Source organism: Chitinophagales bacterium, assembly GCA_016787225.1.
GTDB lineage: Bacteria > Bacteroidota > Bacteroidia > Chitinophagales > JADJOU01 > CHPMRC01.
In genome coordinates, this window is the sequence record JAEUUY010000017.1 from 1 (window position 1) to 57,671 (window position 57,671).

The following is a 57,671-nucleotide window of genomic DNA, read 5'->3' on the forward strand; positions in this document are numbered from 1 at the left end:
AATTAGAAATTAATCAATTCAAAATTAAAGACTAGGTGGCTATATTGTAGGGGTTCCACCTCTTCCCATTCCGAACAGAGAAGTTAAGCCCTATAAAGCTGATGGTACTGCCGTAAAAGGTGGGAGAGTAAGTCGCCGCCATTTTATATTTATCATATAAGTATGGTAATTGCAAAGCCTCGAAGAAATTCGGGGCTTTTTTTGTGCTATAAAGCTGAAGGCTGATGGTACTGTCCCTACACAGTGTAGGGATGGGAGAGTAAGTCGCCTGCTGACGAAGCGAAGCATGTCAGCATACTGACCGCAAGCGTCAGTAGCCATTTTATATTTATCATATAAGTATGGTAATTGCAAAGCCTCGAAGAAATTCGGGGCTTTTTTTGTGCTATAAAGCTGAAGGCTGATGGTACTGTCCCTACACAGTGTAGGGATGGGAGAGTAAGTCGTCTGCTGACGAAGCGAAGCATGCCAGCATACTGACCGCAAGCGTCAGTAGCCATTTTATATTTATCATATAAGTATGGTAATTGCAAAGCCTCGAAGAAATTCGAGGCTTTTTTTGTGCTATAAAGTTGAAGGCTGATGGTACTGTCCCTACACAGTGTAGGGATGGGAGAGTAAGTCGTCTGCTGACGAAGCGAAGCATGTCAGCATACTAACTCCCGATAGTTATCGGGACGTCAGTAGCCATTTTATATTAATCCTGACAGTTAGTGACTCGTCGGGATTTTTAATGTCTAATAGGACAGAAATTCTATGAGTCTAATCTATTCGAATGATCAGTATTAAACTCCTTCAAGATATCAAACCAATCTTTTATTTGCTTTGAGCGCTCTAGATTTACCCTTTTAACCGTTTCATTGTACTTGATGATACCCAAACTGAATTCTTGATTGAGTTTTTCAAAATCTCTGTTAGAAGCTTTCTCCGTTTCTTTTAGAGATTCATGATTTTTCTTAGCCGTATTGTATTTCGATTTTAAAATAAAAAAGTCTTGTATGGCTACGAAATCCTTTTCTACCTCCTCTTTATAAAATTTGAACAAGTATTTCGTAGCATGTATCATTCTAGAATCATGATCATAGGGTTTGAGAGCCAGAACTTTTTCAATACTACTCTTCAAAAGGGTCTTCTGTGCATCCATATTTTGAGTCATCGCATTGATGTCTTCTTTTTCTATAGACTCTAGTAATTTCTTCTCTTGATAATGACACTTGAGGTAGATCAAATAGATTTGATTGGAATATTTTAAAGTTTCAGACATCTTGCGGATTTTCTGACTTTTCTTATCCAATTCTCCCTCAACTATTTTAATATCATTAGCACGGGCATATCTATGAAATGCAGTATCAAAATTATCCCATGCTTCATGAAGCTTTTCATTAGCTTTTTCCTGCATAGTGAAATAGGCTTCCATATTGTCATAAGATTTTTCTGCTATCTCTTCGATATCCATTATTTTCTCATAATCGTCAGTCAGCACGATTTTCAAAGTAGATAGATACTTTAGCCCTTCTTGTTTAAGTTTGGAGTCTTCTATTTTTTGAAATTTTTCATGTTCAGAGTCTATCTTGTCAATGAGTTTTTCGCGTTTTGATTCTACCTTTTTTATGTTTCGTCCTTTTACAATGACTTTCAAATACTGGAATACTTCCTTTTTAGAGTCATTTAGTATAGATTGAATTTCCTTCATATACTTTAAAGATTTACTTTGAGAGTAAGAGAACTGTGGACTTAGAAAAATGGAGCAAAGTATAAAATATGTATAGAATCTCATTGTTATCTATTTTTAGTAATCAAAATTAGAATAAATTATAAAACCAATCATGTAATTTCAGTTTCCTATAACCTTGATTATATTGATAGTGCCTTATTTTTTAGTGCTTCTTTGTTAAATTAGTTTATGATTTTTTCTTGCTGTTTATGCAATTATAATATTACAGAGTTATTAATACATCAACATTTAATTTATGTATATCGCTGTAATACAGCTGTTTATTGCCTATAAATTAAAAAAATAAATTTTTTTAATTAAAAATGGAAAATATTCACATTTTCTATCTACCTTTGCCTAAACTTAAATTCATTAGTTATGAGAAAGATTAATACACAAAAATTTTTAATAACCCTTTGGGTAATTATTCAATCAATGGTAACACTCTATGGTCAAGTTCCACAGAAATTTAGTTATCAAGCAATAATTAGAAATTCATCGAATGCTTTAGTAGCAAATCAAACGATTGGCATGAAGATATATATTCTTCAGGGTTCTGCTGTAGGTTCAGCAGTGTATTCTGAGACACATACTCCCATGACTAATGCAAATGGATTGGTTAGTATTGAGGTAGGCAGTGGGACAGTTGTCTCTGGATCATTTAGTGGTATTGATTGGTCCTTAACTTCGTATTTCATCCACACCGAGATCGACCCAACTGGAGGAACAAATTATTCAATTACAGCAACAAGTCAATTATTAAGTGTACCATATGCTTTATATGCTCTTAATAGTCCTTCGTGGGGATTGAATGGTAATGGAGGGACTAGTGACGCTAATTTTATTGGAACTACTGACAATAAAACTTTTTCGATAAGAACGAATAATACATTAAGAATGGCATTTTCAGACGCTGGACATGTGTTAATACCATCAACAGGAAGTCTTGGTCTGGGTACTCTTTTACCAAATCCTAATTTTAAATTAGATTTAGTTCATGCAGGATCATCCGGTATGAGAATCGGTTCTACCGCAGGCAATTCAATTCTTAACGTAGATGCATTTGATGGGGATGCTCAGCTGCGATTAGCTAGAGCTGGTACAAACCAATGGACACTTCGCAATGTTCCAGCAAATGATAACTTTGAGATATTTGAGACTGGTGCTGGTTCTCGTCTATCTATTGAAAATGCGACAGGTAATGTGGGGATTGGCGAAGTAATTCCAATTTATAAACTTCATGTGACACATGGAGGCAGTACAGGAATTATTGTCAAATCTACTAGCTCTTATTCAGTGCTAGATATTGATGCTAAATCAGGCGATGCTGCATTGCGTTTTATAAAAGATGGATCTAATCAATGGAATACACGAAACAATCCTGGCACTGATGATTATCAAATTTTCGAATTAGGAGGCGGTGGAGAAAGACTTAGAATAGAAAACACTACTGGTAGAGTAGTAGTTAATGGAAATTTACACGTAGGAGGAACTCTATCAAAAGCCGCAGGATCATTTAGAATAGACCACCCTATGGATCCTGAAAATAAATATTTAGTACATAGCTTTGTAGAGAGTCCTGATATGATGAATATTTATAATGGTAATATTACTACAGATGCTGCAGGAAAAGCGATAGTGACTTTGCCTGATTATTGTAGTGTAGTGAATAGAGATTTTCGATATCAGTTAACAGTAATCGGTTCGTTCGCTCAAGCTATAATAAGTAGAGAAGTAAGCAATAATAGCTTTGAGATATCTACCAATACACCTAATGTGAAAGTAAGTTGGCAATTAACTGGTATCAGACAAGATCCATACGCGAATAAGTATCGCATTCCTACTGTAGAAGAGAAGGCGGAAAAAGACAAAGGGAAATATCTGAATCCAGATTTATATAATATGCCTGTTACAAAAATGATAGGCTATACACCAGAACCTGTTGAAGAGGGCAAAGTAACTTCTTCTATAATAGAAGATGAAGGAAAGAAGGTGGTGAAATCAGATGACAAATCCCCAGTGCAGGTAAATGAGAAGGATGAAAAGAAGCAGGTAGGTGAGAAAAATTCTCCTTTAAAGTAAAGCATTTTAGGAGAAAATAAAAAGGAATGAATTGAAATTTATAGGAATATAGATTTCAGAATTAAAATTCTAAATTATAATATCATGGTGAAAAATAAATTCAATTTAAATTTAATTTTATTGTGGCTGTTGGTCTTCTCATTTACTATTAGCAATGCACAGCATTCTGTGAATACCGCAGGAGGAAATGGAACTGGCAGTGGTGGAAGTATAGTATATAGTTCTGGTCAGTTGGTTTATACTTCTCATAAAAGTTCTTCTGGTCGAATAGATCAAGGAGTTCAGCATGCTTTTGTAGTAATAAATTTAGGTATAAGCGGTACTAGTTTCGACCAGCAATTGACGGTATATCCGAATCCGACGGATGGCGATTTGACATTATCAATGAAGAGTTATCGAAATGAAAAACTTTCTTATCAAATTTGCGATATTCAAGGTAAGATATTGACTACACAGTCTATAAAGTCGCCTCAATCAAAGGTGACAATGGGTAGTTATAGCCCAGCCAATTATTTTTTATACATTTTAGACAAGGATGGTCATCGAGTTCAATCCTTTAAAATTATTAAGGAATAATTCTATCCACCAGGCTGAAGCATATAAAAAAGATGAACGCAGACCTTATTATTGGTCTGCGTTCATCTTTTGCAACTTATATTGTAAAATGTCTCTCTGCACTATGTTTAGCAAAACTAAAAATACCAGATGGTATACTTGCAGTAAGAAGTCGTGCTTACATAAAAGTAATAATCAAACTATGCAGAATTTTAGTTTAGACTAGGGTACAAATTGACGACAATTTTTGTTGTTTTATCTAAGATTTAGCTTTTATACCGATTGGAATTCTGTAATAGTCATCCCGATAGCTATCGGGAAACTTCGTTCAATTGGACTAAACACAATTCACATCGGCATTTACTTCCGCACGTGCGGAATATGATTTATTCTGTATTGGCATAAAGAATAAATCACATTGGTATTAACTTAGGTTGAACCATCACAATATTTCACCGCCATCTTCGACTTTCCATTAATTTTGAAGTATGATAAATGGATTATCTAAAGTTGACTGGAAAAAAGACTTGCATGTACTGCTTGTATTGACATCATTGGTAGTTTTGTTTTTTCCATCACATATACTATGGAGTCAGAGCTTGATAGCTTGTGTATTATGGGCTGTGATATTGTTTCTTAAATCCAGAAAGTTTGAGACTAAAAGTTTTTTAGCCTACCTATTAATTACATTTTATTTTATAATAGTTTTATCAGGCATTTGGGCAGAGAATAATGCCCTTTATCTGGGTGCCATACGTATGAAAATTATGTTACTAGGAATTCCATTTTGCTTTCTAATATGGAGCCATTGGTCTTCAAATCAGATTAAATTATTCACTAAGGGACTTTTATTGGCGATATTCTTATCTGCTTGCTTTGTTGTAGTAAATTATCTCATACATAGAACAGAGATTCTGGAAGGACTACTCAGAGGACATCCCATTCCTGTTCCTTTCAAAGATCATATTCGCTATTCTATTTTACTTTGTTTTTCTTTAATACTGAGCTTGTATCACGCGGATAAGTGCAGAAAAAACCATATTAAGCGTAGTTTTTATTATTGGTTTGCAGGTAGTATCTTGTTATTTTTTTATATACAATTTCTAGCAGTAAAGACAGGAATATTGCTTTCTATTGTTGTGGTATTTTCTTTTATCAGTTTTAAAATTTGGGAAAAGAAAGTTTATGTGAAAGGCCTAGTAGCTTTCTTATTCATTTTTATAAGTCTTTTTTTAGTAGTTCAATATGTCCCAACAGTTAAAAATAAGTTATCCTATTTTTCATGGGATATAGGAAAATACAAGGAGAAGAATTACAAATCATATTCTGATGGAGAACGCATTGTTTCTATCATGAAAGGTTACGAGATCGCTTATCAAAACCCTATACTTGGAGTGGGTGAAGGCAATTTGGTAAGATATATGGATTCTGATTCGAACAAGCTACCACACAACCAATTCATTGTTGTATGGGCGCAAAATGGGATATTCGGTTTGATTGGTTTTATAGCTATTTTTGTAGTCTCTTTTTGGGTTTCTATAAAGAAACACAACTGGCTAGCATTTGCCTATACTTTAGCTATGTTCATAGCCAACATGCTGGAACCCATGTTCGAAACTCAAGTAGGTTTGACGATTTTTATACTACCTTTGCTCATAGTACATTCCATAGAAAGATTGGATACGAATTGAGTTTAGCAGTTGTTATTATTACAAAAAATGAGGAAAAGAATATTCTACGCTGCCTAGAATCAGTGGAAGCGTTTTGTGATGAAATTATAGTTCTGGATAGTTTTTCCACAGATAGAACAAAGGATGTATGTTCTGGATATTCTAAGGTGAAATTTTTTGAGCGTGCGTTTGATGATTATATTCAGCAAAAGAATTTCGCCAATTCCTTGGTCGAATCAAATTATATTTTGAGCTTAGATGCCGATGAATATGCAGATAGTTCTTTGCAGAAGCTTATTGAGTCTAGAGAATATGAAACCTATGGTGCCGTTCAATTTTTACGAATAAATTTTATTGAAAATTTTTCTGTTAGATATGGACTTTGGAGCAGAGATGTTAAGATTCGATTATGGAAGAAAGAACTAGCCAAGTGGTCAGGCTCTATTCCTCATGAACATATAGATTTATTGCCGAATACCAAGATATTAAATTCTTCAGCTGTAATAAATCATAATGCTTATGAAAATTCCCAAGATTTAGTTTTGAAGGCAGAAAAATATGCCTTACTTGCAGCTAAAAATTATTCATCTAAATCGTTGGCTTTGCTTACTTGGTCTCTGCTCGTGAATCCTATTTTTAAATTTTTCAAAGGTTATATTCTTCTTCAAGGTTATAAGGATGGAAAATTCGGTTGGGAAATTGCAAAAGTTTCCTTCATTGAAACATTTAAAAAGTATTTTTATGCCTTGAAATTAAAATTTCAAAACAATTAGTCATGGCAGTCATAGCAACGGTGTTTAAAAAGCTACTGAAGTTTATGAAATGGTTTTTTATCATTTCAATAATTTCAGTGATTATATTTCGATTTATTCCTATTCCTATTACGCCTACTATGATCTATCTTTTGGGCGAACAAGCTTTCGATTCAGAGCGCAAATTGGTTTTAAAAAAAGATTGGGAGTCTCTTTCGAATATTTCACCTAATATGAAATTGGCGGTCATTGCATCGGAAGATCAGTTGTTTTATGAGCATTATGGCTTCGACTTCGCAGCTATAAAAAAGGCTATTCGCAATAACGAAAAGGGAAGAAGGCTCAAAGGTGGAAGCACCATATCCCAACAAACCGCAAAAAATGCTTTTTTATTACCTCATAGAAATTATCTAAGAAAGGGATTAGAGGCCTATTTCACTATGCTTATCGAACTCTTATGGTCTAAGGACCGTATTATTGAAGTGTATCTCAATGTTATCGAATTTGGCAATGGTATCTATGGTGTAGAAGCCGCATCGCAATATTATTTTAAAAAGTCAGCAAGCAAACTGACCAAGGATGAAGCCTCGTTATTGGCAGCCGTTTTACCGAATCCTATTCGATACAAAGTGGATAATCCCTCAAGCTATATACTGAGAAGAAAAAACTGGATCAAGCGGCAAATAAGTAAATTAGGTATACCTACAGAAATTAAAAATTAAAAACATTTAGTTAACCATATCTACATTTGCAGCATGAAATAATGAATGGGAATTTCTATTACGAGGTGCATTTAATCTTTTATATTGTTATCTTAATGTTAGAAACAATTTCTAAAATTCTGCATTTGCGGCTATTTTGGTAGCGTTAAGTTTGATTGGATTAACAAATTGAAAATATTCTTTTAACAAGTGAATAAAGAAATAAAAGGACAAATACGCATAGCGAATAAAAAAGCTGGATTTCTGTATAATTTAGTAAAAAAATATTCTGCGGGAATAATTTTAAGAGGTACTGAAGTCAAAGCTATCAGAATGGGGCGTGTAAGTATCAATGAAGCTTTTTGTTATTTTCGAAAGGAGGAATTATTCATTAAAAATATGAATGTGGGAGAGTATGATTTCGGGACCTATCTAAATCATGTGCCGAATCGCGAGCGTAAGCTACTGCTTAAAAAGTCAGAAATTAATCAGTTGCTCGCAAAGGTCAAAGAAAGAGGGCTCACAATAGTGCCCGTAGAGCTTTCTATTAATGATCGAGGGTTTATTAAAATAGAAATTTCTTTAGCTCAGGGAAAAAAAGTCTTTGATAAACGAGATGCGATTAAAAATAAGGACAATAAGCGTGAAATGGATCGTATGAAAAAAAAGTTGAATATTCGATAATTTGTACAAAACTTTGGTATTCAATATGGCTTATTTAAAGTGATTCTAAATAACATTAATGTGGATAAATTATTTTACAACCACTATAATATTAAGGACAAATACCTATATTTGCAACGCTTAAAATTCAAATTCAATATTATTTTATATAATGATGCGCAATATTAAAAAGCTAGGTTTATTCCTGATTTTCACCGTTTTGTCTTTGAGTATGTTGCAGGCTCAGGACGCGAAAGCAGGTAAGGCAACATTTAGAAGTAAGTGCGGTAGCTGCCACGATGTATCTCTTCAACAGAAAATGACTGGTCCTGCACTAGCAGGTGTTGTTGATCGATGGAATGCTGCAGGTGCTTTTAAAGGGAAGTCTGGAGAAGAGTGGTTAAAGACTTGGATATACAACTGGAACGATGCAGTATCTTCTGGTTATCCTTATGCAGTGAAAATGAAAGATTATGACGCCAGTGCGATGAGTGTTTTTGCGGGTCAAATTTCTGAAGAGGAATATGCTAACATGTTGGCTTACATAAAGAATCCAGCTGCGGCAGCGCCCGCTGGAGGTGACAAAACTGCAGGAACTAAAGTTTCAGCAGGGGGAGATGATAGTAAAACATCTTATACATTAGCAGTACTTGGTGCTTTGGTATTACTATTGCTTTTAGCTTATTTTCTAGGTAGAACTTCTAAGAATCTTGATTTAGTTTCTGTAGTGAAAAAAAGTGATGGTCAATACGATGTTAAGGTAGGTTCAGAAGATAAAACACCTTTTTACTTAAAGAGCTCTTTTAAATCGTTTTTATTACTTGCTACCGTCTTGTTATTTGTATTTGCTCTAGGTAAAAGTGCTATAGGACTGGGAAGACAGCAAGGCTATCAGCCTACACAGCCTATCAAGTTTTCACATGCACTGCACGCAGGTCAAAATAAAATTGAGTGTCAATATTGTCACTTCACGGCTGCTGAGAGTAAGCATGCTAATATACCTTCAGTGAGTACTTGTATGAATTGCCATGTTGCAATCCAAAGTGGACCAAAGTATGGTAAAGCTGAAATAAGTAAAATTTATGAAGCTGTGGGTTGGGATCCTTCTACGAATACCTACTCCAAAGAACCTAAAAAAGTAGAATGGGTTAGAATTCATAACCTCCCTGATCATGTTTATTTCAATCACGCTCAGCACGTCACAGCTGGTAAAGTAGAGTGTCAGACCTGTCATGGTCCAATAGAGACTATGGAAGAAGTATATCAGTATTCTCCATTATCTATGGGATGGTGTATTAATTGTCATAGAAATCATGATGTTCAGTTTGTAGATAATGCTTATTACAATACATTCAAGAGTTTTCATGATGGTATGAAAGCAGGAGATAGAAAGCGTGTTACTGTAGAGGATATAGGCGGTACAGAGTGTCAAAAATGTCACTATTAATTTCCAACTAATCAAGAATAAAAAAATAATTGATAAATTCTAAATTCAAACTAAAGTAGAAATGAATTCGAATATAAATAATGAATTTGGCGAAGAATTACCAGTATTACAGGGAATTTTAGAGCCTATCACGGATAAGGAAACGAATAGAAGAGACTTCTTAAAAACTTTGGGTTTTACAGTAAGCGCGGCTAGTATAGCAGCTTCATGTTCTATCCCTGAGAAAAGATCTATTCCTTATGTCAAAAGACCAGAGGAAATAGTACCAGGAATGGCTACTTATTATGCTTCAGTTTTTGCACAGGGAGGTCACTACAATAGTATATTGGTAAAAAATAGAGATGGAAGACCTATCAAGATAGAAGGTAATCCTGATTCGGTATTGTCAGGTGGAGGCACTACAGCCTTAGCGCAGGCTTCTGTCATTTCATTATATGATTCAAATAGACACCAAAATCCAAAAAAAGGTGGTAAAGATTCTGACTGGAAAACTGTTGATTCAGAAATTGTTACTAAGTTAAATGAATTGAAAGCCTCTAATAGTAAAGTAGCTTTGGTTACTTCTTCTATCATGAGTCCTTCTACCAATGCTTTGATATTTGAATTTATATCTAAATATCCAAATATTGTTCATGTAACGCACGATGCGGTATCTATGTCAGGATTATTGACAGCAACTGAACAGTCTTTTGGGGTGAGAACATTGCCTCAGTATCGCTTCGATAATGCAGATGTCATCTTATCTATAGGTGCGGATTTTGCTGCTACATGGTTAAATCCAGTTGGGTTTTCAAAGCAATATATTAAGCGTAGAAAGGTATCGAAAGAAAATACGAATATGAGTACTCATATTCAGGTAGAATCAGTACCTTGTCCTACAAGTGCTACAGCAGATCATAAATTTTTAGTATCTGCATCTGATGAGGCTAGATTTGCTGCAGAATTATATAATACTTTGACAACAGGAGCTGCTTCAAAAGTAGAAGGTGTAGCGAAAGTAGCTGAAGCCTTGACCAAGGCTAAGAATGAGGGCAAATCAATTTTAGTAGTCAATGGTATCAATGATACGAATGTTCAAAAATTGACCTTTGCCTTAAATAGTTTCTTAGGAGGAATAGGTAAAACAGTATTTGTAGGACCTAAGGTAAATTATAAAAAAGGTGTTCAGGCAGATACAGATGCTTTTGTAGCTGAATTAAAAAGTGGCGTTATCAAAGGAGCATTATTCTTAGATTCTAATCCAGTTTATTCAATGGCTGGAGGAAGCGATTTAGCAAAGAAAATTGAAGGACTTGCTTTAAGTGTATCTTTCTCAGATAAAATAGATGAGACCTCTTCAGTTTGTCAATATATCTGTCCTAATAATCATTATCTTGAAAGTTGGAATGATTACGAACCTGAACAAGGAGTTTATGCTATAGCACAGCCAGTTATTTCTCCATTATTTAATACTCGCCAGTTTCAGCAGACCTTGATGAATTGGCTAGGCAATACTGGAAGCTATTATGATTTTATTCGAAACACGGCTTCGACATATAATTCAGGATCTGGCTATCATAATTTTGATGCATTTTGGTCTTATACCCTTCAAAAAGGTGAGTTTGCAAGCTCAAGTTTTGGTTCTGCTTCGTCTTCTTCTTTTAACGGTGGCGATTTAAGTGGAGCAATTGCACAAATCAATGCGAATTATGCCAAGAGTGATAAATTTGAAGTAAGATTTTATGAAACGGTGCACGGAGACGGCTCTGCTGCAGACAATCCTTTCATTCAAGAACTACCTGATCCAGTTTCTCGTATGACTTGGAGCAATTATTTCTTAGGCAATCCAGATGATGTAAAAGCCTTAGGGGCTGATGCTATTTTGAATGAGAAAAAATATACGATTCTCAAAGCAAATATCAATGGCAAAGAGGTTTCTCTTCCTGTAGTACCTATGGCTGGTGTAGCTAAAGGTACATTAGGTATGAAATATGGTTGGGGAAGAACGAGCACTTCTAGTGCAGAATATCAATATGGATATAATGCATTCAACGCACTTCCAAATTCAGGAAGCAATGTTGTAGCAAAAGTTGATGTTTCTAGCACTGGCAATAGTGAAGAAATGGCTTCCGTTCAGTCTTATTTTACTCTAAACCATATGGGATTGGGTGGAGAGAAGACACGAGATCTAATAAAAGAAACGACTCTTGCTGAATATAAGTCAAATCCTGAAGCAGGCAACTTGATAGGAGGTCAGAGTAGAAAAGAATGGATTGAGCATCATTTGGTGACCTTATATCCAAAACATGAATATCCAGGACATCAGTGGGGTATGGCTATTGACCTTAACTCTTGTGTGGGTTGTGGTGCATGTGTCATAGCTTGTAATGTAGAGAATAATGTGCCTGTTGTGGGTAGAAAAGAGGTTTTCCGTTCTCATGACATGCATTGGATGAGAATTGATAAATATCATACGGGCGATGTTAATAATCCAGATGTAACCTTCCAGCCTATGCTTTGCCAGCATTGTGACAATGCTCCATGTGAGAATGTTTGTCCTGTAAGTGCTACCAATCATAGTACAGATGGCATCAACCAAATGGCTTACAACAGATGTATTGGTACGAGATATTGCGCCAACAACTGTCCATATAAAGTGAGAAGATTTAATTGGTTTGACTATACTGGTTCTGATTCATTTGGTGCTATCAACGATAATGATCCTTTGAATAGAACCGATGCGATAGCTCGTATGGTGCTGAATCCTGACGTTACTACTCGCTCTAGAGGGGTAATTGAAAAATGTAGCTTCTGTATTCAAAGAATACAAGTAAGCAAATTAGACGCTAAGAAGGAGAATAGAGAAGTAAGAGATGGCGAGATAGTGACCGCATGTCAGTCAGCTTGTTCTACAGGTGCGATTGTGTTTGGAGATGTTAATAATCCTGAGTCATTGGTTTCTAAATTGACGAATGATGAAAGAACCTTCGGTGTCGTAGAGGAGATATATACTAAACCTTCCGTCAACTATATGACTAAGGTTAGAAATAGAGATAAATCGAATAAAGCATAATTAAATCACAATTAAAATTTAAAAGGTATTTGGTGCCATTATCGCTAACTGCTGAATAAACTAAAATATATGTCACAAGTAGATTCATTATTGAGAGAACCATTGATAAATGGTGTAGACAAGACCTACGGAAAAATTACAGAAGACATCGTGCGCAATACAGAAGGAAATCCTCCAAAAGATTGGTGGATAGCCTTTGGCTTTGCCGTTGCTGGCTTATTGCTTTATGTTACAGCAGTGAGTTGGACTATATTCAAAGGTATAGGTGTATGGGGTCTTCAAAAAACTGTAAACTGGGCTTGGGATATCACCAACTTCGTATGGTGGGTCGGTATCGGTCACGCAGGGACCTTGATTTCGGCGGTACTTCTTCTATTCAAACAAAAATGGAGAACAGGTATTAACCGCGCGGCTGAGGCTATGACCATCTTTGCGGTTATTTGTGCAGGTCAGTTTCCATTAATTCACATGGGTCGTATTTGGCAAGGATTTTTCATATTCCCTTATGCAAACACCAGAGGTCCACTTTGGGTAAATTTTAATTCTCCACTTCTTTGGGACGTATTTGCGATATCTACTTATTTCACGGTTTCTTGTCTTTTCTGGTATTCTGGGCTAATGCCAGATTTTGCTACTATTCGTGATAAGGCTAAGAGTGAGAAAAGAAAGAAAATATACAATATCTTGAGTTTTGGTTGGAGAGGTACTGCTATACAATGGTCACGCTTTGAGAGTCTTTCTCTTGTGTTGGCAGGACTTTCGACACCGCTTGTACTTTCAGTGCACTCTGTAGTATCCTTTGACTTCGCTACATCTGTTATTCCAGGGTGGCATACTACCATTTTCCCTCCTTACTTCGTTGCAGGGGCTATCTTCTCTGGATTTGCTATGGTACAGACTTTGATGTTGATTACCAGAAAAGTACAAAAATTGGAAGATTACATTACGATAGCTCATATTGAATCTATGAATAAAGTAATCGTTCTTACGGGTTCTATTGTTGGTATAGCCTATATCACAGAGCTTTTCATAGCATGGTATTCAGGTTATTTGTATGAGCAATATGCTTTCTATAACAGAGCATTTGGAGATTATTGGTGGGCTTATTGGTCTATGATGACTTGCAACGTATTATCACCACAGTTATTCTGGTTTAAGAAGTTTCGTCGAAGCATTTTTGTAAGTTTTATCATGTCTATCTTTGTGAATGTAGGTATGTGGTTTGAGCGCTTCGTGATTATCGTAACTTCTTTGCATAAAGATTTCTTAGTGTCAAGCTGGAATTATTTCACTCCTACATGGGTAGATATTTCAATTTTTATCGGTAGCTTGGGATTATTCTTCACTTGCTTCCTGTTATTCTCACGTACGTTTCCTGTAATAGCTATAGCAGAGGTAAAAGCTATTTTCTCTTCGATATCTGAAGCAGCGCAGGCTAAGGCGAGAAAAGAAGGTTCACATTAATTTAGTATAAATACAAATAGAATAATAATATGGGTCACGGAAAAATAGAGCACAAAGAATATGTTTATGGAATTTATTCCCATGAAACAAATTTTTTAGATGCTATCAAGAGTGTTCAAGCGGATGGATTAACTGTAGATGATGCTTATTCTCCATTCCCTGTGCATGGTATCGATGATTTATTAGGTGTTAAAGAAACCAGTTTGCACAAAGCTGGCTTTACGCTAGGATTGACAGGAACGGTAACTGCCCTAAGTGTAATGACCTATGTCAACACAATGGGTTATCCTACTATTTTTGGAGGTAAGCCATTTTGGTCACTGCCAGCTTTTATTCCGGTTATATTTGAAACTACAGTCCTTATGGCCGCAGTAGGCATGTTTTTCGTATATATCAAACGTAATGAGCTTTTTCCAGGAAAAATTCCAATGATCATAGATGAAAGAACAACGGATGATAAATTTGCCTTAGCATTTGGAATAGATGGAAAGTCTGATAGTGAAATAGCAAACATAAAGTCTGCATTGCAGAAGAGTGGGGCGGAAGAGATTAACACAAAATCATTTGAATAATTAATAATACAAAGTAAAGATGGATAGCCAAACTAAAAAGTTTTATCTAAAAATAGGTGTTGCACTTCTTTTCGTAGCTTTTCTACTATATAAGAGTCCTAAATCACCAGGGAGTATTTATGCGCCTGATATGGCTTTCTCCAAAGCATATGAAACATATTCAGATGATAATCCTCGAGGTACAATGTTGCCAGTAGCGAATACTGTTTCAAGAAACGCACTTCCTAGTGATGAACTTTATCAAAAGGAGAAGTCGGTCATTTATTCTTACAACTATACACGTTTTTATCAGAATACAGATGCTGATAAAGCGAGAGCAGGTGCGGAATTGAATAATCCATACGAACCTACGGAAGCTGTTTTAGCTAGAGCAAAGGTTGTATATGATAAGCAATGTGCTATCTGTCATGGTGAAAAAGGTCTAGGTGATGGTAAGTTAATTGTAAGAGAAGATGGTAGCGACGGTGCATACAAATCAGTACCTCCTAAATATTCTGATAGACTAGTAGGTATGAAGGATGGCGAAATTTTTCATTCTATCACATATGGTAAGAATCTAATGGGTGCTCACGCTGCTCATGTAAAGGCTGATGATAGATGGAAGCTTGTATGTTATATAAAAGAATTAGGAGGGTTAAATAAAGCGTCTGATCCTGCGGCTGCAGCACCAGCTGATTCTACTAAAAAATAATTTGAGTAAAGATAAAAGATAAATAGAAAAAAAATGGGACACGAAAAAGTACATTTCGATTTGAATAAAGAACATTATAAGTTCGAAGGTAGCATTAAAACTATGACTATAGTCTTTATGGTTCTTGGTGTATTGGGTGCTATTTGGGCTTTTTTTGATAATGGTGGATGGAATCACCATGCTAGATTTTGGTCTAATTTTCTCTTGAATTCTTATTACTTTAACGCTATGGCCTTGACTGCAATTTTCTTTATAGCAGCTCATACCATTGGCTATGGTGGCTGGATTGCATCTGTTAAAAGAATATTTGAAAGTTTTAGTAGTTACATTTTGGTTGGGTTGATTTGTTTCCTTATCATTATAGCAGGAATTTGGCTTGACTGGCATAGTTTATACCACCATTGGACACACCCAGCTCCTGGTGATACTATTGTAGGTGATAAAATAGCTTTTCTAAATAAGGGAACGTTTACTGGACTTACCTTATTGTTTTTTGCAGGTTGGATTATCTTTTCTCAGTGGTTTAAGAAGCATTCCTTGGCTTCAGATCATTATACTGATGAGGTAGCTTACAATCAAAAGTCTAAGTATATAGCTGCTGGCTATATTGTTTTCTTTGGTGTAGGTACTTCTGTATTCAGCTGGTTAGCGGTGATGTCGCTAGATCCTCATTGGTATTCTACCTTATTTGGATGGTATAATTTTGCTAGTTATATGTGTGGGTTTCTATGCATGACTATCTTAATTATCTTAATACTAAAAGCTAAAGGTAATCTAGCTTTTGTTAATGAAAGCCATATGCACAATATTGTATTGTTCCTTTTCGGCTTTAGTGTATTTTGGACTTATCTATGGTTTTCACAGTTTATGCTTCAGTGGTATGGTAATATACCAGAGGATACCATGTGGTTTGTCAAGAGATTTGACGTTCCTATGTTCAAGGCATTTTTCTGGATTGCTTTTATAATAAACTTTATTTTCCCCTTCCTTTTCTTAATGAAAAGAAGAGCAAAAAGAAATCCATGGATTTATGGTATAGCTGCAGTTATATTGTTGTTTGGACATTATTTAGATTTCTATTCTATGGTTATGTTCGAACCAAATAGAGAATCAGAGCACCATGCTTCAGCTCCTGAAACTCATGCAGCAAAATTTGAAAATTCTGTAAAATTGTTGGCAGATAATCATACGAAGGATACAGCTCATGCCGCAGAGCATGCGGTTGTAGCTTCTAACGAAAATCATGCTACCAATACACATACTGATGTAGCTGCTAGCTCACATACTATGGATCAAGATCATTCACATGACGCACATGCTAAGCCTGCTCATCATGCAACTTTAGGTTTGATAGAAATAATGATGTTTCTAGGATTTATTGGTTTATTCTTATATGTTATTCTTTCTACATTGAGTAAGAATCGATTAGTGCCATTGAAATCCCCTTATTTAGAAGAGAGTTTAAACTACCATACTTAAGAAATTAATTTACTTTAAAGAAAAATTAAATAGAGATGTTAAACATTTTATTGACCTTAGGAGTTATAGTCTTGTTTTATTCGATAGCTGTTATGCTGGCGAATATTGTAGAACGCATTAGAACTCTAAGAGGAGAAGAATTAGATTACTCAAGAAATAGTCAAAGACATGGAAAATTATTCATGATTTATGGGATATTTTTCTTGATTATGTGTGCATTTAGTTTGAAGTACATGGAGTTTGCAAGTCTTCCAAAGGCTGCTTCAAATTGGGGTGTAGAGGTTGATACTTTATTCGTAGTCACTTGTTGGATTACAGGTATTGTTTTTGTAATCACACACATTGCACTTTTTTATTTCGTATGGAAATATAGAGGTGAAAAAGATAAGAAGGCTACTTTTTTTGCGCATAGCGGTAAGCTAGAGTTGATATGGACTTCGATTCCAGCTTTGGCTATGGCGGTGCTTGTAATCATGGGACTTAAAACATGGTTTAATGTATTTCCTAATAAAAAAACACTACCTGCCAATCAATTAACTATTGAAGCTACTGCGAAGCAGTTTAATTGGCTGCTTCGTTATCCAGGAGCAGATGGCGTATTTGGAAAAAGAGTAATTTCAAAAGATTTTGTAAGTCCCGATAATGAACTAGGCATCGATTGGACAGATCCTGCAAGCCATGATGATTTTTTCGCATCGGAACTATACATGGTAAAAGACAGACCTGTTCATTTTAATTTGGGAGCATTAGATGTGTTGCATAGTTTTTATTTACCTCATTTTAGAATGAAAATGGATTGTGTACCTGGTGTACCTACTGGCATAGGTTTCACACCTACTATGACTAATGATGAGACTCGCGAATTATTAAAATCAAATAAACATTGGGCTAGTATAGATCCTGAGACCAATGAGCCTAGATACATGAAATTCAATTATGAATTAGCTTGTGCTGAGTTGTGTGGAAAATCTCACTATGGTATGATGATGCCTGCGCACGTAGTCTCTCAAGCTAAGTTTGACGAATGGGCTAAAGCGCAAAAACCTTTTTATGAGGTAAACAAAGATAAGATTCAAGCTTGGTTAGCAAAAATGAATATGACTGCAGCTCCTGCTAAGGTAGATAATCATACTGCATTTAGTTTTGAGGAAGTGATGAAAAAGGGTATCGATAAAGATGCAGTGTATGAGACAGATGCCATTGAGTTCGCTAGTGGTAGTGCAGAATTAAATGCTAAGTCGAAGGGAACACTTGACCAATTAGCTCAATTATTGGAAAAGAATCCTTCAAATTCGATAGTGTTATCTGCTCATACGGATAGCGATGGAGATGATGCTAAAAATTTGGAATTAAGTCAGAAGAGAGCAGATGCTTGTTTAGCTTATTTAGTAAGCAAAGGCATAAAAGCTGAAAGAGTTGGCGCTAAGGGTTACGGTGAGACCCAGCCGATAGCAGACAATGCTACCAAAGAAGGCAAACAAAAAAATAGAAGAACAGAATTTGATTTTAACTAACTAGAATTATAAGAAAAGAAAGTCGATAATAAAAAGTAAATTATGGCACATACAGCACACGAACATCATGAGGATTCATTCTTGGAGAAATATATTTTCAGCCAGGATCATAAAATGATTGCTAGACAGTTTCTATTTACAGGTATTTTTTGGTCAATAGTCGGAGCTGCGATGTCTGTTCTTTTCAGATTGCAGTTAGGCTGGCCTAATGAGACATTTCCATTTTTAGAAACATTGCTCGGAAAGTGGGCAGAAGGTGGAAGAATTTCGAATGAGTTCTATTATTCATTAGTCACTATGCATGGAACCATATTGGTATTCTTTGTATTAACGGCTGGTCTTTCAGGAACTTTTGCTAATCTTCTTATCCCTTACCAAGTAGGAACTAGAGATATGGCTTCACCATTTATGAATATGCTTTCTTATTGGTTTTTCCTATTGGCAGGTGTATTAATGCTAGCTTCACTATTTGTGCAAACAGGTGCAGCCTCTGGTGGTTGGACCATGTATCCACCGCTGAGTGGATTGCGTGATGCTAAGGTAAACGCAGGTTCTATGTGGGGTACAGACTTATGGTTTTTAAGTATGGCTATGTTTATCGTATCCTCACTTTTAGGAGGTTTGAATTATATAGCAACCATCTTAAATTTAAGAACCAAAGGTATGACTATGTGGCGCTTACCTTTGACGGTGTGGGCTTTATTGTTTACAGCTATTTTAGGTGTTTTAGCATTCCCACCATTATTAAGTGCGGCTCTTTTACTAGAGTTCGATAGATTATTCGACACCTCTTTCTATTTGTCTGATATCGTCGTTGGAGGAAATTTGCTTGACTATAAAGGTGGTTCGCCTATTTTGTTCCAACATTTATTTTGGTTCTTAGGACACCCTGAAGTATATATTATTATATTACCTGCTATGGGTATTACTTCAGAGGTACTTTCTGTTAATGCTCGTAAACCAGTCTTTGGTTATAGAGCCATGGTTTACGCCATCGGTGTTATCGTATTACTTGGCTTCTTAGTGTGGGCGCACCACATGTATATGTCTGGTATGAATCCATTTTTAGGATCGATATTTACCTTATTTACCTTGTTAATTGCAGTTCCTTCGGCAGTAAAAGTATTTAACTGGCTGACGACGATATGGAAAGGTAATCTAAGACTAACTCCAGCAATGATGTTTGCTCTTGGTTTCGTATCCTTATTTATATCTGGAGGATTGACTGGAATCTTCTTAGGTAATTCTGCGATTGATATACCTTTACATGATACCTACTTTGTGGTTGCGCATTTCCATATCGTTATGGGTGTAGCGGCATTCTTTGCAATGTTTTCTGGCGTATATCATTGGTTTCCTAAAATGTTTGGTAGATATATTAATGATACATTGGGCTATGTACATTTTTATGTGACCATTATCTCTGCTTATGCTATATTCATACCTATGCACTTTATGTTAAGCCTTCCTCGTAGATATTACGTTTATTCAAATTTTCAGACATTTAATATCTTCGAAGATGTATCTAAGTTCATATCTGTTTTTGCTATTATTTCATTTTTAGCTCAAATTTTATTTGTAGTAAACATTGTTTATAGCGCATTAAAAGGAAGAAAATTCACTAATGAGAATTTGAATCCATGGGGTTCTAACACCTTAGAGTGGACAACACCGGCTGAGCATATTCATGGAAACTGGCCAGGTGAAATTCCAGAAGTTCATAGATGGCCGTATGACTATTCTACAGGATTTGGAGATACTGATTTCAGACCTCAAACAGAGCCTTTGAAAGAAGGTGAAGAATCACACGGTTAGTAGTACTTGTTTAATTAACTATAATAGAAGATAAATGAATAAGATTAAAGTTATTGCATTGCATAAGGTTCAAGCTAGACTTGGAAACTATGCTGCATTATCTAAGTTCCGTTTATCATCATTTGTCATTTTATCTTCGGTTATTGGGTTCATAGTAGGTTCTCCATCTGGAGAATTTGATTGGGTTAAATTGACACTTTTCACCCTTGGTGGTAGCCTAGTTACTTTTGCTTCTAATGCGATCAATCAGCTGATAGAAAAAGATTCTGATCGTCTGATGATTCGCACTCAGAATAGGCCTTTACCTACAAGGTCTATGAGCCAAATGGATGCCGTTTTGTTCATTGGTATTACAGCCCTGGCTGGTATATTGACTTTGACGTTTGCTGTCAATACTATGACAGGGTTACTATCAGCATTATCTCTTTTGATTTATGGCTTTATATACACACCGCTTAAAAAAGTTTCTTCGATAGCGGTTTTTGTCGGAGCTATACCTGGGGCATTGCCACCATTGTTAGGATATGTAGCGGCTACCAATAACTTAAATCATTATGCTGTTTGGTTATTCGTCGTTCAATTTTTCTGGCAGTTCCCTCATTTTTGGGCGATAGCATGGCTAAGTTATGAGGATTATCTCAAGGCAAATATCATGTTGCTACCCAGCCGTGATGGCAAGTCGAAGCAGTCTGCATTTATTACGTTTATCTATACCATAGTGCTAGTTCCGCTATCGCTGTATCCAGTTTATTTAACGAATCAGTGGAATGCTGGAGCTATAGTATTACTTCTAGCTAGCCTTGGATTTAGCTATTTAGCCTTCAAGTTTTATAAGTCTTGTAAAGATAATGATGCTAGAGCGCTTATGTTTGGTTCGTTTGCTTATTTATTGATATTCTTAATTTCATTATTTTTCTAAGTAAAATGAGTGATGCAATGAATATGAAGTCGCCAATGAGTGGAAGAATTCATCCGAAATTATTCCTACTCTATCTTTCTTTTGGTAGTATGATTATGCTGTTTTCAGCATTTTGCAGTGCGCTTATTGTCCGCAAAGGAGATATTCGTCAGGCATGGATTGAATTGCCTTTACCATCAGCTTTTTTATATAGTACCTTGATTATTATTGTTTCGAGTGTTACTATCCATTTGGCATATAAATATATCGCTCAAAAATCCCAGTTCATGCTTTGGAGTCTGATTACTTTAGCCTTGGCTTTAGTTTTTGTTAGCCTACAGTGGCAGGGGTGGAATGAAATGCAGACTAGACAAATTTTTCTTAATGGGAATCCTTCTGGATCTTTTATCTATGTTATTTCTGGTTTACATGGATTACACTATGTAGGAGGTATTGTTGCCTTGATATTGATGATTTTAAATTTCAGAAAAAAGACAATTGGTGAAGGTCAAAAAATGGGCTTCAATATTTTAATGCAGTATTGGCATTTTATTGGTATCGTGTGGGTATTATTATATTTATTTTTTAAATTTATTATATATAAATAATTATTTATGGCAATAGAAACAGTAGAAAATTTAAAAGAATCACACTGGCAAGGTGGTGCGCCACCAATGAAGGCGAGTTATGGAAAAACCATGATGTGGTATTTTCTTATTTCGGATACATTTACCTTTGTAGCATTTCTAGTTTCCTACGCTACGGTGCGTATGGTCAATGCAGAAGCTTGGCCAAAGGCTTCTAAAGTATTTAGTTCTATTCCTTTACCAGGATTTGAAAAGTTTCATGATTTACCATTGGTTTTTGTAAGTTTGATGACCTTCATACTTATCATCAGTTCTGTGACGATGGTTCGTGCCGTGCAGGAAGGTGCCAGAATGAATAGAGCAGGAGTTGTGCGAAATTTGCTACCTACAATTGGTTTTGGTATTCTATTTTTACTTTGTCAGTATTTTGAGTGGACACACCTCATGCACGATGGAATGACTTTAACTTCTATGCCTGCGAAGTTTGCTGGAGCTAATGGCACTGTAGCCTATCAGTTTGGTTCTTATTTCTTCTTAATTACAGGTTTTCACGGTGCGCACGTGTTTGGTGGAGTGATACTAAATTTGTATCTACTTATAAGAACATTGAGAGGAGATTTCGATAGACTGGGTCATTATGAAATGGTAGAGAAGATAGGTTTGTACTGGCACTTTGTAGATTTAGTATGGGTTTATGTATTCCTAGCTTTCTATTTAATGTAAGAAAATATTATTAACTGAAAATTTGAAATTTTAAAATATGGGACATCATCATTCTGACACGTATCCTAAGCATGACAATCATTTGGCATTAACAGATGGGGATTATAAGCACCACAAAGCTGATATTTGGAAAACTACTGGTATATTGTCTTTCGTTACAGTATTCGAGGTAGGATTTGCTATATGGTATGAAAAGTCTTTGATTCCGGGCGGAGCACCACTATGGGCACTTCAATTGACCCTTGTAGTACTATCATTATTAAAGGCTGGCTATATTATGGCTGTATTTATGCACGTAAAGCATGAAACTAGAGCTTTTATTCTCACTATTCTAGTTCCTTTTAGCTTACTGATATGGATGATAATTTCTTTCATTTATGATGGTAATGACTGGAATGGCAGAAATAATAATCGTTTTGGAGATAAGCCTCACCCAAGTGTACTGAAACAACATGGCGGTGTCGTTATTGAACATGGACATCATTAATTAATACAAAAGACGACTCTTAGGGTCGTCTTTTTTTTTGATATTTTATTTTTTCATTGTATCAAACTGTTTTAAAATTGCATATCATTTATAGAATGACATAAGATGAATAAGAAAAATTGGCTTTGGATTATAGTGTTTATAGCTGTTACAGCGGTGCCTGCTGCTATCATATATTATACGAAACAAAAAAATAATTTTAGGAATTCAGCTGCACCTAGACCTATCTGGCCACAAGGATTGGCGGAGAACGGTAAAGATACGCTATACTTCAAACTACCGATTTATACCGCCCTTAACGCCGATAGCACACTTGTAAGTACTCAAGAACTTGATGGAAAAATAACGGTTATAGAGACTTTTTTCTCTGAATGCCAGTCTATCTGCCCTATTATGAATAAAAATCTGACACGCGTATTTGAAAGTCTGGGTCGGAATAAGCAATTTCAGATTTTCTCGTATAGCGTGGACTATGAGCGTGATGATTTGGCGAAATTGCGCACTTATGCGGCTAATCATGGTGCAGATTTGGTTCAGTGGAAATTTCTTCGCTCACCGCAGGACTCCATTTTTAATTTCGGGAGATGGGGTTTAAAATTACCTGTAGGTGAAGATGAGATAGAGGGAAATTTTCTCCATAGTGAGCGTTTTGTATTGGTGGATTGGAATAGAAATATTAGAGGCTACTACGATGGTACTGACTCTGCAAGTGTCAATAAAATGATGAATCATATCGTACTCTTGATGAGTGAAAAAGATAGATTGGAGAGGAAGAAGAAATGATTTTAAAATATGTTCTGATAGTTATCCGGATTGAAAAGGTAAAAATTAATTTTATTTTATAATTATGAATCAACGTGCTAAACAATTAATAGGCTTATTGACAGCTGTCGTAATGGGATTGGTATTCCTAATGTATAGCGGATTTGGTGTCAAGGAATGGTTTGATGCTAGCTTTCCAGACTTTGATAAATCAAGACTTCCATTTCTAAATGCTTTGTTCAATTCATTAGTTTTTATCTGTCTTTTGAGTGCATTTCGAGCGATTAAAAACAAGAATATTCAGGTTCATAGAAGGTTTATTTATATAGCTTGTGTATTATCGACTTTGTTTCTTTTGAACTATGTTTTCTATCATATGATCTCCGAATCTACAAAGTATGGTGGAGAAGGAATACTGAAAGGAATTTATCTCTTTATTCTAGTTACACATGTTATCTTGGCAGCTCTGAGCTTTCCATTTATAGTTTATACAGCCTTTTTAGGACAAACTATGCAGGTCGAAAGCCATAGGAAGTTAGCTAAGTTTGTGTTTCCTGTTTGGTTATATGTTGCCTTTACAGGTGTGGTGGTTTATTTCATGATATCGCCGTATTATCAGCACTAGAAATAATTTTCTATCAATGGTCTATTTCTAGACAACCTCAAATCCTGAAGCAGTGCAGCCTTGGGTCTTATTTCTATAGTATAAGCTTGTCCGATATTAGAAATGGGTATGTAATTGACGCGAAACTCCCAGCAGTGCATATCACGAATAGCAGAAATTGTAGTGATACCAATTTGTTTCGTGTTAAAATCATAACCTGAAGAAATTGCAATCTTCCAATTTTTAGTGAGGTTGAAATCGAAATTATTTAGAAAAATGGAAGCATTTACTATGGAAGTATCATTTAGCTTATCGGATGTAAAGTCCCTCCTTACATTGATATTAAATGACATGGCAAGATTCCATGGACTATTAAAGTCATAGAAAAAATGATAATTTCTAAATATGAAGTTTCGTTCAAATTCACTACCTTTTTGCGAGTTTAGTATTCTTCTCGATATGTTACTTGCATTGAGATTGAGATTTGCAGTAGCATTCATAGTCATCAATCTAGCTAAGCCTTCTCCTTCAAAAAGTTTGAATTTATCTTTTCTCTGTCCTCTCTCATAGTGATAGGGGTCAAATACCAAGGAACCATTAAAGGTTAAAAATTGGAGTGTAGAATTACTAAATGAAACCGTATAATTACTCATTTTAAAACTATCTGCATTGAAATTATAGCTGCTATTGATACTAAGGGCATCTAAGAGCATTAGTTTTTTAGTTCCTGTCGTACTATCTTTTTTATTTTTAAATTTGCCCTCAAAAGCATTATTGATGCCAAAGGATAAAACTGCATTCGAAGTACTTCTTATTCCTGTATTGGCACCTAAATATTGAAAATACTTTATCTCTCTTTTAGATGTATCAGTATAACGATCAAAATATCCCCAAAAATCAGTACTAAAATCAGGGGTATAACCAAAATCGATAAATGGGCTTACCTGATGACGAATGCCTCTAATAAATCCTTTCTTAGAAATAGGATACATACCTATAACAACGGTGTTGAGACTTACTCCCCCATCAAAATCCCTTGCAGTATAGACACCATTGGTTATTACCGAGTCTGGCTTTACTTCTCCAGAGTCTCTTGAGATATTTATCTTTTTGAAGTACATGTAGTCATTATAGCTTAATCTTGGAATAAGATTAAAATATTTGAAGAGACGAATATTTTGAAAACTAAAGACTGCATTATGCTGAACTCCAAGATTTAAGTTCTTTAAGAACTTCCCGTTAAATATATTACTATCTGGTGTAGAAGGCAACACTGCTAATGCTGAAGTTGTATGTTGGAGATTAATTACGACTGAATTTTGCTTATTGGGGTTTTGATATATATTGCCATTATAATTAATTCTTAAATTGGGTAAGCTACCACTTACTGTTTGTGTCTTTAGATCTTGATTATAATTGATACCGGCGTTGACAACTATTGGTGCTCTTTTAAATCGCTTTGTAGCATTGAGGTTCGAACTTATCTGTCCTGTAATTCTGGTAGCATCAAGTGTGAGAGAGCGATTGATCGCCCCTTGTGTCATATATCGCAGATCAGAATTAAACGTAAATGTCGGATGAGCTTTAGGACTCTGTGTATGACGCCAGTTAAATATATAGTTGATTGGAGTAGTACCTAATACCGTGGGATTATCGGCATCACCTGTAAAAATCCTATTGGTTTCTGCAGTGAATTCTCCATCATATTTATAGAGTTTGTTATATCGCAAATTTCCTACGAATTTATAGCTTCCATTGAAGTAAACATCTGCTAAAACCTTTGCATCCATATAGTCATTAATCCCAAAATAAACCCCCATGTTTTGAAGGTTGAAAAAAGGACTAAATCCATATTGTTGAGGAAATATAATACCAGTTCTCCTCCCTTTCTGAGCTGGGAAAATCCCGAATGGCAAATAGATTGGAGTCTTTACGTCGTTTATAACAATATTCGTAGGGCCCGTGACAATTGATTTTTTAGTAGTCAATTTAAGTTTCTTAGCATTAAAGTAGAAGTGTGGATGATCCAGATCACACGTCGTGTATTTTGCTTTGTATATAAACCAATTACCGACGCTATCCTTTTTTACCTCATGACCATGCAGCAGTGCTTCATCCTCTTTGGTTATAATATCATATACCTTACCTTTTTTCGTTTTGAAGTTATAAAGTAATTTATCTGTATAATAGTCCTTACCAGCTTGCTTCATGTAGGGTCGACCTTGAATACTATCGTTTTGCTTCCATTGATTGCCAGCTAGTACCCCGCTAGTCCAATCATAATCAATAAAATATGCTTCGACTAACATGTCGGTATATGATATTTTTGAGTCATTGAACAAATGCATTTTTTTTGTTCGAATATTGTATATAATACTATCCTTGGCCTTATATTCTATACGAGAGGCTATATCGTCATTGGACGATACAAGTGTATTCGAATCTAATTTTGTTTTCGAAGAGTCAGATTTTTCTTTTGACTGAGCAGTTGTGGTCAGAAAATTGAGCACAAATAAACAAATAATTACTAATTTTGTGTTTAATCTAGGTAAGTTGTTTAGAAAATTATTAACAAGCAAGATCAAAGTAGTGGAGATAAGTAAACCTAAATTTTTAAAATCTTTAGAGACTAATATAAACGGCAAATATATTATTTATATTGCAATCCAAATTCTTTTTGCTAAGTCAGTATTGGGACAAACAGAAATAGGAAATCGCACAGTAAGCACGGTAGTCATAGATCCTGGTCATGGTGGTAGAGACCCTGGGGCATTAGGGAAGGTCTCAAAAGAAAAAGAGATAGCTCTTTCTATAGCTCTTAAATTGGGAAAATTAATCAATCAAAGATTTCCTGAAGTAAAGGTTATGTATACCAGAAACGATGATCGATTCATAGAATTGTATCAACGTGCGGATATAGCTAACAAAGCTAAAGCGGATTTATTTATTTCTATACATGCTAATTCCACTACTAAGCAAGGCCCTAGTGGAGTTGAATTTTGGGTATTGGGTCTCCATAAAGCGGACGAAAATCTTGAAGTCGTAAAGAAGGAAAATGCGGCACTTCAGTTTGAACAGGATGTAAGAAAGAACTACGGTTTTGACCCAAATTCTCCTGAAGGTGCTATCATAATGACTATGCAGCAGAATTTATATTTAGATCAGAGTATTCAATTGGCTAAACTTATGGAGTCGAGATTTGTAAGGGAAGACAATCAACTCAATAGAGGCGCCAAGCAGGCTGGATTTATAGTATTGTACAAAACCTCCATGCCTAGCGTGCTGGTAGAGGTTGGATTCATCTCTAATCCAGATGAAGAGCAATATATAGCAAATGAAACTGGACAAACAAAAATAGCAGCCAATCTCGCCAATGCTTTTGCTGACTATAAGATGAAATATGAAAGTGGAGCTATAAAACAAGTATCTAAAGATGTCGAGAAAAAGACAACAACAAGCATACCAATTGCTGATAATTCAGGAACTGGGAATAATGGTTTTTCAAAGCCTTCTGCTAATGGAGCTATAAGTACAGAGGAATCTACACCTGTAGCAGAAGTTGTGAAAAAAGAAAGCCCTCAAATAGCCGCAAGCTCCAAGCCTTCTTCTTCAAATTTAGATATGAGCAATAATAAGAAGAAAATAGTCATTGAGGAGGAAGTTGAAAAATATTCTGAAAATAATTCATCTTCGACTATGAGTGAATTGAACGCCAAATCAAACAATAATGTCACAACAACTATCGTTAATTCCACTCCAAGTAGTAGTATAAGCTCGAAACCTAATTCGTCTAGTTTGGAACCGAACTCAAATTCAAAAACTATAATTAGTGATTACGAAATAGAGGCCAAAAAGAAACCAGCTCTTACGAGCACACCTATTGCAGAAAAATTTTCGAAAAAACCTACTGAACCTGTCACTGCTGCAAAAGCTAAACCAGAGATGCCTACGAAAGAAAGTGTTAAGAAAGAAATTATTGATAAATCGCTCAAGAATGCAGATAATAAGCCAACCCCAACATTGAAGATAAACACAACTACACCTGGAAAAATTAAACTTAATGATGAAAATTCCAATGTTCCTTCTTATGTGGCTGACAATGATATAAAGAAAGAGATTGTAGATAATACAAAAAGGATAGACAAACGAAACAATATTCTCGAAAAAAATACACTACCAGAAACATCTGATACCAAGTCAAAACCTATTGTTTCGGCATCTCATACTAGCTCAAAATCTTCTCCTATCCCAATACCTGAAAAAACTGCTGGTTCAGAAATTATTTATAAAGTTCAGATTAAGGCATCTAGTACAAAAATCAAGAGCGATGATCCTATTAACTCAAGTTTTGATGGTGTAGAAGAGAGTTTTGAAAATAATATGTACAAATATCTTTTAGGACGTTTCACAAATGAAAATGATGCCAAGGCTCGATTGGAAAAAGTGAGAAGCCAAGGCGTAAAGGATGCATTTATTGTGAAATACAAGGATGGGGTTCGTGTGAAATAAAATTCAAAGTGGCATTAGAAAGAAAAGAATTTGTAGTAGATAATACGCTGCGTTTAAAGGAGCGTGTAGTCCTTGTGGGAATTGCCCAGTCGCGTGCCGATTTACCTAAATTGAATGAATATCTCGAGGAACTAAAATTTCTATCTACTACTGCAAATGTAGAGCCTATAGAGGTGTTTCATCAAATACTTGAAAAGCCTGATACCCGATTTTATGTAGGTAGCGGGAAATTAAAAGAGATTAAAGAATATTGTAAAGCAAATGCCATAGATGCTGTCATTTTCGATGATGAAATTAGTCCTTCGCAGCAAAATAATATTGAGAAGGAATTGCAAATAAAAGTCTTAGATAGAAGTATGCTCATACTCGATATCTTCGCTCAAAATGCTAAAACACTACAAGCCAAAACACAGGTGGAACTCGCTCAGACACAGTATCTGCTACCTAGGCTGAAAGGCATGTGGCAACACTTAGATAGAATCAAGGGAGGTATAGGAATGCGAGGCTCGGGTGAGAAAGAAATAGAGACCGATAGACGGATAGCACAAACAAGAATATCTCGACTCAAAGAAAAACTAGAAGAGATAGCAAAGCAGAATCAAACCCAACGAAAAAATCGTGGAGAGATGATACGTGTAGCCCTTGTCGGTTATACAAATGTAGGCAAGAGTACTATCATGAATTTATTGTCCAAAGCGGATATTCTGGCTGAGGATAAACTCTTCGCTACACTCGATACCACAGTGCGCAAAGTAGTGATTGATAACGTTCCATTTCTGCTTTCAGATACAGTAGGATTTATTAGAAAATTACCACATCATTTAGTGGAGAGTTTTCAGTCCACTTTAGTAGAATCGCTGGAGAGCGATATTTTGATTCATGTAGTCGATATTTCTCATCCCCAATTTGAAGATCATATTAATGTGGTGAATAGCACCCTGCGCCAGCTCAAGGCTGACGATAAACCAACGATTATGGTTTTTAATAAAATGGATTTGTATCGAAAAAATAATTTTGATGAATTTCTTTTTGATGAAGAAAAAGAACTCATACTAGAAGATTTCAAAAGAACGTGGATGTCAAAAACACATGAGAATTGTATATTTATCTCTGCTACTGAGATGGAAAATCTTCAAGAATTCCGTGAAGAATTACTTTCAAAAATTAAAAAACTTTATTCTGAACGATACCCTTATAAAGCTAAGTTTTTATGGGGATATGAGAATTTTAGTTAAAAGTTGAATGTTAAAAGTTTTATTGCTTTGATGATTTCGCTTTCTCTAGCGAATATATCTTTTTCTCAGGTTAAAATTAGTAATCTGAGTTTAACTGATTCAACTTTGCCTATTGCCTATTTAGGGGTTGATAATGTCTTGTCAATTAGCGGTTTGAGCAAGGAAATGAGGTTATCAATAAATTCAAAATATACTAGCACTAGGTTAATGAAAAATGGAGAAAATAATTATATTTATCAGCCAAGCATAAGTGATAAATATGACACTATCTTTATTTGGAATGAAGATATCATAATAGCCAAACAACATTTTAAAATTTTAATATTGAATGAACCTAAAGTGTCATTAGGAAATAATCGTGACAGTTTTATCTCTATTTCACAAGCTATAAACAGTCCTTATCTTAGTATTTACATACCAGATAATTATTTCAAGTATAAGATGTATGTAGCTTCTTTTGAATTATTTAAAATTGAAAATAAAGATACTTTTGCCCTGTATAGCCCAGAAATTCAACAATATTATGATACAATTTTAACTATTGATTTTATGACAGGAAAAGAGACTTTTAAAATTGAAAGAAAAGAAAGTAGAATTGAAAGAAACTTTAATGAATATCTTACAACTTATCAATTAAGTGAATTAAGAAAAATGAAGAAAGGCGATAAATTGCTATTTAAAGAGATAACTATTCGAGGAGGACAAAATGGTTGTAGCAGAAAATTAAACGATTATCAAGTTGAAATCAAGTAAGGTAAGTTGATATTAAATACATGACTCAACTTTCAACTTTTCAACCTTCCACTTTCAACTAAAAAAGTGGAGCTGCAGAGATTCGAACTCTGGTCCTGAGTGAGCGAAACCATACCTTCTACACGTTTAGTTCTCTATTGGATTTTCGATGAGAAAATGGAATAGAACCAACCTATTCCTCACTTATTCTATATAATTTAATAGCAGCGTATAGACACCACCACTACGAGTCCGAGTTTATCTGATGCCTGCGGGCCTTGTATCGGACAAACAAGTGCCGGGAGACAGTAGGGCTTAGACTTAGTCTTAAGCAGCTACGGCGTAAGTATTTTCGCCAATTAAAAAAGTTCAGTATATGGATTTTAGTGTGCTAATACCATCACACTACGTGCCAGTATAATTTGACATCACCAGTCAATTCCGGTCAGCCCCATTAATTTTTATTAAATATTCAAAGAACAATTTATATTCAGTAAATTCGCAGTCGAAAATTACCATACAGACTACAAAGGTCTATATTTTTTTTTATTTATTATAGTTTATGTTGAATAAGATTGGAATCCTCCGTGAAGAGAAGCAGCCTGTAGATAAGCGCTCTCCATTGACGCCAGAGGATTGTGCTGATTTGATTAAAAGGTATAAGGGTTTAGAGATATATGCGCAGCCCTGTAAAGATAGGTGCTTTAAAGATGAAGAATTTAAAGCCGCTGGGGTTAAAATACAAGAAAATCTGCTTGATTGTGATTTATTACTGGGGGTCAAAGAAATTCCAATTCACTGCCTAATGCCTTCTCGCAGATATATGTTTTTTAGTCATACTATCAAGAGACAACAACATAATTTGAAATTATTGCAAACCATCCTCGATATGAATATCGAGTTGATAGATTATGAAGCTCTGGAAAATGATAAAGGAGAGCGTGTTGTAGCTTTCGGATATTGGGCGGGAGTAGTAGGTGCATACAATGCTGTTTGGATGACACAGAAACGATTGTTTAAGAAAACGCTTCCACGTCTTTATGAAATGGATTGTTACGATAATGCTAAAGAAAATTTAAAAGGTTTAGATTTTGGGCAGTTGAAGTTTGTCATTACAGGCACTGGGAGAGTAGCCACTGGAGCTGCACAAGTCATGAACGATGCCGGAATCAAGCGCGTAAGTCCTCATGATTTTCTGAATAAAACCTATGATGAAGCAGTATATACGCAATTGTCCAGTCAGGATATGTTTAGCCCTAAATTCAAGCATATTACATTTTCGAGACAGGAATTTCACGAAAAACCTTTGAATTTCAAATCCAATATGGATGCCTACACCCAAGTAGCGGACGTGTTAATTAATGCTATTTATTGGAATCCCAAGGCGCCGCAGTTGTTTACCATGAAGGATATGAAAAAGTCTTCATTTAAGATAAAGGCAATAGCTGATATTACTTGCGATATAGCACCAGAGGCTTCTATTCCGTCAACCGTCAAGGCGACTACTATACCTCAACCTGTATTTGGTTTTCTGCCATTGAGAGAAAAAATGGTGGATCCATTTACGAAGAGTGCTATCGATGTTATGAGTATTCCGAATCTTCCAAGTGAATTGCCGAAAGATGCCTCAAAACATTTCAGTACCAATTTATCCAATATCGTCATTCCAGAATTCTTTAAAGAAGAAAGCACTATGCTTAAGGGTGCAAGAATTACAAAAAATAAACAACTAACAGATGAATTCCTTTACTTAGAGAGCTATGTTTATGATGATGTGTATCGCGCAAGTAGGATAAAGTCCTAATTTAAATTTATAATAAATAAGCTAGAATTCCAATGAATTTAGAAAATTATAAAAACCTCAAAGATAGAATGGCCTCGCTTAGGAGGTATCTTTGACGTCGAGAATCGAATTTTTAAAATAAAAGAGGAGGAGCAATTGACATTGCGTCCTGACTTTTGGAGCGATACAACGAAAGCTGAAGCTATTCAACGTTCAATTCGTGAGAATAAGTCTTGGGTAGAGGATTATCAATCGGTAGAACATTTTATGAATGAAATAGATACTTTGCTAGAATTTCGTAGCGAAGGGGAGACTATCAAGGAAGAAGAGTTAGACATATTGTATATTGAATTCGAGAATCATTTAGAAGATCTAGAGGTCAAATCAGCCTTATCAGACCCAGAAGATAACCTCGGAGCCATTCTCAAAATAAATGCTGGGGCAGGAGGTACAGAGAGTTGTGATTGGGCGTCAATGCTCGAGCGTATGTATATCATGTGGGCAGAGAGTAAGCGTTTCAAGATAACCGAACTCGACAAAAATGAAGGTGATGTAGCGGGTATTAAATCAGTTTCGCTACAAATAGAGGGTCACCTAGCCTATGGGTTTTTAAAATATGAAAATGGTGTACATCGCTTGGTGCGGATATCTCCGTTTGATAGCAATGCGAAGCGGCATACTTCTTTTGCTTCCGTTTTTGTGTATCCTTTGGTCGATGATAGTATTCAGATAGAGATTAAAGATGCAGACCTAGAAGTAATCACTTCGCGCTCAGGAGGAGCAGGCGGTCAGAATGTAAATAAGGTGGAGACCAAGGTACAGATGACACATAAACCTACAGGGATCACCGTAGTATGTCAAGTAGAACGCTCACAACATGGCAATCGAGAGCGTGCTTTGCAGATGCTTCGGGCTCAGTTATACGACCTTGAAATTCAGAAACGAAACGCCGAGCGAGACAAAGTGGAAGCAGGGAAGATGAAAATCGAATGGGGTTCGCAAATACGAAACTATGTCCTTCACCCCTATCAGCTTGTTAAAGACGCTCGTACAGGTTATGAAACCAGTCAGTCGCAAGATGTCTTAAATGGCAATTTAGATCCGTTTATGAAGGCACTGTTGTTGCATAAATAAGTAATATAGGAAGATGTCTAGAAACAGCCTCATACATTAGAAATATAATCTATCCTCTTGTTGAGATTCCTTTTATCTTTGTCTTATGAATATCTCAAAAGCTGACATTGAAGAAAAATTAGAACTCGTGCGACCCTTTCTCGCTGAAGATGATGGTAATGTGGAGCTAGTAGATGTCACGGATAAAGGAGAGGTTAAAATACGTCTAAAAGGCAATTGTAGTAATTGCTCCATGAAAGAAAATACTATAAAATTAGGGATAGAAAATATCTTAAAACAGTTCTATCCTAATATTTCTGTACTAGAAGTAAAATAATATTTCTTAGCGACATTTTTTGACATTATCGATGTTCATCTTTGTGATAAATAATTTTTATCATTATGAACTCCATACATTTCAAAGATTTAGTTTTGTACTTCGTTACTGCCAATGCATTTTTTTTTCTACTTATGAATTCAGATAATGAACTCATGGTAGTGCCTTTTGGGATTTTACTTTTAGTTCTATTATTTATCTATTTAATAAGAATGCAGACTAAGTTTCAACTAGACTAAAATACAAGTACTTACTCAGATGAAGAAGCAGGAGATAGCTAAGTTTTAGGTTGTTTTTTTACTTAGTTGTCTCCTGAATCTTCACAATTCCATTCTTTTTTTCAAATTTCACCTAACTTCGTTGGTAAATTAAAAATCAACTTGCCTAAAATATTACTTCTTTCAGACAATCATAGTCATATAGAGACCAAACTCAATCCCTACTTCGAAAAGTCTGATGAAATATGGAATGCAGGTGATATAGGCAGTATGGCTGTAGTGGAATGGATGGAGAGTTTTGGAAAGCCTATTCGTGCTGTATATGGAAACATCGACGATAGAGAATTGAGAACAAGATTTCCTGAAGATAATATTTTTGAAATAGAAAATATCAAGGTTTGGATGACCCATATCGGTGGATATCCTGGGAGATATAGTTCTAGGGTTCGCAATATGTTTACAGAAGTAAAGCCATTACTCTTTATATGCGGTCATTCGCATATTGTGAAATTGGAACAAGATCATAAATATGGGCATTGGGTCTTTAATCCTGGTGCAGCAGGCAATCATGGGTTTCATCAAGTAAAAACAGCAATCAGTTTTGACATCCGTGGGAATAATATTACCAATGTGGAAGTTATAAATTTGGGGCAGAGAGGGAGGTGATTAATTTGAAAATGATTTAATTTGAAAATTTGAAAATGAAAATCATTGCACCGTTTGAGTGTAGTTATTACTAATTCGTGCATTCGTGGCTAGAAAAGACTAAGTAAAATATGAATAAAGAATCCATATATAAGCTCACACAGAACTATCTGATAACATATCCCAATGATGTACATGCATTGCAAGTATTAGAATTTCTTGAGAAATATGACAATTTCTGGCAGCGTGATAATTCTTATGGGCATATCACTTCGTCTGCATGGGTGGTGAATGAAGCTCGTGATACAGTATTGATGACCCACCATAAAAAATTAAATATTTGGATTCAGCTAGGTGGTCATATTGAAGCTAGAGATAAATCTATCTACGATGCCTGTGAACGTGAATTAAAGGAGGAGTCGGGCTTGAGCGAATTTAAGCTTATATCTGAGGAAATTTTCGATATCGATGTTCATAAGTTTCCCCAGTCTGCCAATGGTTTTCCTGAACATTTTCATTTAGATATTCGACTATTATTTGAGGCCAATTCTGCTGAAATAATTAATTTTGATATATTAGAATCAAATAAGGTAGTTTGGTTGCCGATAAATGAGATAGAAAAATATCAAAATGCTGAATCGGTCATTCGCATGGTAGAAAAACTGAAATTCTTATGAATAATAGTATTCACGTAAAAGCTTTTGCCTATTTTGAAAACAATCAAAGGGTTTTTTTGTTTAAATTTCAAGATACAAAAACAGGAGAATATATTTATCGACCTATAGGTGGCACGGTCGAGTTTGGAGAGTTGAGTGAAGAAGCTTTACATCGAGAAATTTTAGAAGAGTTAAATACCAAAATTACTATTGATTCAAAACCTATAGTATTAGAAAGTATTTTTTCTTTTGAAAATAAAAAAGGACATGAAGTTGTATTCGTATTTCCATGTAGTTTCAAAGAGCAGTGTTACTATGAGATAAAAGATTATCAAATATTGGAATCGAATGGTGAAAAATTAGTAGCGAATTGGTATTTAAAATCAGACTTTCTATTAGGTGTAAAACGATTAGTACCAGAAGGATTAACTAAAAGACTTAAACTGGAACAACATTGAAAATAGGTGTCACAGGTGGTATAGGTAGTGGAAAGTCTCTCGTGGTAAATGAACTTGAGCGATTGGGTGCTATAGTATATCGCGCTGATAAGAAGGCAAAAGAATTGGTTTATTTACCAGAGGTCAAAGAAGAAATTATCAAATGCTTTGGAGAAATGGCTTTCGAACAGGGAATTTATAATACGAAGTATATTGCCTCTATTGTTTTTAATGATAAATCGAGGCTTCAAGAATTAAATGCCATTATTCATCCTGCTGTGTTTCGGGATTTGGATATGTTTTGTAAAGAGCATCAGGGAAAAACTATTGTGTACGAATCTGCTCTCATGATGGAGACAGGACATACGCATTTGTTTGATGTGATAATATTGGTCACGGCTCCTCTGGAGCTTCGAATAAATCGAGTCATGGGTAGGGATAACGCTGACAGAGAATCTGTGCAGAAGCGTATCAATCAGCAATGGTCAGATGAAAGGAAAAAAGAATTCGCAGATTTTGTCATAGAAAATATCGAAAGAGAAGATACTTTAAAACGTGTGAACGAATTGTGGGCAAGTAATTTCCACAAGCAATCAAATTAGTAGTGATAACAAAAAGCACAGATTTACTAGCTAATTTTCGTTTGGAAAAAAACCAAAACTTACAGGATTATGTAGAGGGTTTCATGACTCCCTCTCGCATAGAAATTATTAAAAAAGTATTGGAGACTCGTATGCGCTATATGACATTAGTAGCTGAAAATTTTATAGATGAATACAATATTCATGCCATGATACGAACCAGTGAGTGCTTTGGTTTGCAAGATTTTCATAATATTGGTCAAAAAAATGTGCTATTAAAAAAAAATAAGTCTGTTAATAGAGGCGCTTTTCAGTGGACCCATATTTACGATTATACAGACTGTAATCAACCCACACTTGCTTGCATTGAAAATTTAAAGGCTAAAGGTTATCGTGTATATGCTACCTCATCGCATATTGCAGCGAATTATACTCCAGAAAATATTCCTCTAGACCAGCCTTTGGCAGTGATACTAGGCAAAGAGCATGAGGGAATCAGCGATATTGCTTTGCATCATTGTGATGGCATAGTGACAATTCCTATGTATGGATTTACAGAAAGTTTTAATGTATCGGTGGCAGCATCCCTTTTGACGAGAACGATTGTAGAGCGGATTCGTAATTCAAATATTCCATGGCAATTTAATCAGGAAGAAAAAGAAAATCTATATTATGAATGGATCTGGCATAGTATCAAACATCCTGATAAACTCTATCACGAATGGGTCAAAAATCAACTATAGATTTTCAGAAGTAATAGCGAAGATAAATGTCGCAATCAAACTCATTAAAAATACATTAATGTTATATTTCGTATAAATAGGCACAATTTTCTTATTTTTACTCAATCTAAATTCAAAGTAATGTATAAATATTTTATATTGATTCTTCTCGGAGCATTCATAGTAGGTTGTGGAGGAGGTGAATCGGAAAAAAAGATTCCAAAGGACTGGGAAATGATAGAGGTCTATAGCGACGAAGTAGATGTGCTCAATGAAGGAGGTTATTACGGTTTATTTTATGATAGAGACAATCCGCTCAAGGATAGTTTTCTCGAAGAATCGGACGATAGAATTGTAGCATTAGCGGTAGCCGAAAAGCCTGTTGTCGGTAAGTCTGATGCATATATTTGGGTAGCAGATAGCAATTTTAAATTGACTCTCACAGAAGATAAAACAGATAAAAGAGATAAGTATTTTAGAAAATATGAAGATGAAAATTTTGAAGTAACCCTGGATATGAAATTCTGGGAGCGTATTGATGGCATGGACGAAGAAGATATGTATATTTATAGAGGAAAAATGAAAATAACCTCTAAAGAACATAAGAACAGTAAGGAATATCGAGTGAAAGGTGGAATATAAATAGCTACCAGTGGGCAGTAGATAGTAGTCAGTTATCTGTTGTGTTTTTAGTCTATTTTAAAATAAAAATGAATAATAAAAAATGACACTTGCGGAGCGCGAAGCGGAGCTTATAGAAATTTTCGAATGGATCGAAGACGATACCGATCGATACATACAAATTATGGATTATGGTAAGAAAATGCCAGAGTTTCCTGAATCAGAAAAAACGGAATCGAATGAAGTCAAAGGCTGTCAAAGTAAAGTATGGCTCACCTATAGATATGATAATGGAAAGTTGTATTTCCAAGCGGATAGCAACACAGCCATTACGAAAGGAATCGTAGCAATTCTTGTTTTTTTATGGTCCGATTTATCTCCAAAAGAAATATCAGAAGCTAGTTTAGATATTTTGGAAAAAATCGAATTAAGAAAACATCTTACTTCACAGCGAAATAATGGATTGACTGCTATGATACAAAAAATGAAAGGCGTAGCAAGTGTAGTATCCAATGATTAATGAAAAAATGTAAAATATCCGAAGCAATGACCCAAGAAGAAAGAAACGTTTTGAAAGATAAAATTATCGAAGCTCTCAAAACAATATATGACCCCGAAATACCCGTCGATATCTATGAATTAGGACTCATTTATGAAGTGAATATCGATGAGAAAGCACATGTAGAAATCGTAATGACCTTGACTTCACCGAATTGTCCCGTAGCGGGCTCGCTCCCAGAGGACGTGAGAACAAAAGTCGCAGAGGTAGAAGGAGTCAGCGGCGCACATGTCGAGCTTGTATTCGAACCAGCTTGGGACAAGACATTTATGAGTGAGGAAGCCATGCTCGAATTAGGATTTTTATAGATTTTAAACGATTTATCCTATTTTTACCTCTAATAAATTGATTATATGAAGTATTTTGTTCTATTCTTAAGTTCTATTTTGTTTTTTAATGTAGATGCACAAACAAAAACAGAAGGAACAGCTCCAAAAATCAAGGAAATAAATTTGTCCGATACCTCTTTAAAGGATTATGCGCCTGCACTTACTACCCCAGCCACTCAGCCTGTACCAGTATCAGAGTATGGTACGAAGAAAGCCGAACTATACAAAAAAAGATTAGAGGCTCAAAAGGCGAAAAAAAAAAGCGGAAATGGAGACGAAGCAGTAAGCCCAAAGATTCTGCAACAGTTCGAAGGTAATGCTACAAATAGCACTCCTGCAGATAATGATGTAGCAGTAGGACTTGATGGTAAAATTATCAGTGCGGTTAATTCTAATATTCAAATTTATAATGAAAATGGTGTTTCGATACAGACGAAGACACTTGCATCCTTAGCTAGTAGTTTGGGTAGTTTTACATCTAATTCAGATCCACGATTATTATACGATGCTCAATCCGATAGATATGTAATTGTTTGGTTTACTGGAAGTAATAGTACTACCAATAAAATTATTGTAGGATTTACCAAAACTAATGATCCAGCAGGGGCTTGGAATATGTATACGTTAAATGGAGCATCATTCAACGATTCTACTTGGAGTGACTATCCAATTATTTCATTAAGCAATAAAGATTTGTTCATTACCTTTAATCAAGTAAAGGATAATATACATTGGTCAGTTGGTTTTAAACAATCTGTGATTTGGCAGATAGATAAGCAAAAAGGTTATGATGGCGATCCTTTAAAGTTTACCCTATGGAGCGATATCAAATATAAAGGCGGCTTTTTAAGAAATATATGTCCTGCAAAATATCAGACAGCCAGTCCAGATAGCAATATGTATTTCTTATCCGTAAGAAATGTGGCAGAATCGAATGATACTATTTTTCTTTTAGAAATTACGAACACCTATGCTTCTGGTAAGGCACAATTAAAGCAGAAAGTGTTAAAATCTCCTGTCAAATATGGATTTCCGCCTAATGCCTTTCAGAAAAAAATAGGAGGAAAAATCCAACAACTTATGACGAATGATGCCAGAGTCTTGGCAGCAATTTATGAAAATAATCATGTTCACTTTGGATTGAACTCTATCTTGAATCCTGATGTTACTGCAACGGTAATGCTAGGGAGCATTAAAAATGTAAGTAGCCCCGCCCCTATAGTACAATCTAAATTATTAAATATTTCTGGAATGGAATTCGGTTATCCGAGTATGGCCTATGCCGGCACGGATATCTATGATCATAGAATCGTATACTCATTCTCACATTGTCGTGAAGATAGTTTTCCAGGCACCTCTGTTATTTATAAAGATGCGAAAGATAATTATTCAAAACTAATGGTGGTCAAAGAGGGGATTACGCATATCGATGCGATTCCTCCAGGTATACCATCGTATCCTGAGGACACTATTGAGAGATGGGGAGATTATACCAATATGCAGACTTTGCATCAGATACCTAATCAAGTATTTTTAACGGGGTCATTCGGTAAAAATAATCGCATGGCTACATGGCTAGCAAAACTCGAAATTAATGATACTGTAAAAGGACCTAAACCAACTGCATCTATTCAAGTTTCAAACAATACTAGCTCTTTTAATGTTTTTCCAAATCCTGTTCAAAATAAATATTTCGAGGCACATTTTGACTTAGAAGAGTCAGAATATTTACATTTCAATCTAATGGATATGCAAGGAAGATTAGTTACTAAATTGCTAGAAACTAAAGCTAATGCTGGCTTTAATCAGTTTCAGTTTCGAACAAATGATTTATCGACAGGTCAATATTTGCTGCAAATAAAAGGAGAAAAATCTATCGGTATGTTTAAGGTAATAATAGATTAGTCCATAAAGAATCCTCCAATGCTATATCTGCAGGGTATAGCCTTTTATGAATATACTTAGAAGGATCATTCATTCCTTTTATATTTAAAATTCGACCATTTTCAAGTTCGATTTCTATTTTATTTTTTGAAATTATACCATTAGCAGAGATATCTAAATAAAAGTGCAGTTGGCCGTATTTCTCAGTCATAAGTTTATAGACTTGAGAAATATCAATTAATTTATTATCTAAAGTATTAGCGAATCCCATAATTGAGAGACTTTTCTGAATAAACTCGTCTTGGCTTAAGTCAGTATAATTTGAAATGTTGTCGATAAAAGAGCGCACACTTGGACTTGCCTTGGTTTGCAATTGGTATGGATTTTTTTGAATGAGTAAGTCTATCATTTCTAAGTTACTGTCAAATAGAAGTGTTAAATGACTTAAAATAGCTTTATTGCTTGAGAATTGAGCACTACCACTAATTTTTTTACCATTTTCTAAAATAATGGCATTGCGCTCATTCATACTTGCTTTTAAATCGAGATTATTTAAGGCATTCACTATTCTACCTACTGAACCTGAATATTGATTTACGTTTTTTAAATCGTATTTTTCGAAAAAAGCGAAATTAACATTGCCCAAATCATGCACCACAGTGCCACCACCACTTATCCTGCGAGCTAATTTATAATTTGAATTGAAAAAAGAATCAAGGTGAACTTCTTGAAAAAAATTTTGATTTTTCCCTAGTACCACACAAGGTTCATTTCTATATATTAGAAGTAATTCTTGATTGGTGAAATCAAAGTTACGAACTAAATACTCTTCTAGTGCAAGATTATAATAAATATTATTTGATTCAGAGTAGTGGAATACTCGATCCATTAGATAACTAAGAAATCTGATTCTTTTGCTTCCACATTCTACGCAACTTATCCTGAGTAAGGAAGAAAATCATAACTGTAGCTACAATGAGTAGCAAGGAATCAATGATAGTATATAGCACGAATGCTTGAAAAATAAAGTTTGTCATATACTTTATAAGCATTGATACCATAAAAAAAAGTGGAGAAAAAATCAAAATGAAATGACTTGCAGTTTTTTGAGCAAAAAACCAGTTATAATCATTTTTCAGTGCCAAGGTAGTTCTAAACCCATAGAACCTATTTTTGGAAGGCGGAAATAACTTTAAAATTATGCCACTTATAAAAAACATTCCATAAAACAATATGGTCTGCAAAGTGAGCAAGAATTGAAATTTATCCATGAACTATTTTCTATCCTTTATTGGAACAAAAGCTCTTGGTGTCTCACCTATGTATATTTGACGCGGTCTGCTTATCGGTTGCTTCTCTTCAATCATTTCTTTCCACTGCGCAACCCATCCAGGTAAGCGACCCAGCGCGAATAGTACTGTAAACATGTCGCTAGGATAGCCTAATGCACGATAAATAATACCTGAATAAAAATCAACATTAGGATATAGTTTTCTATCAATAAAATATTGATCACTCAAGGCGATACCTTCTAATTCCATAGCGATATCGAGTAGCGGATCTTTTACGCCTAATTGATTTAATACATCTTCTGCAGATTTTTTGATAATCTTGGCTCTAGGGTCAAAGTTTTTATAAACTCTATGACCAAAGCCCATCAAGCGAACTCCAGCTTCTTTGTTTTTTACTTTTTCTACATATTGCTTGGTAGAAATACCAGAGTCTTTAATTTCCTGAAGCATTTCCAATACTTCTTGATTCGCACCTCCATGCAGTGGTCCCCAAAGAGCAGCAATACCTGCAGCTATGGTCGCCCAAAGATTGGTGTGAGCAGAGCCTACCATTCTCACTGTAGAGGCAGAGCAGTTCTGCTCATGATCGGCGTGCAGAATGAGTAGTTTATTTAAAGCACTAGCTACGACAGGATTTACCTGATAAGCCTCACATGGATTTCCAAACGTCATAGCGAGATAATCCTCTACAAAACCAAGGGCATTGCTTGGATACATTACAGGGTGTCCTATTCTTTTCTTATACATCATAGCACATAGATTCGCCATTTTGGCTACAATGCGCACTATAGTGAGGTTTCTGTCATCTTCGGTGCTATGTGGATCCTGATTATTGGGATAGAAGGATGACATCATACTCATCATAGTCATCAACTGTCCCATAGGGTGTGCACCTGTAGGATAAGCATCGAATACTTTTTTTACATCTTCGTGAACCAAGCTATGGCGTGTAATTTGTCGCTTCCATTCAGTATATTCAGCTTCATTGGGTAGTTTGCCATATATAAGCAAGTAGGCTACTTCAAGAAATTCAGCTTTCTCTGCTATTTCTTCAATAGCATATCCACGATAGTGCAGTATCCCTTTGTCGCCGTCTATAAAAGTGATGGCGGACTTAGTCGAGCCCGTATTTTTATAACCATCGTCATAGGTGACTAGTCCAGTAGTATCTCTCAATTTGCGAATATCAATGGCGGATTCATTTTCCGTGCCAGTGATAATAGGTAGTTCATACACATTGCCGTTATACTCTAGTTTAGCTACGTTTGACATAAATGTTATATTAAATTAGGACTTTAAAAATTATGAGGTAAATATACTCAAATATTTCTTGGTATCAAGTATAATAGAAGAACAAATTTTATTAAAATAAGTTCTATTTAATTTTAGATTTAAAATACTTCAAGAAAATCAATCCAATAATCGCAAATAAAAAACTAAAAATGGTTTTTGGACCAATCCCGTGTCGCACTAGCTGAAACAATGCTGATACAAATAACAAAATGATAACAAATAGCCAGCCGTAGTAGATAGATTTGGTCATGTAGTTTATTTAGCAGATAGTGTGTAGTTTATATAGTGGTTACAGAATGAACCATGATTTTATCGGTAAAATTAAGCTATTTATGCAGAAATAATTGTTATTTTTCTTCTTTGGCATCTTCAATGAATTGATTGCGTTCATTGATCCAATATGATTTTTTATATAGTCATACTTTTAGTCGCTTTTGTCCATTTGCATTCATAAAGTGGCGAAAAGTGGAGAATAGTTCCATCATACATAAATGGTATTATTATGGCTCTAAGTTGATTCGTATGGGTAACTATAAGTGATATGAACAATACCATAAAAATTGTAGACTATGTCATTGGGAATTTATGAAGTAAAAAACTATATAAAATTGGGTCGCTCCTATGGAGCTTAGCATTGTATTATTGGATACTGTTCAAAAAAGTGTGTAAAATCCAAAACTCTGATTTTTGTGTTGAACTAAAAAAAACACAGAAAAATGAACTTTACACAAGAACAAATGTCAGAAATATTTGACGAAATTGCAAAGAAAAAGGATGGATACAGAGAACTACTAAAGCTTTCCTTAGAGTCGATAATGAAAGCGGAACGTCAGGAGTTTAACAAGAAACATTCTGATAGTTCAAATGGTTATAGATTGAGTAGCGTTTTTGCTCATCGAAGTAAATTAGAGTTAGTGATACCGAGAAGTCGCCATCATAATTTTTACCCGTTAATCCTTGCTCTGATAAAGGATCAGGATAATGAAAGTAAAGAACTAGCCTTTGAGCTATATAGGGCTGGATTGACGACAGAGCAGGTTGGCTCTATGTTCAATAAAATATATGGTCAATCCTATAGTAAAGCAGCTATAAGTTCTATGATGCAAACGGCTCGTGAGGATGTATTTGCCTGGCTAGAAAGAGAGCTAGAAGAAGAATATCCAATTATTTACATAGATGCTACCTATTGGCATACCAGAAGAGATGATAGTGTTTCCAACGAAGCCTATTATACCATTTTAGCAGTCAAAAAAGATACTACGAGAGAGGTTCTAAGTATTGTTAATCATCCTACAGAAGGTTCTAGCAATTGGGAAGAGGCATTTCTAGCATTAAAAAAGCGAGGAATGAAGAAAGTGCAATTAGTTGTTTGTGATGGATTGCAAGGAATAGAAAATGTGATTAAATCAGTCTTTCCTCAGGCTATTGTACAATTATACACTGTTCATTTAACTCGAAACATATTAGCCAAGGTGAAACCTAAGCATAAAGCGGAAGTAGCTGCTGATTTAAAGGTCGTATTGAATCCAGATAATCCTAAAGATACTCCAAAACAAGGAATAGCTAAGTTTCATGACTTTATTGATAAATGGCTCAAAGTATATCCTTCCTTGAATACATACAATGCTCCAAGGTATCATTTATACTTCAATTATCTACTTTATGAGACGGATATTAGGCGTATGATATATACCACCAATTGGATAGAAAGACTAAACAGAACCTACAAAAGAACCCTTAGAATGAGAAGTTCTATGCCAAGTCCAGAATCCGTATTATTCCTTATAGGCAGCACTGCTATGGACAGAAAAGAATATTCTTATCCTATTTACCAATTTAAAAACTCAAGCAAAATAAAATTTGAATGACTAATTTTGAAAAACCAAACAAATCTGGCGAAGAGGAGTCATTCTCCTTAAGAAGGATTCTTCTTCAAAAGAAATAAATTGATTTTATAACTCTCAACTAAAAATCAGTTTACACACTTTATTGAATACTACCTATTATTGAGAAATATTATTAACAGTTAGCCCCGAATGGGGCTAGTAAATTAGCTTTCATTTGAATCCTCTACTTTGTTCGTGTTGACTTTCTGATTTTAACTCCGTAGGAGTGGTCTGTTTGTAATAGACAAAATTAGCCTATAACATTTAAACCCCCAGAGGGGTGGCATGTGATTCATAGCTCCAAAACAACCCACACTATTTAGCTTAGACCCAACAATAAATATAAAATTAGTTTAGTTGATAAAGTTGAATAGCATTCTCCGTAGTTATCTTCGCAACTTCTTCTAAAGAAATTCCTTTTAAATCAGCTAGATAAGTAGCTATGTCTCTCACATAAGCTGATTCATTGCGCTTGCCTCGGTAAGGCACTGGAGCGAGATAAGGAGAGTCTGTTTCTAGGACAATATGATCCAGGGTTATATTTTTAATGACTTCTTGTAAACCTGATTTAGGATATGTGAGGACACCACCTATACCCAGATAAAAGCCACAGTCTATGATTTTCTCTGCTTCTTGCATCGAACCTGAAAAACAATGCATAACTCCACGCAGACCTTTTTTTGCGTATTGAGTTATTAATGGAATGACATCTTGATTAGATTTTCGGCTATGTATGGAAACGGCCTTATCAAATTCAATTGCCCATTCAAACTGCATTTCCAAGGCTTGTTTCTGCTCCTTTTGAAAAGTCAGATCCCAGTGATAATCCAAACCTATTTCACCTACCCCGCAATACTTATCAGGATTTTCCTTAAGTATGGTATACACCTTATCTAATACTTCGAGATAATTTTCCTTGACATCGCAAGGATGGATTCCCATCATAGGGTAAAACGTATTAGGATAAGCTTCACACAAGGTATGCATGGGCTCTATGGATTCTAAATCTATATTGGGTAATAGAACTTGACCAACCTGATTCTTCTTTAGACGCTGTATCCAATCAGCTCTATCCTCTAACATAGAAGGTAGGTAGCAGTGGGAATGGGTATCTATGAGGTAGTAGTCAGTCACAGTGGAAAGTAATCCAGTCGAAATATTAAACTCTATTTAAAATTTATAATTCAAAATTTATAATTATCTATCTAGCATTTCCTTGCAAGCAGCATAGACACTGTCAGAGTCCAAACCATATTTTTTCATCAATTCGCTCGGCGTTCCACTCTCACCGAAACTATCCTGCATCGCGACAATCGACATCGGTGTAGGCATTTCTTCCGCTAAAAGTAAAGCTATGGTACTAGCTAGTCCTCCCAATCTTTGATGTTCCTCCGCTACCACTATTTTCTTAGTTTTGGCTACGCTTTCCAGTATAGCAGGTTCGTCTAGTGGCTTTATGGTATGAATATTGATTACCTCAGCAGAAATGCCTTCCTCCTTTAATTTCTTGGCAGCTACTATGGCTTCCCAGACCAAATGACCCGTCGCTACGATGGTTATGTCATTTCCCTCTGAAAGTTTGATAGCTTTTCCTATTTCGAATTTACTATCTTTTGGTATGAATATAGGCACTTTAGGCCGACCAAATCGCAAATAAACAGGACCATCATAATCTGCAATGGCAAGAGTCGCTTGATAGGTTTGATTATAGTCGCAGGTGTTGATGACCGTCATATTAGGCAGCATCTGCATTAAGCCTATATCTTCCAAGATTTGGTGTGTAGCCCCATCTTCGCCCAAGGTCAAGCCTGCGTGCGATGCACATATTTTTACATTTTTGTTGGAATAGGCTACGGATTGGCGAATTTGGTCATAAACTCTTCCCGTTACAAAATTCGCAAAGGAAGACGCAAAAGGTATCTTTCCAGCGATAGCTAATCCTGCAGAAAGCCCAATCATATTAGCCTCAGCTATTCCCGCCTGTACAAACCGCTGCGGAACTTTCTTTTTAAAATCTCCCAATTTCAGGGAATCGGTTAGGTCAGCACAAAGGGCTACCACATCAGGATGCGTGTCGGCTAATACCGTCATTGCGTCGCCAAATCCAGAACGCGTATCGTTCTCACCTAAAACAATAATATCGTCTAAACTCATAAGGAAAATATCTATGACGACAAATGTAAAGCATATTCGAATTGGGATATAAACTATCCATCCACAATATGTGAATTATGGGAGAATCGTTATTCTTTTCTTAGTGTACTAATGGAAAAGTGATACCAATAGCAGTTTTAAAATGGTCCAACCCATTTTAATACCTTGCTATGGTATTAAATATTGGTTTGCGAAATTTCAATATTTTATGAAGAAGAATCCTTCTTATATCCGAGTTTTTTTCCTAATTCCTGAATAGAAGATTCTATTGCCTTGCCTAAATCATCCGAATTTTTAGAAGCTGTTTTCTTCAATTCTTCTTGAATATGCGCCTCTCTTTTCTTTGCTAGTTCTGCAATTTCTTTCTGGATCATGCTGCGTTCTTTAGACTTGGCATCAATTATTTTTATTTTTTCTTCTTTTGATTTGCCCTTAAGTTCATTAGGCAGTTCTTCTTCCTTTGCATTTTCCAGAAATGTTTTATCGTCAGCCACTTTATCTACGATATCCCAAGAAGAATTTTTATAAGCACTCGACTTTGATTTGGAAATAGTCCGCTCAACTTGATTCGATTGAGATATCGATGACGCATTTGCATCTTGTCGTACTTGATTCATTTTTTTCATTTCACCCTCATGACCATAACTCATATAGGTTTTATTGAGTTTATCATTCGCACTACTAATTTTTTCATCATATGGGGTGATGATATATCGCACTTTTTCATTGGAATTGATGTGAAAATATTTTCCATTTCCTGATACAGCGCCATCTTGCCAGAAGGTGCTAATTCCTTCCATATTATCCCCACAGAAAATAGTATTGATATAGATATTTTTCTTTCTAGCTTCGGCTATAGCTTCGTTATAGTTAATTTTACCTTGATTAAAAGGCTCGTTACCTGCTATATAAATTAACTTCATAGCATTCGATTGATTATTCCATATCAGATTTTGAGTAGAAGCTTTGATAACTGCCCCACAGTACTCTTCGCCACCATTGGTGCGCAGTCCGAATAGTTTCTCGGATATCAAATCTAGGTCTTGAGTAAAAGGAACTATCTGCTGCACCCAGTGTTTTTCTGACGATAAATTATCATTTCCATATTGATATAGAGCTATTTCTATTTGAGGTTCTCTGCCGTTATATTTCAGCGTGGTCAAGGTATTGACGACATTCCAAAGCCGAGATTTTGCTTGTTCTATGAGTCCGTCCATACTATTGGAGCAGTCGAGCAATAGAGCTAGTTGTATTTTAGGAGCATTGCCATCGGGTTGTGGAGCAGGGTTCGTTCTAGTAGGCCTGGTAGGAAATTCAAGATCGGCTGCATTATTGCCTTGTGACTGACACGAAATAAAAAACGTACATGAAAGAATGGCTGTAGTAAAAAATTGATTGAAATGATGCATAGGAAGGGATTTATGGTTATTGGATACCATAAAAACCAATTAGGTTAAATGCTATTATATTTATTTTCTTCTAATTAAGATGACTTAACAGGATTTTCATCATTTCATACTAAAATTAGGATAAGATTTTATAAAAAATGGAAAAGGTTTTTAGCTTTCAATATGCATCAAGCATAGAATCCTTGTTTGACTAAAACTTTAACTAGACCCCTCAAACGTAGACAAGAAAGAAGTGGTTATTCTGCTTCTCATTTTTACATACAGGCACAGAGACCGTTTCACTAATCTCTGGCCAGTTGGAGGGATATTTTTTTTGTCAAATCAACAACCCATTGGGTAATTGACAATCAAATACTTTGTACTACGATTACCATTACTGTACTCTATGATAAATTTTACGCGTCTTACCGCAACCCCAATCCAATATGAATCCTGCCAATTTTTTCTAATCGTATCATTGATAATTTCAAGGCATCTCTTATAATCTTCATCAGATTTCAAGAATTTTATTAGCTCATTCTTATTAAAACTTGGAAAGGATGAGCCCTGTTCCTCAGTTATTGTATCTGTCATATAGGTAAACTTGCTTTTTGATTTTACTTGTTTCCAATCGGAAACATAAGTTTTCCAGTCATATAAAGTATAATGGGGTCCTTCATCATTGAAAGTTAAGGTATTTTGATAATTTTCGAAAAGCCTGATACTTTTAATGTTAGGATTTAAATTCTCTAAATTTATTTCAACATTATCAAAATCATATCCTAGTTCAACCAAAATGGTAATGGAGTCATTATGCTTTTTCGTTTCTTCATCATAAACAACAATACCCGGAATCGAAATAGCAAAATCAGAAAAACTTCCTCTGAAAGTATCTTTTGTTTCAAAAATATCACCTTGTGTAGTAGCCTCCTTTCTAAACATAGAATCAAACTCAATACTATTGTTCTTATGTTTTTCCTCGATATACTTATTCTCACCAGAGTTATTGCAGCTGAGTGTTAGTAATACTAGAATAGATAATACTTTCAGTTTATTCATTTTTTACATTGACAAATTTAAGAATACAAAAATAATAAAAACACCTTCTCACCTCATCAGTTGTTCCCACCTTACTATCTCATTTACAAAAATATTACTAAACAAAAAAAGGCCATGATATTACTATCACAGCCTTATTCATAATTAAAACTTAAAATTAAGAATTACTTCTCCGTCACTCGCATCGAAATTCTTCTATTCTTTTGTTTGCACTCTTCGGTGTCATTGGCTGGGCAAACCGGGTGATTCTGACCATAACCCTCCGCCTTCATTCTATCTGATGCTATGCCTAATTTTACTAGTTCATCCATGACATTCGTGGCTCTTTCACCGGATAGTTTTAAGTTAGCATCTGCATTGCCGGTATTATCGGTATATCCACCTATTTTCACTTTTACATTAGGAAATGCTTTTAAGATATTGGCTATATTACCGAGCTGCTCCTGAGAAGCTGGAGTCAAGATATTTTTTCCAGTTTCAAAAGTCAATCTATCAAAATCAAACCATGTAGTGTCATTCACCATCGAGTTATTATCACTTATAAATTTGAATAAACCTGCTTCAATACCATTGTCTGGAACTTGCATTGTTGCTGTGCTACCAGGAAGTGTAATCGCTGCCTGTCCGTCTTGAATCATGATTTTTTGCTCTACGATTTCCATTTTGGTCACTTCCTTGTGACAACAATGATTCTGCTCAGCTAAGAAAGGCGCAATGGTCAAACCAACTAATGATGTCAGCTTAATTAAAATATTCATAGAAGGACCCGAAGTATCTTTGAAAGGATCTCCTACCGTGTCACCAGTCACTGCAGCTTTATGCGGTTCAGATTTTTTGAAATATTTCTGTCCATCGATTTCTACACCTTTTTCAAATGATTTCTTGGCATTGTCCCAAGCACCACCCGCATTATTCTGGAAGATAGCCCATAGCACACCAGAAACCGTTACACCTGCCATATAGGCACCTAGAGGCTCTGCACCCATAAATAATCCAACTAATACAGGCGTCACTATCGTTATCAAGCCTGGAAGCATCATTTCTCTCAAAGCAGCCTGAGTAGAGATAGCTACACACTTGCCATATTCTGGCTTGCCAGTGCCTTCCATAATACCTGGTATTTCTTTGAATTGTCTTCTCACTTCTTTTACCATGTCCATAGCTGCCTTACCTACACTACTCATAGCGAGTGCAGAGAAGACGACTGGTACCATAGCACCTATAAATAGTGCAGCTAGTACATTGGCTTTGAAAATATTGATACCATCGATACCAGTAAATGTCACATAAGCTGCAAATAAAGCTAAAGCGGTCAATGCTGCTGAAGCAATAGCAAATCCTTTACCAATAGCCGCTGTCGTATTTCCTACTGAATCCAAGATATCCGTTCTACCTCTTACTTCTTCTGGTAGTCCAGACATTTCTGCGATACCTCCTGCGTTATCTGCTATAGGTCCGAATGCATCAATAGCTAGCTGCATAGCCGTAGTAGCCATCATAGCACCTGCAGCTATCGCTACTCCGTAAAATCCTGCAAAATGATAAGCACCCATAATAGCTCCAGCGAATAACAAGATAGGCATCCATGTACTCATCATACCGAGGGAAAGACCAGCTATGATATTGGTAGCTGCACCCGTTCCAGATTGTCTAATAACACCTAAAACAGGTTTTGTACCTACGCCTGTATAGTATTCTGTAATGGAAGAAATAACACCTCCTACAACCATTCCTATAATAGTAGCTATAAATACATCCATTCTGCTAACCATTTTAGCCTTTTCACCGAAAAATTCCATATTCATTTCAGCAGGCAATATCCAGTTAATCAAGAAAAATACAGAAATCAAAGTCAAAATCAATGAAGACCAGTTTCCTATATTCAAGGCTCTTTGTACATCGCCATTATCATCTTTTACCGATACAAACCAAGTACCGACGATGGACCATATAATACCTACTGCAGCTATAGCTACTGGTAAGATAATAGGTCCGATACCACCAAATCCTTGGAAGATACCTTCATTGGCAGGATTGCCTAATAAATAATTTCCTAGAACCATAGCTGCTAGAACCGTTGCTACATAAGACCCGAATAAATCTGCACCCATACCCGCTACGTCACCTACGTTATCACCTACATTATCCGCGATTGTTGCTGGGTTGCGTGGATCGTCCTCTGGGATACCTGCTTCTACCTTACCTACGAGGTCAGCACCTACATCAGCAGCTTTCGTATAAATACCACCGCCTACTCTTGCGAAAAGTGCAATAGACTCAGCACCTAATGAAAATCCTGCTAGCACTTCCAAAACCTGTGTCATGGCTGTGGAACCACCATTAGCGAAGTCTCCACCCATGAAGTATTTGAATAATAAGATAAATAAGAAGCTCAAACCAAAAACCGCTAGACCAGCTACACCCAGTCCCATCACCGTACCACCACCGAAGGATACTTTCAAGGCTTTAGCTAAACTCGTACGAGCTGCTTGCGTCGTTCTGACATTGGCTTTAGTAGCAATTCTCATACCGATATTTCCGGCTACTGCTGAGAAAATAGCTCCTATGACAAAAGCAACTACGATAAGCCAGTGTGAAGTAGCTACCATTTGAGATAGCACGCCTAATAAGATACCTGCTACAGCTACGAAAATAGCTAGAATACGATATTCAGCGTTTAAGAAAGCCATAGCTCCTTCTGCTATATAGTTAGCGATTTCTGTCATTTTGCTGTCACCAGCGTCTTGCTTTTTTACCCATGAGGATAGGAAAAACATGTAAACCAGACCTACGATACCAAAAAATGGTAAGATGTAAATTAAATTGTTGTCCATTACTTTATAAATAGTTAATTGTTTGATTTTTAAAAAGGAAGGCAAAAATAGAAGTTTTAATTTTCTATGTGCCATTTTTTTTAAGGACTAACTGAACAAATTGTCCTTTTTAGAACAATTATTAAAAATTGTCCTTTTTAGAGCAATTATTGAAAATTGTCCTTTTTAGGGCAATTATTTATATATTTGCAGAAATTAAAAAGATGATAGCAGTTATCACAGGTGATATTATTAATTCTAGGCAAGTCAATTCAAGGTATTGGCAGCCTAAGCTTAAGAAGCTATTCTCGCAAAATATTGCCGATAAAAAGAAATGGGAAATCTATAGGGGAGATAGTTTCCAAATAGAAGTCAAGGTAGAGGAAGCTTTAAACTGGGTATTCACTATCAAAGCTGCTTTGAGGAGCGTTGAATTTTTAAATGTACGAATGGCTATAGGAATAGGCGATAAGACATATTCTGGCAAAAAAGTTACAGAATCCAATGGCAGTGCTTTTGTTTATTCTGGGGAGTGTTTTGATAAGCTGAAAAATGAAACCTTGGCAATAAAATCACCATTTAATGAATTGGATGACCACTTCAATCCTATTTTAAAATTAATTGGATTTATTACTGATAATTGGAAGCCTGTAACTGCTGAGACTATCTATTATGCCATTGAGAATAAAGGTTTAAGGCAAAAGGAGTTGGCAGAAAAATTACATAAAAATAGTGCTACCATTAGCAGGGCACTTAAGCGAGGTGGCTATGACGAGATTTCAGAGGCTTTGAATTTGTATACTAAAAAAATAGTTCTATGTTTGAACTCCTGATTAAAATAGTGCTTAGTCATCTGCTAGGAGATTTTGTTTTCCAAACAGATAAAATGGTTAAGAATATTGGAGCTAAGAAATTTAGGTCTCCGTATTTATATCTGCACGTAGCTATACATCTGGCTATTATGCTGATAATTAATGGATTTAAAAAAGATTATATATTCCCTATAGTGGTCTTAGCCTTTTCGCACCTAGCTATAGACAGTGTAACGAAAATTTTGATTGTACGGAAAATTAAAGAAATCAACAATCTTATCTTAGATCAGACTTTACATGCCTTATCCATTTTTATATTTATTCTTTGCTTATTTGAAGTCCAGATCGAGTGGCACAAGATTTTTAGCAAGGATAATTATCTATTGCTAGCAATGCTGATATTCTTGTTGAGCACTTGTTCTATTATCATTAGTAAAATAATGTCTTTATTTGATTATAGCCCACCGAATAAGGGACTAGAAGATGCAGGAAAAGTAATAGGTTTATTAGAAAGATTGTTTATCTTTTACTTTGTAGTTTCAGGATTTTGGGAGGGAATTGGATTCTTGCTAGCTGCTAAATCCATCTTTCGCTTTGGTGAATTGAAAGACGGAAAAGATGTCAAGCATACCGAGTATATACTTATCGGGACATTGTTGAGTTTTGGTTTGGCTATTTTAGTTGCGATTATTTATCTGCAACTGAAAGCAAATATATGATTAGCCTATTTCTGGCAATACTTAGCAGATTCTTCAATTGGGTATTTATTTTGCAAGTTTACGTCATTGAAGCTATGATGGCTCCCCCAAAAGAATAATTTTTCAAATAGAGGAAGTAGTTTTTTGTTTTTTATTTTTTCGAGAAAATAGATTTCGTGTTCTTTTTCTTTGATCCCCATTTCATAAAGTACCTTATTATGGTCATAAATTTCTAACTCATGGAAATATTGCATCATTTTAAAATACTCGCATACATTTCCACTTTCTAGCCTTCCTGCAAAATAATAGGGCATAAACCAACCGATAAGGTAGCAGGATAAACTAATAAGTCTTCCAATAAGATGAAATTTGAATTCATAAAATGAAGAAGGCTCAATATGGTATAACTTCATAATCTCGAATACCTCTTTTCTATGATACCATTCATCATCTTCTATTTGCTTAATGGCATTCTTTTCTTCTATACTTGAGACAGAGCTCGCGTGACCTATATAAGCGAACGCTGCTGCCTTTTCGGCAGAGTATGCCATTTTTAAAAGGTCTACTAACTTCGAATGACTTTGAACTTTCTCTTTGTTTGTCATTGACTAGTTCACAACTGTAACCTTTACGGTATTGGTCTTTGATTTTTCATTGAAAGGCATGGATGCCGTATTGATAACAATATCATTTTTCTTAACCAGTTTTTTATCCTTTAAGATTTGAATAACGTCCTTGATAGTTTGGTCAGTACCCTCAAAACCTTCGTAATAAAAGCCTTTTACTCCCCATATAAGATTCATGGTGTAGAGGAGAGGCTTATTATCGCTAAAAATATAAATCTTAGATTTCGGACGGAAGCTAGATACTCGGAATCCAGTATATCCCGAGCGAGTAATTCCGATGATGGCTTTTGCACTTAACCCTTCTGCTAGGTTCACCGCAGAATGACAAACGGCATCAGGGATATAATCTGCATTATCGATATCGCTGACATAGCTCATGGTATTATATATATCAGAATTCATTTCTACCTGCTCTATTATCTTCGACATGGTTTCTATAACCTTGACAGGAAAAAGCCCTACAGAAGTTTCTCCACTCAGCATCAAGGCATCAGCGCCATCTAGCACGGCATTGGCTACATCCGAAATCTCTGCTCTTGTAGGAAAGCTGCGCTCGGTCATACTCTCCATCATTTGTGTAGCTACGATAACTGGTTTTCCCAGTTGATTGCATTTTTTGACAATTTCTTTCTGCAATAGTGGCACTTTCTCTAGAGGCACCTCGATAGCTAAATCACCGCGCGCTACCATGATTCCATCCGATACCTCCAAAATACTTTCAAGATTAGTGATGGCCTCTGGTTTCTCTATTTTTGAAATTACTTTTAAATGTAACCATGCCTCACCAAAGACTTTTTTTACCTCCATGACATCTTCTGCCTTGCGTACAAAGCTGAGGGCTATCCAGTTTGCACGATTGTTGATAGCAAATTCTAAATCTTGCCTGTCTTTGGCAGTAAGTGATTCTATAGTAGTTTTAGTATGGGGAAAATTGACACCTTTTTTTGATTTGAGTTCTCCACCTTCTAGCACTATTACCTTTATGGTATGATCGTCTATAATAGATAGTACTTGTAGACATATTTTACCATCATCGACTAATATATTCTCACCAACATTAACGTCCTCGCCAAGTCGGTCATAGCTCACGTAGAGCTTTTCTAAAGTTGAAATTTGTTTTTGATTCGTAACCAGAAGCTGCTGCCCTACCTCCAATAATATACTGCCATTCTCGACTTCACCTACCCGTATTTTAGGACCCTGAAGGTCTGCTAGAATAGCTATGTGCGTGCCATGTTGCTTGTTAAAGTCTTTTACTTTCTGAAATCCTTTCAAATGAAAATCATAATCACCATGCGAAAAATTGAAGCGAAACACATCTACTCCATTTTTTATCATATTACTAAAAACCTCGTCCGATTCACAGGCTGGGCCATAGGTTGCTATTATTTTTGTTTTATTATCTTTTAGAATCATTGCTTTTAAATTGCGTTTTATTTATTATCAATAAATTGATTTACTTTATGGTAAATTTCATCGGGGTTGTCCGCATGCACCCAATGTCCAGCATTTGAAATGAATTCTAATTCTGCTTTTGGATAGAGGTCAAAGATATGCAATGAGGTCTCTTTCGTTATGTATTTACTTTGTTCTCCACCTATAAATATTGTTTTTCCAGCGAATCCTTTCTGTGGCATATATTGAATAATTTCAAGATAGTCTCTATAGAGTACTTGCCAGTTAAACTTCCATTCAAATTTCATTGACTGCTCATTTCTTCGAATATTTTTCATCATAAATTGCACCACTCCTTCTTCGTGGATATAAGAACGAATGGCATTTTCGATATCATTACGATTGGTGTATGCAGCTAGGTTTGTTCCTTTTATCATTACAAATACGTCTGCATGGTGAGGTGGATACTTGTATGGAGCAACGTCTACTATGATAAGACTTATTAAAGAATCTGGAAATAGACTTGCAAATTCCATTGCTATTTTACCTCCCATCGAATGGCCAAGTAGGTGACATTTTTCAATGCTCTCATTTTTTAATACCGATTTTATATCCATGGCACATGACGAAAATCGCATATCGTCGCTGTGAAACGAACGTCCATGATTTCGAACATCAATACTGATGACGTAGAAGTTTTCTGACCACTTCTTAGCTAAAGACTGCCAATTATCTAGACTGCCGAATAGCCCATGCACTATAAGCAGACAAGGTTTAGATTTATCTCCTGCAAACTTGTAATGAATCAATTCTGACATGGTTATTTAAGCATCTTAGTGCGTTTTCGGAGAAAGCTCGATAAAATTTGGTTGTAATCTTGGTTAATATCTGCCTCCACAAAATCTACTCCGTATTGTATACATTTGGTTTTGATTTTGTTTATTTTATCTTCCATTGCTTTTTGAAATTTTGATTGCAATTCTGAGGGTATCAATTTAATTTTTTCACCTGTTTCCATATCAATAAACTCAGTAGGCTGAATTCCATAATCAAGCTCTATTTCTGTTTTTTTCTGATGCACATAAAATAATATTAAATCATGCTTTTGAAATGCGAGGTGCTGAAGTGCCTTTACAAATTTTTCGTCAAAACTGTCATCGATAGTGGTATTCAATAGATCCGTAAAAATGACAACGAGGGTTCGACGCTTCAACGAATATGCCAAACCATGAATGCATTCGATAATATTGGAGGTAGAATGATTGTTTTCTTTTTGCAAATAGTTATTTAAAGCGGTATAAATTAACTGCTTATTCTTCTCAGTCAGCTTTGGCTCTATATTCTGTAGAATGGAGTCTGAAAAGAGGGTTAAACCAAAAGCATCTCGTTGTTTTTTTAACAAGTGAATGAGACTGGCCGCTGCTATACTGCTAAATTCAAGTTTTGTTCGGGGATTTTCTTTAGGAAAATACATGGAGCTAGATACATCGATAACCAATTGACAACGGAGATTGGTTTCTTCATCGTATTTTTTGATAAAAAGCTTATCCGTTCTGGCGAATACCTTGTAATCAATACTTTTTAGATTATCTCCTAGATTGTATTGCTTATGTTCACGAAACTCGGCAGAAAATCCGTGAAATGGACTGCGATGCAGTCCAA

53 protein-coding genes, 1 rRNA gene and 1 other RNA gene (1 of these 55 running past the window's edge) are annotated in these 57,671 nt (G+C 35.5%); 40 read left to right on the forward strand and 15 right to left on the reverse strand.

Annotated features, from left to right (window positions below):
• The first annotated feature begins 31 nt into the window (after positions 1-31).
• Positions 32-144 (forward strand): 5S ribosomal RNA (rrf, locus tag JNL75_05500).
• A 610-nt stretch (positions 145-754) separates the two neighbouring features.
• Here the strand turns inward: rrf and JNL75_05505 are convergent.
• Entirely contained in the window at positions 755-1,693 is a 939-nt protein-coding gene (locus JNL75_05505; protein ID MBL7789273.1) for a hypothetical protein, read from the reverse strand.
• Positions 1,694-2,092: 399 nt separating this feature from the next.
• Here JNL75_05505 and JNL75_05510 point away from each other — a divergent pair, with 399 nt between their 5' ends.
• From JNL75_05510 to JNL75_05605, 20 genes are all read left to right on the forward strand, one after another.
• A complete protein-coding gene (locus JNL75_05510) occupies positions 2,093-3,796 on the forward strand; it encodes a hypothetical protein (protein ID MBL7789274.1) in 1,704 nt (567 codons plus the stop codon).
• A gap of 84 nt (positions 3,797-3,880) precedes the next feature.
• Positions 3,881-4,372 carry a T9SS type A sorting domain-containing protein gene (locus JNL75_05515; protein MBL7789275.1) on the forward strand — a complete coding sequence of 164 codons (492 nt, stop codon included), beginning with the start codon at positions 3,881-3,883 and terminating at the stop codon, positions 4,370-4,372.
• A 467-nt stretch (positions 4,373-4,839) separates the two neighbouring features.
• The gene (locus JNL75_05520) at positions 4,840-6,042 is read left to right on the forward strand and encodes an O-antigen ligase family protein (GenBank protein ID MBL7789276.1); all 1,203 of its coding nucleotides are present in this window, start codon (positions 4,840-4,842) and stop codon (positions 6,040-6,042) included.
• Positions 6,039-6,794, forward strand: coding sequence for a glycosyltransferase family 2 protein (locus JNL75_05525; protein ID MBL7789277.1), 756 nt, complete (start codon positions 6,039-6,041; stop codon positions 6,792-6,794). Before JNL75_05520 ends, JNL75_05525 begins: the two co-directional genes overlap by 4 nt.
• A gap of 2 nt (positions 6,795-6,796) precedes the next feature.
• Positions 6,797-7,495: a monofunctional biosynthetic peptidoglycan transglycosylase gene (gene mtgA / locus JNL75_05530; GenBank protein MBL7789278.1), complete on the forward strand. Its 699-nt coding sequence runs from the start codon at positions 6,797-6,799 to the stop codon at positions 7,493-7,495.
• A gap of 213 nt (positions 7,496-7,708) precedes the next feature.
• Positions 7,709-8,158: an SsrA-binding protein SmpB gene (gene smpB / locus JNL75_05535; protein ID MBL7789279.1), complete on the forward strand. Its 450-nt coding sequence runs from the start codon at positions 7,709-7,711 to the stop codon at positions 8,156-8,158.
• A 151-nt stretch (positions 8,159-8,309) separates the two neighbouring features.
• Positions 8,310-9,584, forward strand: coding sequence for a c-type cytochrome (locus JNL75_05540; GenBank protein ID MBL7789280.1), 1,275 nt, complete (start codon positions 8,310-8,312; stop codon positions 9,582-9,584).
• Positions 9,585-9,645: 61 nt separating this feature from the next.
• Positions 9,646-12,636 (forward strand): 4Fe-4S dicluster domain-containing protein, encoded by a 2,991-nt coding sequence (locus JNL75_05545; protein ID MBL7789281.1) that lies wholly within the window; start codon positions 9,646-9,648, stop codon positions 12,634-12,636.
• A 69-nt stretch (positions 12,637-12,705) separates the two neighbouring features.
• The gene (gene nrfD / locus JNL75_05550; protein ID MBL7789282.1) at positions 12,706-14,100 is read left to right on the forward strand and encodes a polysulfide reductase NrfD; all 1,395 of its coding nucleotides are present in this window, start codon (positions 12,706-12,708) and stop codon (positions 14,098-14,100) included.
• A 29-nt stretch (positions 14,101-14,129) separates the two neighbouring features.
• Positions 14,130-14,672, forward strand: coding sequence for a DUF3341 domain-containing protein (locus JNL75_05555; GenBank protein MBL7789283.1), 543 nt, complete (start codon positions 14,130-14,132; stop codon positions 14,670-14,672).
• Between the two features lie 19 nt (positions 14,673-14,691).
• Complete coding sequence (locus tag JNL75_05560) at positions 14,692-15,363, forward strand: cytochrome c (protein ID MBL7789284.1); 672 nt, start codon at positions 14,692-14,694, stop codon at positions 15,361-15,363.
• Between the two features lie 33 nt (positions 15,364-15,396).
• Positions 15,397-16,842 (forward strand): hypothetical protein, encoded by a 1,446-nt coding sequence (locus JNL75_05565; GenBank protein MBL7789285.1) that lies wholly within the window; start codon positions 15,397-15,399, stop codon positions 16,840-16,842.
• Positions 16,843-16,877: 35 nt separating this feature from the next.
• Complete coding sequence (locus tag JNL75_05570) at positions 16,878-18,356, forward strand: OmpA family protein (protein MBL7789286.1); 1,479 nt, start codon at positions 16,878-16,880, stop codon at positions 18,354-18,356.
• Between the two features lie 42 nt (positions 18,357-18,398).
• Complete coding sequence (locus tag JNL75_05575; protein ID MBL7789287.1) at positions 18,399-20,171, forward strand: cbb3-type cytochrome c oxidase subunit I; 1,773 nt, start codon at positions 18,399-18,401, stop codon at positions 20,169-20,171.
• Positions 20,172-20,205: 34 nt separating this feature from the next.
• Positions 20,206-21,090 carry a protoheme IX farnesyltransferase gene (gene cyoE / locus JNL75_05580; protein MBL7789288.1) on the forward strand — a complete coding sequence of 295 codons (885 nt, stop codon included), beginning with the start codon at positions 20,206-20,208 and terminating at the stop codon, positions 21,088-21,090.
• A gap of 17 nt (positions 21,091-21,107) precedes the next feature.
• Positions 21,108-21,677: a cytochrome c oxidase subunit 3 gene (locus JNL75_05585; GenBank protein ID MBL7789289.1), complete on the forward strand. Its 570-nt coding sequence runs from the start codon at positions 21,108-21,110 to the stop codon at positions 21,675-21,677.
• A 6-nt stretch (positions 21,678-21,683) separates the two neighbouring features.
• Positions 21,684-22,379: a cytochrome c oxidase subunit 3 gene (locus JNL75_05590; protein MBL7789290.1), complete on the forward strand. Its 696-nt coding sequence runs from the start codon at positions 21,684-21,686 to the stop codon at positions 22,377-22,379.
• A gap of 37 nt (positions 22,380-22,416) precedes the next feature.
• Positions 22,417-22,866: a cytochrome C oxidase subunit IV family protein gene (locus JNL75_05595; protein ID MBL7789291.1), complete on the forward strand. Its 450-nt coding sequence runs from the start codon at positions 22,417-22,419 to the stop codon at positions 22,864-22,866.
• Between the two features lie 105 nt (positions 22,867-22,971).
• On the forward strand, positions 22,972-23,649 hold the full coding sequence (locus JNL75_05600; protein MBL7789292.1) for an SCO family protein: 678 nt from the start codon (positions 22,972-22,974) through the stop codon (positions 23,647-23,649).
• A gap of 64 nt (positions 23,650-23,713) precedes the next feature.
• A complete protein-coding gene (locus JNL75_05605; GenBank protein ID MBL7789293.1) occupies positions 23,714-24,253 on the forward strand; it encodes a DUF420 domain-containing protein in 540 nt (179 codons plus the stop codon).
• On the opposite strand, the gene JNL75_05610 is transcribed toward JNL75_05605, so the two are convergent.
• Positions 24,250-26,742, reverse strand: a complete 2,493-nt coding sequence (locus JNL75_05610) for a hypothetical protein (GenBank protein ID MBL7789294.1) — start codon at positions 26,740-26,742, stop codon at positions 24,250-24,252. The two genes, JNL75_05605 and JNL75_05610, sit on opposite strands and share 4 nt — an antisense overlap.
• A 181-nt stretch (positions 26,743-26,923) precedes the next feature.
• Between JNL75_05610 and JNL75_05615 the strand changes: the two genes are divergently transcribed.
• The 3 genes from JNL75_05615 to JNL75_05625 are packed head-to-tail and all read left to right on the forward strand — an operon-like array spanning position 26,924 to position 30,729.
• Positions 26,924-28,741: an N-acetylmuramoyl-L-alanine amidase gene (locus tag JNL75_05615; protein ID MBL7789295.1), complete on the forward strand. Its 1,818-nt coding sequence runs from the start codon at positions 26,924-26,926 to the stop codon at positions 28,739-28,741.
• Positions 28,742-28,749: 8 nt separating this feature from the next.
• A complete protein-coding gene (gene hflX, locus JNL75_05620) occupies positions 28,750-29,976 on the forward strand; it encodes a GTPase HflX (GenBank protein ID MBL7789296.1) in 1,227 nt (408 codons plus the stop codon).
• A 3-nt stretch (positions 29,977-29,979) separates the two neighbouring features.
• Entirely contained in the window at positions 29,980-30,729 is a 750-nt protein-coding gene (locus JNL75_05625) for a hypothetical protein (GenBank protein MBL7789297.1), read from the forward strand.
• A gap of 64 nt (positions 30,730-30,793) precedes the next feature.
• On the opposite strand, the gene ssrA is transcribed toward JNL75_05625, so the two are convergent.
• Positions 30,794-31,161: a transfer-messenger RNA gene (gene ssrA, locus JNL75_05630) on the reverse strand.
• Positions 31,162-31,270: 109 nt separating this feature from the next.
• Between ssrA and JNL75_05635 the strand changes: the two genes are divergently transcribed.
• The 13 genes from JNL75_05635 to JNL75_05695 all read left to right on the forward strand — a co-directional run bounded on the left by JNL75_05635 (position 31,271) and on the right by JNL75_05695 (position 40,614).
• On the forward strand, positions 31,271-32,512 hold the full coding sequence (locus JNL75_05635) for a hypothetical protein (protein ID MBL7789298.1): 1,242 nt from the start codon (positions 31,271-31,273) through the stop codon (positions 32,510-32,512).
• Between the two features lie 32 nt (positions 32,513-32,544).
• A protein-coding gene (gene prfB / locus JNL75_05640) for a peptide chain release factor 2 (protein ID MBL7789299.1) occupies positions 32,545-33,625 on the forward strand; the annotation gives its coding sequence in 2 pieces (ribosomal slippage) (positions 32,545-32,604 and positions 32,606-33,625; 1,080 coding nt in all).
• Between the two features lie 85 nt (positions 33,626-33,710).
• A complete protein-coding gene (locus JNL75_05645; protein MBL7789300.1) occupies positions 33,711-33,941 on the forward strand; it encodes a NifU family protein in 231 nt (76 codons plus the stop codon).
• 65 nt (positions 33,942-34,006) lie between these two features.
• On the forward strand, positions 34,007-34,180 hold the full coding sequence (locus tag JNL75_05650) for a hypothetical protein (protein ID MBL7789301.1): 174 nt from the start codon (positions 34,007-34,009) through the stop codon (positions 34,178-34,180).
• A gap of 141 nt (positions 34,181-34,321) precedes the next feature.
• On the forward strand, positions 34,322-34,825 hold the full coding sequence (locus JNL75_05655; protein MBL7789302.1) for a metallophosphoesterase family protein: 504 nt from the start codon (positions 34,322-34,324) through the stop codon (positions 34,823-34,825).
• Between the two features lie 110 nt (positions 34,826-34,935).
• Positions 34,936-35,481, forward strand: coding sequence for an NUDIX hydrolase (locus tag JNL75_05660; GenBank protein MBL7789303.1), 546 nt, complete (start codon positions 34,936-34,938; stop codon positions 35,479-35,481).
• Entirely contained in the window at positions 35,478-35,918 is a 441-nt protein-coding gene (locus tag JNL75_05665; protein ID MBL7789304.1) for an NUDIX domain-containing protein, read from the forward strand. Before JNL75_05660 ends, JNL75_05665 begins: the two co-directional genes overlap by 4 nt.
• Positions 35,915-36,499, forward strand: coding sequence for a dephospho-CoA kinase (locus JNL75_05670; GenBank protein MBL7789305.1), 585 nt, complete (start codon positions 35,915-35,917; stop codon positions 36,497-36,499). The genes JNL75_05665 and JNL75_05670 overlap by 4 nt, the downstream gene beginning before the upstream one ends.
• 41 nt (positions 36,500-36,540) lie before the next feature.
• Positions 36,541-37,221: an RNA methyltransferase gene (locus tag JNL75_05675; GenBank protein ID MBL7789306.1), complete on the forward strand. Its 681-nt coding sequence runs from the start codon at positions 36,541-36,543 to the stop codon at positions 37,219-37,221.
• A 120-nt stretch (positions 37,222-37,341) separates the two neighbouring features.
• A complete protein-coding gene (locus JNL75_05680; protein ID MBL7789307.1) occupies positions 37,342-37,842 on the forward strand; it encodes a hypothetical protein in 501 nt (166 codons plus the stop codon).
• An 82-nt stretch (positions 37,843-37,924) separates the two neighbouring features.
• Entirely contained in the window at positions 37,925-38,341 is a 417-nt protein-coding gene (locus tag JNL75_05685) for a SufE family protein (GenBank protein ID MBL7789308.1), read from the forward strand.
• Positions 38,342-38,367: 26 nt separating this feature from the next.
• Positions 38,368-38,688, forward strand: a complete 321-nt coding sequence (locus tag JNL75_05690; protein MBL7789309.1) for an SUF system Fe-S cluster assembly protein — start codon at positions 38,368-38,370, stop codon at positions 38,686-38,688.
• A gap of 45 nt (positions 38,689-38,733) precedes the next feature.
• Positions 38,734-40,614: a T9SS type A sorting domain-containing protein gene (locus JNL75_05695; GenBank protein MBL7789310.1), complete on the forward strand. Its 1,881-nt coding sequence runs from the start codon at positions 38,734-38,736 to the stop codon at positions 40,612-40,614.
• Here the strand turns inward: JNL75_05695 and JNL75_05700 are convergent.
• From JNL75_05700 to JNL75_05710, 3 genes are read right to left on the reverse strand one after another with little or no spacing between them, the layout of a single operon-like run.
• Entirely contained in the window at positions 40,595-41,482 is an 888-nt protein-coding gene (locus JNL75_05700; GenBank protein ID MBL7789311.1) for a hypothetical protein, read from the reverse strand. The genes JNL75_05695 and JNL75_05700 overlap by 20 nt on opposite strands.
• Positions 41,483-41,489: 7 nt before the next feature.
• Positions 41,490-41,864, reverse strand: coding sequence for an SdpI family protein (locus JNL75_05705; GenBank protein MBL7789312.1), 375 nt, complete (start codon positions 41,862-41,864; stop codon positions 41,490-41,492).
• Positions 41,865-41,867: 3 nt separating this feature from the next.
• On the reverse strand, positions 41,868-43,157 hold the full coding sequence (locus JNL75_05710; GenBank protein MBL7789313.1) for a citrate synthase: 1,290 nt from the start codon (positions 43,155-43,157) through the stop codon (positions 41,868-41,870).
• A 737-nt stretch (positions 43,158-43,894) separates the two neighbouring features.
• Between JNL75_05710 and JNL75_05715 the strand changes: the two genes are divergently transcribed.
• On the forward strand, positions 43,895-45,046 hold the full coding sequence (locus JNL75_05715; protein MBL7789314.1) for an IS256 family transposase: 1,152 nt from the start codon (positions 43,895-43,897) through the stop codon (positions 45,044-45,046).
• A 366-nt stretch (positions 45,047-45,412) separates the two neighbouring features.
• Here JNL75_05715 and JNL75_05720 read toward each other — a convergent pair whose 3' ends face one another.
• The 5 genes from JNL75_05720 to JNL75_05740 form a co-directional block, all read right to left on the reverse strand.
• Positions 45,413-46,198 (reverse strand): TatD family hydrolase, encoded by a 786-nt coding sequence (locus JNL75_05720; protein MBL7789315.1) that lies wholly within the window; start codon positions 46,196-46,198, stop codon positions 45,413-45,415.
• Between the two features lie 63 nt (positions 46,199-46,261).
• Positions 46,262-47,218: a transketolase family protein gene (locus JNL75_05725; protein ID MBL7789316.1), complete on the reverse strand. Its 957-nt coding sequence runs from the start codon at positions 47,216-47,218 to the stop codon at positions 46,262-46,264.
• A gap of 206 nt (positions 47,219-47,424) precedes the next feature.
• Positions 47,425-48,657, reverse strand: coding sequence for a hypothetical protein (locus JNL75_05730; protein ID MBL7789317.1), 1,233 nt, complete (start codon positions 48,655-48,657; stop codon positions 47,425-47,427).
• A gap of 291 nt (positions 48,658-48,948) precedes the next feature.
• Complete coding sequence (locus JNL75_05735; protein MBL7789318.1) at positions 48,949-49,665, reverse strand: hypothetical protein; 717 nt, start codon at positions 49,663-49,665, stop codon at positions 48,949-48,951.
• A 164-nt stretch (positions 49,666-49,829) separates the two neighbouring features.
• The gene (locus tag JNL75_05740; GenBank protein ID MBL7789319.1) at positions 49,830-52,574 is read right to left on the reverse strand and encodes a sodium-translocating pyrophosphatase; all 2,745 of its coding nucleotides are present in this window, start codon (positions 52,572-52,574) and stop codon (positions 49,830-49,832) included.
• 128 nt (positions 52,575-52,702) lie between these two features.
• Here JNL75_05740 and JNL75_05745 point away from each other — a divergent pair, with 128 nt between their 5' ends.
• Positions 52,703-53,311, forward strand: coding sequence for a hypothetical protein (locus JNL75_05745; GenBank protein MBL7789320.1), 609 nt, complete (start codon positions 52,703-52,705; stop codon positions 53,309-53,311).
• Entirely contained in the window at positions 53,296-54,009 is a 714-nt protein-coding gene (locus JNL75_05750; GenBank protein MBL7789321.1) for a DUF3307 domain-containing protein, read from the forward strand. Before JNL75_05745 ends, JNL75_05750 begins: the two co-directional genes overlap by 16 nt.
• A gap of 5 nt (positions 54,010-54,014) precedes the next feature.
• Here JNL75_05750 and JNL75_05755 read toward each other — a convergent pair whose 3' ends face one another.
• The 4 genes in view from JNL75_05755 to JNL75_05770 are tightly spaced (at most 57 nt apart) and all read right to left on the reverse strand, a layout consistent with a single transcriptional unit that may run on beyond the window.
• On the reverse strand, positions 54,015-54,539 hold the full coding sequence (locus tag JNL75_05755; GenBank protein ID MBL7789322.1) for a hypothetical protein: 525 nt from the start codon (positions 54,537-54,539) through the stop codon (positions 54,015-54,017).
• Positions 54,540-54,596: 57 nt separating this feature from the next.
• A complete protein-coding gene (gene pyk, locus JNL75_05760; GenBank protein ID MBL7789323.1) occupies positions 54,597-56,030 on the reverse strand; it encodes a pyruvate kinase in 1,434 nt (477 codons plus the stop codon).
• A 17-nt stretch (positions 56,031-56,047) separates the two neighbouring features.
• Positions 56,048-56,827 carry an alpha/beta fold hydrolase gene (locus JNL75_05765; GenBank protein MBL7789324.1) on the reverse strand — a complete coding sequence of 260 codons (780 nt, stop codon included), beginning with the start codon at positions 56,825-56,827 and terminating at the stop codon, positions 56,048-56,050.
• Positions 56,828-56,829: 2 nt separating this feature from the next.
• A protein-coding gene (locus tag JNL75_05770) for a DUF58 domain-containing protein (GenBank protein MBL7789325.1) crosses the window boundary here: on the reverse strand, positions 56,830-57,671 show its 3' portion. 70 nt of this gene lie beyond the right edge of the window; 842 of the gene's 912 nt are visible here — the last part of the coding sequence; its start codon lies beyond the right edge, outside the window — the gene reads right to left on this strand; it ends in the stop codon at positions 56,830-56,832.

Coding starts and splice junctions, on each gene's coding strand:
- JNL75_05505 (MBL7789273.1), bottom strand. CDS start 1,693: ATGAAGGAAATTCAATCTATACTAAATGACTCTAAAAAGGAAGTATTC.
- JNL75_05510 (MBL7789274.1), top strand. CDS start 2,093: ATGAGAAAGATTAATACACAAAAATTTTTAATAACCCTTTGGGTAATT.
- JNL75_05515 (MBL7789275.1), top strand. CDS start 3,881: ATGGTGAAAAATAAATTCAATTTAAATTTAATTTTATTGTGGCTGTTG.
- JNL75_05520 (MBL7789276.1), top strand. CDS start 4,840: ATGATAAATGGATTATCTAAAGTTGACTGGAAAAAAGACTTGCATGTA.
- mtgA (MBL7789278.1), top strand. CDS start 6,797: ATGGCAGTCATAGCAACGGTGTTTAAAAAGCTACTGAAGTTTATGAAA.
- JNL75_05540 (MBL7789280.1), top strand. CDS start 8,310: ATGATGCGCAATATTAAAAAGCTAGGTTTATTCCTGATTTTCACCGTT.
- JNL75_05545 (MBL7789281.1), top strand. CDS start 9,646: ATGAATTCGAATATAAATAATGAATTTGGCGAAGAATTACCAGTATTA.
- nrfD (MBL7789282.1), top strand. CDS start 12,706: ATGTCACAAGTAGATTCATTATTGAGAGAACCATTGATAAATGGTGTA.
- JNL75_05555 (MBL7789283.1), top strand. CDS start 14,130: ATGGGTCACGGAAAAATAGAGCACAAAGAATATGTTTATGGAATTTAT.
- JNL75_05560 (MBL7789284.1), top strand. CDS start 14,692: ATGGATAGCCAAACTAAAAAGTTTTATCTAAAAATAGGTGTTGCACTT.
- JNL75_05565 (MBL7789285.1), top strand. CDS start 15,397: ATGGGACACGAAAAAGTACATTTCGATTTGAATAAAGAACATTATAAG.
- JNL75_05570 (MBL7789286.1), top strand. CDS start 16,878: ATGTTAAACATTTTATTGACCTTAGGAGTTATAGTCTTGTTTTATTCG.
- JNL75_05575 (MBL7789287.1), top strand. CDS start 18,399: ATGGCACATACAGCACACGAACATCATGAGGATTCATTCTTGGAGAAA.
- cyoE (MBL7789288.1), top strand. CDS start 20,206: ATGAATAAGATTAAAGTTATTGCATTGCATAAGGTTCAAGCTAGACTT.
- JNL75_05585 (MBL7789289.1), top strand. CDS start 21,108: ATGAATATGAAGTCGCCAATGAGTGGAAGAATTCATCCGAAATTATTC.
- JNL75_05590 (MBL7789290.1), top strand. CDS start 21,684: ATGGCAATAGAAACAGTAGAAAATTTAAAAGAATCACACTGGCAAGGT.
- JNL75_05595 (MBL7789291.1), top strand. CDS start 22,417: ATGGGACATCATCATTCTGACACGTATCCTAAGCATGACAATCATTTG.
- JNL75_05600 (MBL7789292.1), top strand. CDS start 22,972: ATGAATAAGAAAAATTGGCTTTGGATTATAGTGTTTATAGCTGTTACA.
- JNL75_05605 (MBL7789293.1), top strand. CDS start 23,714: ATGAATCAACGTGCTAAACAATTAATAGGCTTATTGACAGCTGTCGTA.
- JNL75_05635 (MBL7789298.1), top strand. CDS start 31,271: ATGTTGAATAAGATTGGAATCCTCCGTGAAGAGAAGCAGCCTGTAGAT.
- JNL75_05645 (MBL7789300.1), top strand. CDS start 33,711: ATGAATATCTCAAAAGCTGACATTGAAGAAAAATTAGAACTCGTGCGA.
- JNL75_05650 (MBL7789301.1), top strand. CDS start 34,007: ATGAACTCCATACATTTCAAAGATTTAGTTTTGTACTTCGTTACTGCC.
- JNL75_05660 (MBL7789303.1), top strand. CDS start 34,936: ATGAATAAAGAATCCATATATAAGCTCACACAGAACTATCTGATAACA.
- JNL75_05665 (MBL7789304.1), top strand. CDS start 35,478: ATGAATAATAGTATTCACGTAAAAGCTTTTGCCTATTTTGAAAACAAT.
- JNL75_05680 (MBL7789307.1), top strand. CDS start 37,342: ATGTATAAATATTTTATATTGATTCTTCTCGGAGCATTCATAGTAGGT.
- JNL75_05685 (MBL7789308.1), top strand. CDS start 37,925: ATGACACTTGCGGAGCGCGAAGCGGAGCTTATAGAAATTTTCGAATGG.
- JNL75_05690 (MBL7789309.1), top strand. CDS start 38,368: ATGACCCAAGAAGAAAGAAACGTTTTGAAAGATAAAATTATCGAAGCT.
- JNL75_05695 (MBL7789310.1), top strand. CDS start 38,734: ATGAAGTATTTTGTTCTATTCTTAAGTTCTATTTTGTTTTTTAATGTA.
- JNL75_05700 (MBL7789311.1), bottom strand. CDS start 41,482: ATGGATCGAGTATTCCACTACTCTGAATCAAATAATATTTATTATAAT.
- JNL75_05705 (MBL7789312.1), bottom strand. CDS start 41,864: ATGGATAAATTTCAATTCTTGCTCACTTTGCAGACCATATTGTTTTAT.
- JNL75_05710 (MBL7789313.1), bottom strand. CDS start 43,157: ATGTCAAACGTAGCTAAACTAGAGTATAACGGCAATGTGTATGAACTA.
- JNL75_05715 (MBL7789314.1), top strand. CDS start 43,895: ATGAACTTTACACAAGAACAAATGTCAGAAATATTTGACGAAATTGCA.
- JNL75_05725 (MBL7789316.1), bottom strand. CDS start 47,218: ATGAGTTTAGACGATATTATTGTTTTAGGTGAGAACGATACGCGTTCT.
- JNL75_05730 (MBL7789317.1), bottom strand. CDS start 48,657: ATGGTATCCAATAACCATAAATCCCTTCCTATGCATCATTTCAATCAA.
- JNL75_05735 (MBL7789318.1), bottom strand. CDS start 49,665: ATGAATAAACTGAAAGTATTATCTATTCTAGTATTACTAACACTCAGC.
- JNL75_05740 (MBL7789319.1), bottom strand. CDS start 52,574: ATGGCACATAGAAAATTAAAACTTCTATTTTTGCCTTCCTTTTTAAAA.
- JNL75_05745 (MBL7789320.1), top strand. CDS start 52,703: ATGATAGCAGTTATCACAGGTGATATTATTAATTCTAGGCAAGTCAAT.
- JNL75_05750 (MBL7789321.1), top strand. CDS start 53,296: ATGTTTGAACTCCTGATTAAAATAGTGCTTAGTCATCTGCTAGGAGAT.
- JNL75_05755 (MBL7789322.1), bottom strand. CDS start 54,539: ATGGCATACTCTGCCGAAAAGGCAGCAGCGTTCGCTTATATAGGTCAC.
- pyk (MBL7789323.1), bottom strand. CDS start 56,030: ATGATTCTAAAAGATAATAAAACAAAAATAATAGCAACCTATGGCCCA.
- JNL75_05765 (MBL7789324.1), bottom strand. CDS start 56,827: ATGTCAGAATTGATTCATTACAAGTTTGCAGGAGATAAATCTAAACCT.